Consider the following 57,671-nt stretch of genomic DNA (forward strand, 5'->3'; position numbering starts at 1 on the left):
ATGAATTGCTTTTGTTCTCGCCAAGGTAACCACTCCCAAAAGTAATTTTCTACTTAGGGAGAAGATTAGATATTAATGGCATTAATTCCTTTAAAGAATTCCTAGAATGTTATCTGCCGTCTATATATACCGGATGCTTATCATTCGGTTTTAATGGAATGGATACCTGTCGCGGTGAACCATTTGCATTGTTGGCTGTAATCCGTGCTGTCACATTCCCCGCTTCTTCTACGACCGTTATTGGCGGCAGGTTCTCAACTGCCTCCCCAATAGCTATTGAGAATAGAAATGCCGCTTTGTTTAGCGCTTGGAAGTCTATTGTTTTTCGCTGGCCTTCATAGATAACCAAGTCTAAGCCATAAACATTTCCCTGCTTGGTCACTTCCCAATCCAAGCCCCTTCCCAGCTCTCCGCCGTCTACAGCCAATGCTTCGTCGAAAGCAGCATATAAGCATTCAAATTGTAAAGGCAATCCGTTAACGACGACTTGTGACTTCGTTCCTTCCGTCTCAATGCTTACGCGGTCCAGACAACCTCCGAATTCCATACGGAGCCTGAAATCCGTCGCTGCCATACGACCCTGGATGCGATCCAAATTCGGGTGGGTATCCCCGCCGTTCGTGAGAAAACGTACCCCGAGCAGAAGATGGCCTTTTTCCGCCGCTACGCTAAGCACCGCAGAGCAATAGTCAAATCCATCATGCAAGCAGCGCATCTGCAAAAAGGTAGACTGCCCTCTATTCTCGAAATAAGCTACCAGCCCCCGTGTTTGATTCCACATGATTTCATTTCTGAAGAGCCCGATCGAATACTGGGGCGTCATGTACGTTTCCGCCCATTTCTCGACCCCAGTCTCCTCATTCCGATAGTAAAGTTCCTCAAGAACCCGTGTATCCGTACGAATGAAGATCTCGAAGTAGTAATCCGGGCATCGGCTGCCGCTGCCGTACCACTCGGCATCGTATTCGAGCTCATCATCGGAGAAGAAATTCAGCTTGTTATCGGTAGCCAGCTGCAGAAAGGATTTAATTTTGTTAGTCAACAGTGTGCTGTAGCTCCGGCTATGCGGACCTGCCCACTGCCGGGTAGTGGGATGATAATGCACCGCAACCATGCGCCATACCCTATCCAGCAGTCCGGAAGCGATTTCTTTGGCTCTAGGATTGACGGAATAGGTATGAATTTTGGACAACTCTACAATAGCAATTACGGAATAGTTAGGGCTATTGAATTCCTGGAAGGTCCCCAAGCCTTCCGTGTAGCGCCTCAGCTTCTCCAATCTTAGAAGCGCATAATCCCTATAGTCCTGCCGATCATATAGCTCTCCGGCGATCAAAGCTACAAATGCCCCCATAATCGCGATATTCGTGTAATGAGGTCCCACATCGCGTTTAATAATGGAATCGCAGGCACAGCTTATCCCTTGACGGATCTGCTCTCTCAGCTCTTCGGGAAGCCGATGACCGTGAAGCAATGCTGCAAGAACAAGTTCTTTCCCGCAGAAGTCAGCCCAGTTCCAGTCAGGCGGAGCCATCTGAGATAGCGGCTCCTCATAAAACCAAGGCCATATCCCGAAGGTATCTCGCTTAGGGTCGCGATCCTGCAAAGTAAGAAGGCGTTTAATGACATCGCAAGCCCTCTGAACATACTCGGGAGCTTCCGTATTCAACAAACCTACGGCATACAATAGCGATTGATGCGTCGGATGGACTAGAGGGTGATCCTCGGCAGTTAACGTCGTATGATACCCCGGACTATGAAATGGCCTTAGCAGCATGTTAATATGCGGATCGTAGTCGTTTTCCTGGGAAACGATTTTTTTCAATAAAAGCTCTTTGTGATCGATCGATTTCGTAGATAAGCCCATGCCTGAGTCCTCGCCTTCTATTCTCGTTTCTTACTCCGCATTCTCCAGTTGAATTGGCTTGAACAAAGAGGACTGCTTGCTTGAACCAATTCCGCTGCCCCACTCCACATAGCCTCTACGACCATTGCCGTCATTCTCGTTAACAAGAATAGAAAGACTAAGGATGCCGTCACTCGGAACGATCGGCGCCAATTCGCCCCAAGGAAGAGCCAACCGATAGATGGTATCCTTCGCCGCCTCATCTCTTGTAACCTGTAGATTCGGATTGGCTATGGAACCAGTTACAACTCCCAGCGGCGCCATCCATCTATAAAGCTCGGGACCTAGCTGCGTTAATGCCATTCCATATTCGTACCACTGAAGCTTCTCGCCCGGCATACCCGCGGATACGGCGAACTGAATACTGTCCCCTACCCATATCGAATCACCCTGATTCGGCTGAGAGAACACATCATCATGGACGCGAGCGTAGAGGTACAGGTGAGTGTCGTCGTAAGTCGTCCAAAGCTTGCCGCTGAAGTCTTCCGGACCGTTATGAGAAGTAATTCTCGAATTAACGTCCGTTATTAGATCGATTCCTGCCAAATCCTGTAGATCTTCTTCACTCGCCAGCGTTCGGTACGGAAGAGAAACCCTTTCAGCGGGCGGTACGATCTTGACGGTTCCATCGTTCCTCAGAATCGCGCCATCTTCCATGTACACCTTAAACTGATAGGGCAGAAGAGTCCCCTCCGGAAACCCGGACAACGGGAAATCTACGGTATGCATGGAATTGCCCGGCATAATCACATCGTAGACTTCCGAATCGGAAGAAGCTCCGATGCTCCAGTCGATCTGCGTTAAGCGGCGTTCTGTAGGTCTTTCATTCTTAATCGTTATTTCCAAAATGTCCGAACCGTTTTTCACCACATGCTTTGACGATACCCCTTCAGCCTGCTTGATCTCGACGGTTTCGGATAAACCCGCAATCCTTGCTCCTGACGCGAATACCTCAGCCGTCGCTTTCCAGAACCCAACCTGATCAATGCCCGGAAATTGTACCGGATAATCTCCTGGAGCGTTTATAGAAATGGTCTTGGATACGCCTTGGAATTGCAGCTTAGCGGTAAGCTTATCCTTCGGCCTTACATCGTTAACCCGAAGGGTAAGCGTTACAGCATCGCCTGTAAAAGCGGGAATGCTTTGCAGGGAAAACGGGCTAGCTTGAGTTAGGCTGTTAATGTTTCCTTGAATAAACAGCGGCTCACCGGTCAAAGTCATGTACACTTTACCTAGTAACGGAGTATAGATCGTCTTCCGCCCCATCATATCCGTCACGGTGAGGGGAGTTTTCGTATTTAAGGTTACATCCTTTTTCTCCAGTGACCACAGGACGTTAATCTTTTGGTTATTTTTATTGAATTTATAGTGATAGATGCCATCCGCCACGCTTTGACTCAAAGGGTTCGCACCGGTTAACTGTCTCGTAAGCGTAGCTAGCGCAACATAGGCAGGTTTAGGCGTATAGGCCCCCAACGCATCGCCCGTATTATGGATGACTCCGAAATTATGCTCATTGTAGAGCTTATCCGTTCCGGTATCCATCAAGTTGTACCAGAATATTTTCTCGACACCCGCCGCAATACTCAACACATAGGTGCGAATCAAATAAGCGGCTTGCGTATTTTCGTTCACGCCCGTTGGGTTCAAATGGGTTGGCCAGCCGATCTCCGAAAACCAAAGGGGAACGGTCTCGCCATTATTGTGATCGCGCACGAATTGATTGAGCGTATTTATCTCCTCAAGCAATCCTTCCGGCGATTGCGGATAGCGGTAGGGGTGGACGGAAAGCGAATCCATATTATTCAGTCCGCCAAGAGCGAATACATCCTCCAGCCACTCTAACGGGATGCCCGATGTAGCTCCTCCAACGACATTAAGATCCGGTTGAACCGATTTGGCAGCCTCATAACCTTTCTTCAGTAAATTGAAGTAGACGTCCGCCCTCGAGGCCGCGGGGCCATTGCCGCCGAAGTAAGGCAGGTTGAACTCGTTCCATATTTCCGCGGATTTCAACTGGCTGCCGAATTTCCCCAGCATAGCCTTTACATAGTTCGCGTAAGCGGTATGAGCCTCCTCCGAATAAGGCGTTTGGCCGCCGTCGTAATACTTATTGCTGAACGCGAAGACGAGAAAGGGATCGATGCCGAATTCCTTAAAAGATTGCATAGGAAGGGTGACTTTCGGGATGAAGGAGTACTGGCCTTTATTGACCTCTACTTCCGACCAATAGAAGGACTCGCGTACATTTTTAGTACCGGCATATTTGAGAAGCGGAATCATTTCTTTGTTCCAATTGATTCCATAATGCGTCTGGATGCCAAATGGAGAATCCGTAACCGCCGACAGATCAAACTCGGGAAGCGTGGCAAACGTCGTTTCCATGGCTTTGACCAAATTCCCTGCAAAATAAGACTCGACTTTTAATCGGTAATATCCGTCTTCAGTTACCGGTATGTTAAGCCGCAGCTTACTTTCGGAGACAGGAGCGCTTCCGGACGATACCGGCTCTCCCCACGCATTGAAGGTACTCCACTGAATCGTGTCACCGGTCGTCAGGACGTCAAAGCTCCCCAATTGGCTTCCTGCGAATACGTTGCCGACCTGCACCTGGGCAATGGCCAGATCGGGAGCTAAGACCTTGGCCCGAATGTCGTCAAGCCAGATGGTGCCAAGGGTTTTGCCGGCTTGCATCGAAGCTTTGGTCAGCCTTACGTGCATTTTCTTTAACGGACCATGCCAAACCCCGTCGTTGCTCCCGTTCCACTTCGTATAGTTTATTCCCGATGTAAAGGAGCTCACCGTAATCTTCTGCCACTCCGTTGTCGGATCCAGAACAATCGTCTGTTGATGGTTCTGATTCGTGTTGTCGACCAGTATCAGGTCGAATTTAGCCATATCCGCCGTTTTTACCCAGAAGCTGAGCTCTAAAGCATCCACAGGCAAAATGCGTTTGAACAAGTACTTTTCCAAGGAAACAAAGCTGTTCATATAGGTCGAATCGCTGCCGAAATTAAGCTCTAGCTTTCCGGAGGAGCTGCCGGTCCGAGAGACCGTGGAATCCCGGCTAAACTCGTCGTTTCCAAGAGATGCGCTGCTTCCTACTAAAAAATCCCAGGTTTCGTCGGCACTCTCGAAATCGCCTAGAGTCAATTCGGGGGTACTTGTATTGGCATAAGTTTTGGATTCGGGCATGATCGGCAGGGTAGAAACTAGAAAGAAAGAAAAAACGAGGGTAAAAACAATGGTATGAATAAGCGCCGTTTTCGGTTTGATCATGTACATACCTCTCCTTTCTCAGAAGTATAGTCGCGGGAGGACCGTTTCCGCAATTAGAATAGGTCCTCCCGCCGATGATCACAACTCTATTGCTGCTTATTTCAAAAATTCCTTATTTTTCTCATACCATTCCTGCGCCAGCTTCTCCACATTCTCGCCGCCAAGACGTTTCCATTCCTTGCGGACCTGTACCATGCCCGCTTCAGGGGTTAATGCATTGCCGCCGGTTACTACCTTGACTTCGATTTGCGTCGCAATAGGGGCAAAGGTGGCAATCAGTTGACTCACTTCCGGCAGATCCGGACTAAACGGGATATCCCTGCGGTACTCATTCTTGAGCGCGACTTCTATGGCTTGGGATTTAGCCTGGGCGATTTCCTGGGAAAGGGCATCCTGAGCAGCCATGACCGGAATCCATTCCGCTTTCGTATCCCATTGGCTCAGAATAGCGTATTCGTTAGCGTAGGCCACTTCGGCCCGGTACTTATCCGCATCGAGCCTTTGCGGAACATCGCCTTCGACCAGCTTGTAATGCACATTCTCCTCGCCGAACTTCATGCTATGCCAACCCGTTTCCAGCATCCAATCGAGGAATTTGACTGCCGTTTCGATTTTATCCTCATCCATTTCGCTATTGAAGGCGACCAATACATTGGAAGGCAGTTCTTGATACAGACCGTTTTTCCCATATTTGCTTGCCACGGGCTCCAACGGAGCCAACTTGGCATCGGGAACATTAGCCTTGAGATCCCGGATTTCATTATCCATGCTCCAGCTAGCGAAATAGATTCCTGCCTTGCCGGTCGTCCATAGCTGACGCGCACGCTGGAAGTTGCTGTCGGTAATATACTCTTTATCGATTAGTCCCTGGTCGAATAAGGATTTCTGATAGGCAAGCGAATCGGTGAAGCGATCTAAGGTTCTGGCATACTTCATTTGGCCGTCTTCCAAGTACCACTGGTTCTCGTTGGTGAAGAAGAAGGCGCGTATGATTTGGACGGCGTTACCGTTAAATACGATCGGTACCGTATCGTCTTCACCGTTGCCGTCCGGGTCCTCGTCTTTGAACTTCTTGGCCACCTCGATCAATTCTTCCACGGTCGCAGGTGCCTTCAGCTGCAGCTTATCTAGCCAATCCTGCCGAATCCACATGCCGTGGTTGGCAATGGACTCTATGCTCCTTTTACTTGTAACGGCATACATTTTCCCATTGATAGTCATAGCGGACTTCAACTCGGGGTTTTCCTCTAAATATTTTTTTAAGGTCGTGCTGTACTTTTCGATGTAATCGTCAATGGGCTGAATGGCACCCTGATTAGCCAATTGGGCGATATAGTTCCGATCGTATTCCCAGATCAGGTCCGGCGCGCTGCCGGATGCGATAAGCGTACTTAACTTTTGCTGAGCTTGACCCCGATCGACCGGAATCCAATTCACCGTGGCCGGTGAATTTTCATTGATGAATTTCGTCCAACGGTTACTTTCGTAGCTTCCTTCCTCTGTAGGAACTTGACCTCGGTCAAAAGCCGATATGCTGATTTCTTTCTTCGGTCCTGCAGGTGCAGCTGAAGCTGATGTCGTTGGAGTACTTGTTGCGCTTGCTCCCGGCGATGACGACGGACTCTCCGACGCCCCGTTGGAGCTGCAAGCTGCCAATATTAGCATCATCAGTGATAAGCTAGCCGCTAGAATCGATTTCCGCGCCAACCTCGAAATTCTCATTCCTTCATCCCCTTAATAGTTATATCTATATCAAGGACCCTATAGTCCGATGATATCATCCTTTTACGGATCCGATTAAGACTCCTTTGACAAAATGCTTCTGCAAGAAAGGATAGACGACCAGAATAGGGGTGACCGCAATTACGATGGCCGCGGCTTTGATCCCTTCCGGCGTTAACATGACCTGCTCGACGCCTTCGCTCCCGACGTTATTCAATAGACTTTGATTTACCTGGAGGATCATTTGATAGAGCTTCAGCGTCAAAGTCTGCCGGGTACTCTCCGTAATATATAACAGCACGTTGAAATAAGAATTCCACCAGCCCACTGCATAAAACAAAGAAAGCGCAGCCATAATTGGTTTACATAAAGGCAGAATGATTTGGACTAAAATTCTCCAATCCCCGGCACCGTCGATCGCCGCCGATTCCTCGATTTCCTCGGGCAGGCCTTCCATAAATGTTTTCATGACGAACATATTGTAGGTACTGATCAATGCGGGCAGCCACAATGACCAATAGGAATCCATAAGTCCCAGCGATTTAACGAGTATGAAATTCGGGATGACTCCGGAGATGAACAGCATCGTAAAAATGATGAACATCAGCAGCAGATTGCGTCCCATAAGTCTCTTCCTGGAAAGGGGGTAAGCGGCTAATGTCGTTAGCGCCATATTCAGGAGCGTACCTACGACGGTTACCACAATCGTGTTCCACATCGCGACGAATAGCTGACCGTCATCGAATAACCGGAGATAAGCTTCCGCATTGAATTCAATAGGCCATAAAGACACTTCGCCCGCCGTTATCGCCCTGCTGCTGCTGAAGGAAGACACGATGACATACCAGAATGGATACAAAGCAAGGAGGGAAAGGAAGCCGAGGAGGGTGTAATTGGCAGCCGTCCCCACGCGAGACCAGACGGATCTGCTTTTTTTATAAGTTATCATCGGTTACCATAGCCCCCTTTCCCCGAACAATCGGGTTAACCTATTTACGCCTATGACGAGGATTAAGCCGACCGCCGATTGGAACAAACCCAATGCCGTCGTATAGCTATAGTTCATATTTTGCAAACCGACCCTGTACACGTAAGTGCTGATAACATCGGCTACATCCAGTACGGACTGATTCTGCAGGATCAAAGTTTGCTCAAGTCCGACATCCATCATATGACCCATGCGCAGAACCAGAAGAATAGCAACGGTGCTGCGGATACCCGGAAGGGTAATATGCCAGATTTGGCGCAGCTTGTTCGCTCCGTCGATCTTAGCCGCTTCGTAAAGCTGCGGATCGATCGAAGCCATCGCGGCTAAATAAAGAATCGTACCCCATCCCGCTTCCCGCCAAATACCCGACAGCGTATAGGCAACAGGCCACCATGTCGAACTGGCCATAAAGTAAATGGGCTCGATGCCGAATACATGCTCGAGTACCGCATTAACGACACCCGTACTTGGTGATAGGATCGCGATGAAGATACCGCCCAATACGACCCACGATATAAAATGGGGCAAATACAGCAGGTTCTGTACCGTCTTCTTGTACCATTCTTTGCGAACCTCGTTAAGTAGAAGAGCCAGTATAATCGGTACCGGGAAGCCGAAGACAAGACTGTATACGTTCAACACTAACGTATTTCGAAGTACTCGCCAGAAATCGATACTCCCGAACAGACTTTGGAAATGCTTGAATCCCACCCACTTGCTGCCGAATATCCCATCCCCTAAACGATAATCCTTGAACGCAATGATCTCGCCTGCCATCGGAGCGTATTTGAACAATAGATAAAACGCGATCACAGGCAGCAGCATCAGGTACAAATGCCTATCCCGCTTTAATCGGTTTCGGAATCGACTATCCTTCATTCCGTTCATCCTTTCGTTGATCAAAGCCCCTAGTCCGTTTGGTCAATTCGATCGTACTGTGAGCTAGGGTAAATGGATATAGACACCTTCTGAACACCATGACTATTTTTGCAAAATGCACGGTCACCTTTCTTATGCAGGGTTCATTTTCTTGTGCTAACAACGGAAAACCCCTAGAGCGACGCGGGTCTTTAGTCGTACATCTATCCAAAATAAAAAGACATGCCGGGGATTTCCCTCCACAGAGAAGAGGATTCCAGTACATGTCTCATGGTAATAATGACAGTTACATTTCACGATTGACGTTCTTATTCTCAGACCGCGACTTGGCCGCCCCTTCCCGATACTCCATCGGAGTCATCCCTGTATACTTCTTAAACGTCCGCAGGAAGCTGCGGGTGTTCCCGTAACCGACCGCTTCGGCAATCTCGTTCACTTTCATATCCTTACCCGATAACAGCTTCTGGGAAGCGTTAATCCGAATTCCGATTAAATAATCGATAAAGTTGCTCTCGGTGTATTCCTTAAACTGCTTGCTGATATAGGTCGGGCTTAAATGAAATTCCTGCGCAAGTCTGTCCAGAGACAGATCATTTTCCTGAAAGTGTTCCCCGATATAGATTAGCATTCGTTCAATCGTAACGTTGCTGCCCCTATGACTTCGCTTTTCGTTGATTTTGGCAGCCAACTCTTCCAGAAAGGAGAAAACGACCCTCTCCATTTTTTTCAAGTTTTCGCTGCGGTTGATCAGCTCGTAGATGCCGTCCAGCCGGCTCATGGACTCCTTCAGGTCTATCCCTATGGAACCGACCGACTGCACCGATTTCATGATGAGATCAAAGGAAAGCTGACGGATCAATTCAGGCGGCAGATTGCCGTCTATCGCCTCTTGGAACGTTTCCTTCACATATTCCTTCATCTTCACTGTATCCGTCTGTTTGAGAGCATCCGTAATTCGGTCCGCCATACGAATCAGCCGGTAATAATCCTGACTGTCGAGAGGCTGCAGGTCTTCAATGGAGATGACCGAATGCTGACCGAACACCATCTTATATTGAAGCGCCTTCCGCGATTCGTCGTACGAATTGGGAATGTCCTTCATCTCGCCGCAGCCGCGGCCGACTCCGACGGTCACGACAAGATCGAATTGCTTCTTCATCACATCGAGTATCAGCTCCAGAATCGCTAACGCACGCAAGTGATTCTGTTCCGCATCCCCTTCCGCAAAGCTGAAGATGACCGCCGCGCGGCCCTCTCCCAAGTCAATGGCAACCCCCGCGTTCTCTAGATTAATCAGCTCCTCCGCCACATTGCAGAACGCATAGGTATACAGCGTTTCGTCCTGGGCTCTTAAATCTACTCCCTCTTTGCTGATCTCCGCCGTACATACAAGAAAACGATCCGGAAATAAATGAACGCCCACGAACTCAAGATGGTGGCGAACGGCCTGATAATCCGTACGATACCCGACAAGCATATCCATCATGATTCTCCACTTCAGCACCGGCTTCGAATCCCGAACATGTTGCTGAAGATGTTCCCGATCCAGCACTAACTGGTCGAATACCTTTTCCAGATAGGTAAGCCCGGCATCCGTACGTTCTTTAGTTTGGCTAAGCTTGTATGTACCCGACATTTTGCCGACCAACCGATCAAGCGGTTTAAAGGTCCAACGGTTCACGTAAACCAGCAAGATCAACGCAAGCAGAATCATACCCGCTGCGAAAGCGATCAGCAGATTGCGCGTAACCCTTATCGGCTCGTAGATCTGCGACTCCGGCAGAATGCTGATCATTTTCCAACCCGTATAATCGGAATCTCGATAAAATATCGATTGACGGACACCGTTAATCTTCCCCGTAAAGAACCCGCTTCCTTTCTTGGAGAGAGTGCTTTTGATATGAGGAAGCTCCTTTAAATTGCGAGTGATTTGCGTCTTGTCGTCGTGGGTCACCACGTTTCCATCGCTGTCGATAATAAACATATGGCCGACTTTACTGTCTTCGTAAACAGCCTTAACCATATCGTAGAGTACCTTTTCATTAATGTTGACGGCTACCATTCCCTTGCGATATCCCGGACTGCTGACCGTCGGATAGGACCGCACTAAAGTAATCACGTTCTTGTTGCCGTTTCCCTCCCAAACCTGATGAGTGGTTAGCCACTTAAAATATACCGGCATATCCAAATAATCATCCAACCAGTTATCTACCAAGGGGGCATCCTTCATATAGGCTTTGTCCGTCAGAATGTGACCGCTTACGGATGAATAGACAAAAATCGACGAGAACTGAGGATTGGTATTGATAAAATTCCTCAGCTTCGTGTTTAATGCGTAAAAGTTGCCGTATTTCTGCGCATCGTCCAAATAACTGTCATGCATAAAATAAACGAACTCGAGCTCGTCCATAAGCGTAAGCAGATCCTTTTCCGTCTGACGAAAAGCTACCTCGATCTTCTGATCGACTTGTTTCAATAAGGCTAGGTTGGTGTCATTCAAATCATTCTCTAGCTTACCAACCGTCCCCGTGTAAGATAACACGAAGGTTAGCGTGATGATCACTAAGAAAACGGCTCCGTAGATCAACATAACCTTAGTCGATATGCTGGACTTCATAACCGATACCTCCAATTACCTTGCGTCAATTGCTTCAATGGTACCATAGAATCGTCAAGCACTGGTTCCACGCTGTTATAAACATTGTATGATAGCTATTGCGGCTCTTGCGCTATTGAAAAAAGAAGCTGCCGAACCCTTAGGTCCTGCAGCTTCTTTATTCTGAGTCACGTATTCACTTTAACCGATAGATACGTGCCTCGTAAGGTCTTAACCTAAATTCGTCGTTCAAGTCCGGTTCGGCATAGTTGGTTATAAGAATATTCCGCGATTGTTTAGACATGGAATCAGGCAGATCCATTTCGGCCGCTTGATCGGAAATATTGAGAACGACCAACCATTCTTCTTGTCCTAGTACGCGCGTATAAGCATAAATTTGCGGATGATCTCCGAGAATCGGCTTATAAGAGCCGTATACCATAACATCATTTTCTTTCCGCAGACGGATCAGACTTTGATAATAATAATAAACGGAATTTGGGTCGGCAAGCGCCTGTTGCACATTAATTTCCTTATAATTCGGGTTTACTCTAATCCACGGCTTTCCATCGGTAAAACCGGCATTATCCGAATCATCCCAGTGTAACGGCGTACGGGAATTGTCTCTCGACAGATGGAGAAGCTCCTCGAATACCTCTTGCGGGTGTCTGCCTTTCTCCACTTCTTCTTTATATTTGTTCTTCATCGCAATGTCGTTATAGTCGTCGATCGACTCGAAACGCACGCCCGTCATCCCGATTTCTTCGCCTTGAAAGATGTAGGGCATGCCTGGCAGCGTATGAAGCATCGTAGCAAAACACTTTGCGGATTCAACGCGGTACGTAGTGTCGTTTCCGAATCTGCTAACGAGACGCGTATGATCATGGTTGTTCAGAAATTGGGAATTCCACCCTTTTCCCCACATTCCGTCATACCATCTGTTCTGAATCTCCTTGAAGCGTTGTATATCCCAATGAGCCATATAATCGCATACTTCAAAGTGGAATAAAGTGTCCAGCTCGCCGCGGTTTTCTCCCACATAGAGCAGGCCGTCCTCAGGCGTAACGAATGGAATTTCTCCCACCGTGAAAATATCGTAATGCTTCAAGACGTTCTCGTGCATTTCCTGCAAATATTCATGAATACCAGGGTTGTTACCGAGATACGAGATATTATCCGGCTTCTCCGCATCGGGGAAGCCGAATTGTTTGGCAAGCAGGTTAATGACATCCATCCGGAAGCCGTCTATGCCCTTGTCCAGCCAGAAACGCATCATATCGTATATTTCCTCGCGTACCTTCGGATTCTCCCAGTTCAAATCAGGCTGTTCTACGGCAAAGGAATGAAAGTAATGCTCGCCGGTCCGTTCTTCGAATTCCCAGGTTGACGGCGTAAAGTACGAACGCCAGTTATTGGCGTCCTTCCTCCAAATGTAATAATCCCGCTTCGGATTGTCCTTCGAGGAACGCGACTCCTTAAACCATGGATGCTGGTCCGAGGTGTGGTTCACAACCAGATCCATGATCAGCTTCATGCCGCGGTCATGGACCGCATCTAACAACAGCTCGAAAGTCGCCATTGTTCCTGCTTTGGGCATGATTGACCGGTAATCGGAAATATCATAACCATTATCCACATCCGGGGAACCATAGCAAGGATTCAGCCAGATCACATCGGCGCCGAGGTCGCGGATGTAATCCAGCTTCCGGATAACTCCTTCCAAATCTCCGTACCCGTCTCCGTCCGTATCCTTAAAGCTTCGCCAATACACCTGATAGACGACAGCTTCCTTCCACCATGCTTTATTCATTTACATTAACTCCTATCCCCTAAATCAATCTGTAGCCCGTCGTATTTTCTATAATCTCGACAGCAGGCGCTTCCGCATTGGCCGTCCGCGTTACCTTTACGGACAAATAGCCTGCTCCTATGCGAATATGTTCGGCAAGAAGCTCATTGAATGTCTCAGGCAAATACGGATCCAGGACGATCGTTTGCGATAACGCATCGGGCACAAGTCCTAGCATGGCCTGTACAAAAACGATAGACGTCCCGGCTGCCCATGCCTGAGGAGAGCAAGTCGTAGGATAGGGAACCGGATAGCCCAATTCGGCGTCATTGCCGCAGAATAGCTCCGGCAACCGCTGGTATTCGAAAAAGGTTGAAGCATGCAGAAGGCTGGAAAGCAGCTTGCCGGCTTCCTTTTTATAACCGAGGCGGCTTAGACCGAGCAGAATCATTCCATTGTCGTGCGGCCATACGCTGCCATTATGATAGCTCATCGGATAATATCCGGTAGAATCCGTGCTCATGGTACGAATGCCATATCCATTAAACATGTCCGGTGCAGTTAACCTTTTCACTAAGGCATCCGCACGAGCTTTATCCGGCAAGCCTGTCATAAGCAAATGTCCTGGATTGGAGGTTACCGATTGAACTTGATTTCGTTTCCTATCAAGGGCGACCGCGTAATAGCTCTCGTCCTCCATCCAGAAGGCATGCTCGAATTTTTCCTTCAGCTTTGCAGCTTCGCCTTCCAGCTTGATCGCAAACTCCGGATAACCAAGCTTCATCATGATCGGCGATAAACCGTTTTTGGCTTGATATACGTAGCCCTGCACCTCCGAAAGCGCGATAGGCGATTCCGCATATTCACCCGTTCGATGGACGATAGAATTCGCCGAGTCTTTCCAGCCTTGGTTAGGGAAGCCTTTCGCCGCCTCTTGGTGATAGGTTAGGAAGCCGTTTCCCGTTTCATCCATCGTATCGATCCATGCCAATGCCTTGATCACGTTCGGCAGTAATTCCTCAGCAAGCGACAGGTCTCCCGTCCATCGCACATATTCCACGATAAGCACTAGAAAAAGCGGCGTCGCATCCACCGATCCATAGTAAGGCCCGAATGGCGACTGCTTCGTATTCACGAGCTCCCCGAACCGGATTTCATGCATGATTTTCCCCGGCTGCTCATCACGCTCTACATTATTGGTCGTCCCTTGGTATGCCGCTAATGTTCGAAGCGTGCCTTTAGCCGAATTCGGGTTAAGCGGAAGCATAAACAAAGCGGTGATCAGACTGTCCCGGCCAAAAGGAACAGCGAACCAAGGCAAGCCGGCGACCGGCATATCGCCGTATCCGACATCCGTCATCAGCATGCGTAAATCTTGTACTCCGCGTTGATACAACTTGTCGAATACGTCTACGTTTGTTGTAACGGAAGCTGCTGCCCGATAAAATTCGTCATACGATGCTTCCAGAAGACGCAAGCCTTCCTCGTACGTCCGCATGATGGGCCTTGGCTCTTCCTGTTGAACGGGAGCGATGACGAAGCAAATATGCTTCGTTTCCTGCGTCTCCAAGTCCAGCGTGAAATGAACGTTTCCTTCCGTATCCGCTTTGGACTCCGGAGCATCCCAGGCAATATGCGTTTCTCTTACGATATCGTCTTTGCCTTTATATTGAATGGACAGTCCGCGCTCGCTTGTTTTCCGGCCAAGAACTTGCCCAACCTCTCCGGTACGGTATTTGCGAACGATAAACATGTCTTGGAAATCGGCATCGAAGCTAACCGAGAAATCGAACCGGGTACGATTTAGAAAGTAATTGGTAAGCGACACTTTTTCGTGCAGCATCCCGTCATAAATATATCTTTCCCTAACCATCTCAATGGCGCCTTCATCCGGGCTTACCTTCATCAGCCGAATGGAAGCATAATAACTCCGATTCGCTTCGGAAGAGAGCAGCGTCGGCTTGTCCCCGTTAATGAAAAGCTCCATGCGGCTCAAATACCGGGTGTCGTTCTTATACAAGCCATGGCCCTTCTGGTCATCGCCGGCTATATCCCCGTTCGTATCGGTCAAGAAAAATAATCCGCCTTCTTTAATGACGGTATAATTCATAGTATATTGCCCCCCATTCCCTAGACACTAGTCTATTTAGCCTTTCACGCCGGAGCTGGAGATTCCTTCAATATATTGCTTTTGGAAAATAAAGAAGAAGATCAGAATCGGCAATGTAGTCAACACGACTCCCGCCATAATAAGCGGCGTATTCTCAAAGAAAGCATCCTTTACGCTGTTCAACCCTACGACAAGCACATAACGCTCGGGATCGCTTACTAAGGTGCTTGGAATCAAGTAGCTGTTCCATGTACCCGCGAACGCCAGAATCGACATCGTAATAAGCGACGATTTCGCCAGCGGATATACGATACGCCAGAAGGCTCCCATTTTCGTCAAGCCATCCAATCTTGCCGCTTCGATAAACTCGCCTGGAACGGTGACAAAAAACTGCCGAAGCATGAAGATGTACAGCGATTGGTAAAGGAATGGAACCGTAAGACCGGCAAACGAATTTAACCAGCCTAGCTGCGCGACGTTAACGTATACGGGAATTAGAATCATATGATACGGTACCATCATCGATCCGAGCACGATCCAGAACACGATTTTCTTTCCGCGAAAATCCAACTTCGCAAGGGCAAAAGCAGCCATGGGGTTAATAATTAAATTTCCGAGAATGACCAACGCCGTCATGATAACCGTGTTGATCAGCCATTGCGGAACATTATAGGCATCATTGGTGAAAAACAATTTGTAATTTTGGAACGTTAGATTCGAGAATCCCGATAATTTATTTACGTCCTGCATCGTGACGAAAGACGTGTATATCGTGTACAAGAAAGGAAGCGCAAATAAGGATCCAAGAATGATAAGCAGTAAATAGTTGCTAACGAATCCTAATCTTTTTTTGGTCTCCATCCAGTCTCACCCCTTTTCATCCAGCAATTTTTTCTGGAGGAACGTAATAATCATTATGATGAAGAAGAACAGTACGACAGCCGCGCTTCCGTAGCCGATATTCATGTAACGGATTCCGTTCTGATAGAAATACGTGACGACTGTGCTCGTTGCGCCCGCCGGAGAACCAAGTGCGCCGTATCTGGAAATCGCGGCAATCTGATCGTAAATTTGAAAGCCCAGAATCGTTGCCACGGATACGACGAAGAAGGTGATCGGCTTCACGTAAGGAATGGTAATGAAGCGGAATTGCGCCCATTTGGACGCCCCATCCATCTGACCTGCTTCATACAAATCCTTCGGCACTTCTTGAAGAGCCGACAGATAGACGATCATACTGAATCCGATCTGTTGAAAAATAAACAAAAGACTTACGAATAATAGTGCATACCGGGTATCCGCAAACCAAGTCGTGTCCGCGAAGCCGAACAGCGTGAAAAACTCCGTAACGAACGTACCTTGCTTGAACAGCATCATGAATACCGTCGTGACCGCTATTTGAGAGGTAATATAAGGAATGAAGAAGATCGTCCTAAAAATCCCTTTGCCTTTTATCTTCTGATTAACGAGCATGGCCACAAGCAATCCAAGAACGGTCTGAATAGGCACCGCGATAACTACGATTTGCAAGGAATGAAGTACGGCCCGATAAAATTGAGGATCATGCAATATCGTAATGTAGTTCTGCAAGCCGATAAATTTCGCTTCGTCCAGCGCAGCAAAGTTGGCATCCTGAAAGCTTCTAATGAAGGACTGTATAAACGGATAAAAAAACCACCATGCCCACAACACCAAAAACGGAAGCGTAAATAACCATCCAACAGCCATGTCCGAATCCGCGATCGAACGAAGACGCGATTGCTTGTTACTATTGGTTGTCATCTTGCCCCTCCTATCTCCAATACGATACGTTTTTGTCTAATTGAAAAAAAGGGTTCCCGTTCGCAACGGAACGGGAACGGAAATGTTATTTGAATTGCGCCTGAATGCCGTCTAGAATTTCTTGAGGCGATTTTTTCATTCCGCCTAGAATATTATTCTCTAGATTATTGACTAGCTCGTCCTTAAACTTCTTCGATTCTTCTGGGTATCCAAAGTCCGTGCTGTAATCAATCGCAGGCTGAACGGCTTTGAACTCCGGATTGGACTCGAAATATTTATCGGACAAGCTGGTTAACGATGAATTGTTTCCAAGCTTCAGAAAGTCCATTTGAACCTTTTCGTTTGTCATAAAGTACGCCGCTTGAAGCGCCGCTTCTTTGTTCTTCGCGTCATCAAGGACAACGTATGCATCGGAAATCAGCGTGCTGCCGTTAACCGTTCCTTTTGGAACCGGAACGACTGCATATTTCAAGTTCGGAGCAGCATCCTTCAAGAAGCTCTTGTACCAGTGTCCGCCGGTAGTCATAGCGGATTTACCGTTCGAGAATACTTCCCCATCCCAACCAAAGCCAAGCGATTTCGGAGTAACCGCTACTCCTTCGTCGTACATGTCGAAAATCGTTTGCAAAGCTTTTACGTTTTCCGGCGTATTGATTGTTTTGCCGTTACCCCAACCGCCGCCGAAGGATTTCGCATAGTTCGTAATGTGGTAAGGATCAAGATTGATCGTAATGCCGTATACGTCCTTCGTTGTCAGCTTCTTGGCAGCGACTTGTACCTCGTCCCAAGTGGTTGGATAAGCACCAAGACCTGCCTTTTTCCACATGTCCTCATTAATGAAGAACATCGCCGGAGAGCTGCTGTTAGGCACGCCATAAACCTTGCCGTCAACCTTCCAGATATCGGAAGCCGCCTTGTTGAATTTACCCATGTCAACGCCGGTGGTTTTGACCAATTCATCGAGCGGCGCGAACAATCCTTTATTGATATACTCGAGCGCGCCTTCGTTGGAAATCTTAATGAAGTCCGGCGCGACTTTCGCGGCAATTTCACCCGGAAGCGCGTTCCAGAACTGATCGCTGCTCGGATATTGCTTTATTTTGAGTTCGATGTTAGGATATTCCGCCGAAATGGAGTTCGCCGCATCCTGGTACGTCTTCAAATCTTGTGCAGTGCCCCAGAAGCCCATCGTAACCGTAGTCTTCTTGTCGCCGTCTCCATTTGGCGCTGTTTGATTATCGCCTTCGTTTTTGCTGCCGCAAGCAGCCAGTACGAGGATCAAAGCAAAAATAATCATCAATGTTGCCGGAAGCTTTAGTTTTTTTCTCATGTTCTTCCCCCGCTTGCTTCTTATATTTTTCGGTACTCTTGTATCGTAGAGGTTTATAAGCCAAAAAAAAATTAATCAAATAATGATTAATTTATTGAAATGCACTTTAGTTATATCGTTGCCTTTTACCTTAAACATTATTTAACTAGGATTTACTTTTCTTTATTCAGATCAACCTATTTCTTTGCGATAATCTTTCGGTGCCATCCCGACATATTTGTGAAACACGATAGCAAAATGGACTTGGCTTTTAAAACCCACCATTTCCGCGACTTCGTAAATCTTGTAACGGTAATCCTTCAGCAAGTCTTTGGACTTTCTAATTCTCACTTCATTCAAGTAGTCGAACAGTCCCCGGTCTACTTCCTGTTTGAACAATCGGCTTATATAATTAGGACTAGTCTGAAATGTTTCCCCCAACAGCTTCAGGGAAATGGATTCCCGGTAGTTGTTTTCGATATACTGCATGATGCCGCGAACCAGCGGATTGTATTCTTTGTTGGTACCGGATATCTTCGCTCTCAGCCTTTCATTGAACAGCTCGTGATAATAAGCCGATAATTCAAAAAAATCTTCGATTTCATCCGATTGTCCCGCTTTTCCCGCATCGGTCTTGCCGTCCTGCAGCATAAACAATAATCCTTCGTATATTTTCCGGACATCCCGTTCGGTAAGGCATTCGTGAAGCTGAATGTATTGTTCCCATGCCTCCAAATTTTGGGCGAACAGATCATAACTCTCTTCTTTCAAGCCCTTTTTCATGGCCATCACGTAGTCGTTGATTTGTTCCATCTTTTGTTCGATATCCTTATCTTGAGGGCGATAATAAAATACGGGATCGTTCGAGTGGTAAAACTTTAATTCCAAAGCCTGCTTGGCCTGATCAAATGCTTGATTGAAGTTTTCAAATGAATGAACCGCCTCGCTTACGCCGAAAACCATATCTATATTAACGAACCGCTTTAGAGAAGAGTGAATCAAATAAACAATATCGTTTACATGCGCGAAAGAAGCCTGAAGGCCTTTGGATTCATTATTGCCGATCAATACGGCGTACAAGTTTTCTTCCATTTGGACGAATTCTACTTCATTCTCTTTGGCGAGCAGCTCCGTCAATAGATGGCGTATCGTATTAGGGAGGAAAGCCGGATTTTCTTTTGTATACCGTTTCATTACTTGCGCGTATAACTTAACCGTGAAAAGAATGGTATATAAGTTGCCTTCCTTCAATTTAACTTGCGAGACGTCCTCGATCTTTCCCGTCAGCAAGTTACGAAGTATTATGTCTTTGTCCTGTACGAACGACGGCTCTTGAAGCTTATTTTCTTTATTCATAGCCAGTTCGTCTTTTATCTTACTCATGGCGCTTTTAATTTCCGCGATATTCATGCTGGGTTTATGAAAGTAATCGACTGCTCCTAATTTCATCGCTTTCTTGACATAGGCAAAGTCATCGAAGCTGCTGAGAATCATAACTTTTGTCCTCATGCCTTGCGCTCTCATTTCCGAAAGCACTTCGATCCCGTCTTTTTTGGGGATTTTTATATCCAGCAGCACGACATCCGGGTTCTGCTCCGCAATAAGCTTTAACGCCTCTTCCCCGTCGGACGCTTCTCCCACGATCTCTATGCCGATGGACTGCCAATCGATTGAAGACTTAATTCCGATACGAACGAGAGGCTCGTCATCTACGATGATGATTTTCATAATTCCTCACCTTTGTTAATTGTTCTAATGACAGGTACCACAATTTTTGCAATGGTTCCCCTGCCTACTTCGCTAGTAATCCACAACCCATATTCTTCCCCGAAATGAAGCTCGATACGCTTACGAATGTTATTAACGCCTATCTCGTTCAATTGATCCCCGTCTTTGTCTTGCTGCTTATCCCGCTCCTGCAAGTTAAAGCCTCTGCCATTATCGGCAACGACCATAATCAGCCTTCCGGATTGTTCGAATATTGAAATTTTTAATTCGCCCTTGTAAGGAATTTCATCAAATCCGTGGAAAATGGCATTTTCGATGAGAGGCTGAAGAAGGAACTTCAACGTTCTATATTCCATCACTTCTGGTTGAATGTTGAATGTAACCTCGAATTTATTGAAGTAACGAAACTCCAATATTTTCGTATAGTCCCGAATAAACGCCGCCTCCTCGGAAATGGCGACGAAATCGCTCTCCGTCTTCGCCGTAAATCTTATAACCGACGAGAAAGCGGTAAGCGCCTCTTCGATTCCCGAAGCTCCTTGCAGCTTCGCCATCCATTTAATCGAATTTAGCGTATTATACATAAAATGAGGTTTGATCTGCGATTGAAGCGCAAGCACTTCCAACTGCCTCTTCTCTTGCTCGTCCTCATAAATCGTTCCGATCAAACTGCGAATTTCTTTAAGCATATCGTCGATAGTAATGCTAATCTTGCCGATCTCGCCTTTCTGGATATCGATCGAAACATCCAAATTCCCTTGAGCTACCAGCTTCATCTTCTTCTGCAGAATCAACAACGGCCTCGTAATGCCAGTTGCAATGTAAACGGAAGTCGCAATAGACAGCACCAATAGGATGAGCAATGAAATCGCAATGGTTCTTACGATCGTGTTGACGAATTCGAACAATTCGTTCTTTGGAATAATCGTTATCCCTCTCCAGTTCGACAAATGCGAAACGGAAGAAATCAAATAAACATCGCGGTTTTGCAGCAAACCTTGTTCTTCTCCGCTCATTTGCTCAAAATCTTGCCCGATGATATTCACCGCGGGTTGTCCGATCTCGGATTTGCTCTCGCTGTAGATAACCCTGTCGTTCTCGTCGACCAAATAGAAACTCGTATGCTCCGTAAAGTGAATGTCGCTCCATAACGTTTTTAGCTTATCGACTCCGATGTTGAGAAGAATGAAGCCCAAATTTTGTTTCGAATACGGATCGACGATGGCTCGTCCGATCGATACGACGGGCGTATCGTGGAAAGACATCAATTTCTCGGGATGAACGCCTATTACGGCGTACTCCCCTTTTTTATTTAGAATCGTTTGGACGAATGTTTCGTTATAAAATTCATTATTCAAGTAATGATGGTCCATATAATCGTAGCTGCTTCTTCCGATAACCATCCGGTTTTTGCTTTGATAGATAACAGCTGAATCGACAAGGTTAGAATAAAGCATATTGTTCTTAATGATGCCGCCTGCCGTATCGAAATCCTTTTCCCTCTCGTACAGGGGATACGGAACGGAAGGATAGTCTTTCTTCATCATTTGAAACATAATCTTATCCTGCACCGGGTACATCGACAAGTTCAAAATCGGATTAAGCGACGTATCGATATTATCGATAATCTGTTTGTTGTTCTGAACGGCCGCCTCCAATATCATGCTTCGATTGGAGTCTATATACAGCCAAGATAAGGTGCCCCCAATGATAAAAAACGGGATTACGATAAAACTAGCGAATGCCAGTATTAGCTTTTGTCTTAAGCTTAGCTGTCCAAATCGTTCTTTTAGTTTCATAACGCTCAGCTCACTCTTTTTCGTTTCGGCTTTTTTATCGTTATAGCTTATCCTAATTTTCTATATGAAACAACAAATCCCCAGGTCCTACCAATGAGACATGAATAAACCTCCAGACCCTAAGTGGGGCTGGAGGTTTATTTCATAACCGATTATCCGACAAGGCGTTGACGGAAACCACAGCGTCCGTCTTTTTCGAAGGTTTTGCCCAATACCTCTCGTTACCGGGCAAATCGTCGAACCAAGAGGCGTCTTCAGGGCAGTCCAGCGTCATGAACCGGCCGTAATGGCCGTCTCTGGACTGATGGTATTTCAGATAGGCTTTACCGTTCTCGATCGCCAATATTTCGATTTTCCCCGATGTATGGCTCATGGAAAGCCGTACCCGCTTACCGAGTCCGGACGTGAGGGCTTTGGCCTTTTCCACGATCTCGTAAACCTCTTTCAGCGCCAGAACGAATGCTTTGTTGCCCGCGACCGGCCGGTTCACGAAGAAATAGTAAGGCGTAACGCCGGCCCAGGACAGCTTGTCGAGCAGTTCACCCAGCACTTCCGGATCGTCGTTGATTCCCCGCAGCACGGGCGTCTGATTGACGACGATCGCTCCCGCCTGATGCAAGGCCTCGAATCCTCTCATCGCTTCCGGCGTGATCTCTCGCGGATGATTAATGTGCGCCATGATGTAGATCCGCTTCTGCGGCGAGGAGTATGTCCGGATCGTCTCCAGAAGCGCTTCGTCCTCGTAGATCCGCATCGGGTTAAACACCGGAAGCTTCGAGCCCAAACGGATGATTTGGACATGATCGATGGCTCTCAGACGCTCGAAGATCGTCCTTAATTTGGGCGTTCCGAGGATCAGGCTGTCTCCGCCGGTAAGCAGGACATTGTTGATCTCGGGATGTTCCGCAATGTATTCCATGCCCGGTTCAACATCCGATACGGCCTCCTTCACATCGTTGCGGAACAGACGCTTGCGGAAGCAATACCGGCAATAAGCTCCACAGACCTCGGAAACGATGAGCAACGCGGTGGAACCGTATTTATGCTGGCATCCTGGAACCACGTAGTTGGTATCTTCGTCGGAAGCATCCCAACGGCCGTATTCCCCGAGTTCATCCTCGTTTGGAATAACCAATTTACGAATCGGATCGGCGGGATCGTTCCAATCGATGAGATTCAGGTAATAATCGTTCACACGGAACACGAACTTATCCGTAATGCGCTTCAGTTTTTCACGATCCTTCTCCGGGATATTCGTCAATTTGTCGATGTCCGTAATGTATTTAGGCTGTGACATAAGAATCCTCCTCATCCAGTTTTTGATCATGACAGGGTCTTCTACGGCAACAAAAAAGACCCGATGTACGGGTCAAAAGAAAAGCAGAGTTTGTTACCTCCACCGCAAATACATGACCCATCCAAAGCTTACGAGGTTAGCTGACGGACTCGGGATAGATGGTCCCCTATGGCCCTGATGGACCAATTCGCCCCAATTGATTGGTTCCCCCGCTTTCCGGCAATCCGGAAACTAAGCTATGAGATATGAAGTTATTGCCAAGCTAATTACTGGAGGGCGATCTTCCGCGGGGGAATGACCGCTATCAATTGATTATTCCGCGCCTTTAACCCAAGCGTCCACCTTGTCGGCATTCTCTGTTACCCAATCCTTGGCCGCCTCTTCGGGGGATTTACCTTCTTGGATCGCAACCATCACTTTCGCCATGTCCTCCGGAAACCATTCGAATTGGTCCAGGAACGCGTGCGCGTCTTTCATATCGGCATCCAAACCTTTGCGGACCAGCGTATGGATTTGCTCGTCCCCTCCGAAGAGGCCTTTGGGATCGTCCAGATATTTCAAATCCATCTTGGCGAACATCCAATGAGGCGTCCATCCGGTCACTACGATCGGCTGCTTGTTCCCGTAAGCTTTCTGCAGTTCCTGAGCCATGGCCGCGGAAGAGCTTTCGACGAGCGTGTAGTCTTTCAACCCGTATTCCTTGACCGCTTTTTCCGTCGCCATCATTATACCGGCGCCAGGCTCGATGCCGATAATCTGCTTATTGAGTGCCGATACGATTTCGGCTTTATTCAAGTCTTCGATGGATTTGATATCCATGTAAGCCGGAACCGTCAAACCTATTTTCGTTCCGTTCAAGTTAGGCCCTAGATCGACAATGTCAGATTTATACTTCTCTAAGTAAGAAGCATGCGTTCCCGGCAGCCAGGCGGCTACCATGGCATCCGCGCTGCCGTCGGCGATGCCTGCCCACATCGGGCCGGCATCGACCTGAAGCATCTCCACCTTATAGCCGAGTTTCGACTCCAATACCTCTTTGACAACGTTCGTGCTGGCGATTTCCGAATCCCAAGCGACATACGCGAGCTTGATCGATTTGTCGTCCTTTTTCTCGGAACATCCTGCCAAGACGGCAACTGCGAAAAATACGATAGATAATAGCAAACTCCACTTTTTCAAAATCGAACACTCCTTCTCTATTTTTTCTTGAACGCGCTTTGCGTCAAGCGATCAAGCAAGATCGCCATGATGACAATCGCAATGCCTGCTTCGAATCCGATGCCAGTCTTTGCCTGCGTGACGGCCCGGTATACGAAAGCGCCGACGCCCTGCGCACCGATCATGGATGAGATAACGACCATGGAAAGCGAAAGCATGATGGTCTGGTTGATGCCGGCCATGATGGTCGGCATGGCGAGCGGCAACTGCAGCTTCACCAGTTTTTGGGCCGGTGTCGAACCGAACGCGTCGGCCGCTTCCACCAGCTCTGAAGGAACCTGCCGGATCCCGAGATTCGTCAGGCGGATTGTAGGCGGAATGGCAAAAATAATGGACGCGATAACTCCGGGAACAACGCCAAGCGAGAAGAATGAAACGGCCGGAAGCAAATAAACGAAAGCCGGCATCGTCTGCATGAAATCTAACACCGGGGTGACGATATTTTGCGTGGTTTGGCTGCGCGCGCACAGGATCCCGATCGGTACCCCGAAGACGACGGACAGAATCGATGCCGTCAGCACCAAGGATAACGATTGCATAGAAGGTTCCCACAGCCCGAGATTGTCGATCAAAAGGAGCCCGATGAACGCGAACAACGCAATCCTCCACTTGCCGATCCAATAGGCCAATGCCGTAATCAGGACGATCAACACCATGGCAGGAGCAACTATCAGTGAGGCTTCGATTCCGTCAACCATCGATCCGATGACCGAACGGATGAAGTCGAACAGCGGGCCGAGGTTACCCGTCAGCCATTCCTCCAGCTTCTCGATCCAGTCTCCCAACGGAATTTTAAGAAGGTTCATCGCGCACCCGCTTCCGGAACGGCATTACCCGCGAGTGCCGACAGAATAGCGCCTTTGATCACGATGCCTTTCAATCGGTCCCGTTCGTCCACCACGGCGACGGGAAGCCTAGTGTCTGCCATGATCTCGAACAGTTCGTTGAGGAGAGTCCCGGGCGATACCCTAGGGACGTCCTCCTGCATGACTTGTTCGATCGATTTGTTCTCCTTAAGCGCCAAGGAAGCATCTTCCGCCGTCAAGACTCCCCGCAGCTGCTGTTCTTTATCCGTTACGAAAAGGGTGGAAACCCCATTGTCCCTCATGAGCTGCAGCGCGACCCGAGGTCCCCGCTCCGGCGACACCGTCTCCGGTTGCAGCATGACATGGGCTGCCGTTAGCACCTTCGACAGATCGACGTCTTCGACGAAACGTTCGACGTATTTATCCGCGGGTTGGATCAGGATTTCTTCCGGTGTTCCGATCTGCACGATGGATCCGTCCTTCATGAGCGCGATCCTGTCTCCGATTCTAAGTGCCTCATCCAGATCGTGCGTAATGAAAATTATCGTTTTCTTCATTCTGGCTTGCAGCAGCAGCAACTCATGCTGCATATCCTTGCGGATGAGCGGATCGAGCGCGCTAAAAGCTTCGTCCATCAGCAAGATGTCGGGATCGTTGGCCAATCCTCGGGCTAACCCTACCCTCTGCTGCATGCCGCCGCTTAATTGATCTGGCATGCTGTTCTCCCAACCTTCCAACCCGACAAGCTTCAGAACCTTTTGCGCCAGCTCTTTTCTCTGCCATCTGTCTATCCCTTGCACTTCCAGACCATATTCCACGTTGCTCAGCACCGTCCTGTGCGGGAACAGCGCGAATTTCTGAAAGACCATGCCGATGTTCTTTCTTCTAAGTTGGCGAAGGTCCACTGCATTCATTTTCACGATGTCTTTGCCTTTGAACAGCACTTGTCCCGATGTAGGTTCTATAAGACGGTTAAGCAATCGGACCAGGGTGGATTTGCCGCTCCCGGATAATCCCATGATGACGAAAATCTCTCCGGGCTGGATGGAAAAGCTCGCTTTATTCACCCCTACCGTCAGTTTGGTTTCCTTATAGATATTATCTTTGGACCATCCTTCTCTTAACAACTTCTCTCCCCGCTGGGGCTCTTGACCGAATATCTTGGTAAGCTGTTTGACTTCGATAATGGACATGTGTTCCTCCTTACAGGGACCTCCAGATGATCCGGAAAATCCTTAATAAGCATAACAGATGTGAATTTAACTGACAACTTGTAACAATAAATAAAGTTGTTTGTACTGGATTGGAATATACGCTCATTTCGCGCCAGCGACAACCCTTTTGATTGCGTTTATCAAGTTATCCGCGTTCCAATCCACGATTACATCCGCCCTATCCTTAACAATGAATGAGGTATGGCTGGAGTCGAAACGTTGAACCGCGATCAATGGTTTATTCAACTCGTCTTTGCATGCGATTAACTCTTTATTGATCCATCGGCTGTATGTTGGATATACGCCGCATAAAATGATTACCGCATCGCAAAACTTCATCTTGTTTTTAATTGTTTCGTACAGTTTTCTTTCGCCTTTTATTTGATTGACAGGATGATGAGGAGAAAGGGAATAAGTCCTATAATCAAAATCATTTCGGCCTTTAATCAATGAATCCAAATCTTTATGCGCATCGTTATGATTCCAAGAATGGCTAATATAGAGGTTGTAGCGTAAATGAATTTCTTCTGTCAGCGGCACATCTCATATCCCCTTATTTAAGCAAATAAACAGAAGGAGCCCTTGGCGACAGGCTCCTCCGAAAAAATGAATATTATATTATTTCATTACTATACCAGACTCCACCCCTACTAACAACCTATGAATATATGAAAATTGTTTGTAAATTACTGCATAAAAAAAGAACAAAACCATCCTGCTAAATCCTTGGATGTTTCTGTTCGAATTACGCACGCATTTTATTTATGAACTGTTCCGTTATCTCATAGACCTTTTCATCACCTACAACCACTATAACGTCGTCTTCTCTTAAAACGACATGGGGCCCCGGAGAAATGGAAACGTTGGTTCCCCGACGCAGGGCGATGATGGTAGCTCCGGTATTCTGCCAAAACTGAAGATTAGCAATGGTATTGCCAATAACATGCGATTGAGGTTTAATTTTTAGTTCGACGGGCTTATATGGCTTTATGTTCTGGAGTCGGTCGGAGGCTTCGATAATTTCCTTGACAAGCGATTCGAAATTACGATCCAATTCTTGTTTTTGATGCAATAGAAGTTGTAAATCCTGTTTTAGGGAATACACTGATTTTAAATAATGATTTTTCGTAATGTATTCATAGGCATTGCTGTCGGAAACGATCGTGATCTCCTTCCCTTGCGAGACGGATACGATCTTCTCGTCCTTGAGCAACCCGATGGCTTTCCGTATCGTTTCCGGAGATACGTGGTACTGGCCGGCCAACAGCGATCGCCCGGAAATCTTGCTGTGGATGGGAATTTCTCCGCTTACTATTCTTTGCGCGATATCGAGCGCAATGGATTTATAACCCGCCTTTTCCAATTCAGACATTCCCTGCTTCTTCCCCTTATTTATTCAATTCTCGTTATTTCAGAACAAGCATACGCTTTTCCATTTAAGAAGTAAACTAGTTGCTGCTCAGAGAGCGGGTTCTTTTTCTTTATCCCCGCTTAAATCGGATCCAGTCGAGATCAAAGTTGCTCCCCGGCAGGAAGATGAACGTCACTTTTTGTACCCCCGTTACCAGTTCCAATTTAAACGCACGTTCTTCGTATCCTTCGGATTTTTCGAACTCCACGAGTTGATTGCTTTCGCCGTTCTCGCCGTCGAATCGGATATGGATCGTGTTCTTGTCGATGGGCGATCTGCGGCGAACGAGAAGCTTCGAAGCGCCTTCGGCGGTAAAATCCATATGCGCAAATTCAAGGGAGACGTTATTTCCGATGCCTTCCACGCGACCATCCGCGACAGTAAACGCAAAGCTCGTGGTCAGGTTCAAATTGATAACAATTAACGGAGAACGCATCGAATGCCTCGCAGCCTTCCAGCACGTCGTCGCTGCCTACCCATGCGAAACGCATTCCCAAATTCAAATGGTTGGGGTCCGCTTGTTTGCAATATATGGCCGGCACTTCTACGTAGCGTCGAATAAGAACTCGGTTAAATGCAGCGAAGTCTTCTATGCGGACAATATTATCCGACCAATCAGAAGACCTTGCCTCATACAGATCCTCGAACTGATCATATTCGCTTGCCCAAGCAGCATTTAGGCTGCCAATGGTCTCATATTTGAATCAGCTGCTCGACAAAATACACTTTACTTGCAAAACGTATGGGTGATTGCAGCATACTCATTATTCGTAGCAAACAGAAAGGAATAGCGTATATGCCCTAATCTTAACAATTATAGCCTCTATCGCACACGATCTAGGAAGGAAAGTTTGAAACTGCTTAGTGTTCACCCAAGCCCGAACTTATTCCCGTACATACTGTGTTAGGAACGATTACTGAAAGCTGGTGATTGGACAAGGGCAGTGGAAAAATTGTCCGAGCTTGTATGATATGGAGGTGCGATGATGCAACCTGAAGTTTCGAATGCGGATTGGCGTCGAACAACATTAAATATAAGAGATCGTTATGCGTTAAATGGTCACAGAAGCTGTGTCCTGTGGTTTACCGGCTTGTCCGGAGCGGGAAAATCCACGCTAGCGGCTGCAGTGGAACGGAAACTTTACGCCCTAAGGATCCGATCCTATGTATTGGACGGCGATAATATTCGTCAGGGATTAAATAAAAACCTGGGATTCGCCCCAGAAGATCGAACGGAAAACATCCGGCGAATCGGAGAAGTGTCCAAGCTCCTCTCCGATGCCGGACTATTCGCTGTTGTTGCCTGTATTTCTCCTTACAAGGCGGACCGGGATAGCGTCCGTTCGATGTTTCGGGAAGGCGAGTTTATTGAAATTTATGTGAAATGCTCCATTGAAGAATGTGAACGAAGGGATCCCAAGGGGTTATACCAAAAAGCAAGATCGGGGGAAATTCCCAACTTTACGGGTCTTGCGGCTCCGTATGAGCCCCCCGTAAATCCCGAACTCATCATGGATACCGAAACGCGGAGCATAGCCGCAATGGCCGATACTATTATGCAATATTTAGAAGAAAGAGAACTGCTTTCTTTATAGGAGGCGACAAAATGTCCGAAACTCAAGGTATGTATTTTGGTTTAAATCAAAAAATATTAATTAGCTGTTGTAACTTAAATGGAGGTTTATTTGAATTAACCATTAAAGATGATTCCGTACATTTGGAACGCATTCTACACGACAACCTCCGTGGCATGGCAAAATTTCAAGACCAAATTGTTCTTGTTAGCGGAGTAGAAGTGTTAATACTGGATAACGAATACAGAGTGGTAAAAAGGAAGGCGTCGGATCGGAGTGCTGATTATCATGGTGTCGGAGTTTATAAAGATAAGGCTTTCATCGTGGAGACTGATCAAAATAGAGTTGGCATCTATGATTTAAGCGATCTGTCCAGAGTTGACGAGATTAAATTGTCGCCTGAAGAAATTGATGTCAATCACGTGAACGATTTATTTATAAAAGATAACAAACTTTATATATCCATGTTTGCCGATACGGGGCATGGATTATGGAGAAATCTTCCTCTCAATTCCGGAGTTATCGTAGAGTATTGTTTAAAAACGAACAATCGTATCGGAATATGTTTACATTCTTTGCACCAACCTCATAGTCCGCTTTTCATAATGATGTATTATATTATTGTGATTCCGCAAAATTTCAAATAAAAAGTCATAATCAACCGATTTTTCACACCAAAAAGTACCCGCGCGGCTTGGCAGTCCGTAATAATTTAATGTTTATCGGCCAAAGTGTAAGAAGACATATAGATATAAACGATGTCCCAAATGACACTTCCGGAATTTCCATTTACGATATGGCGAGCCGGAAGGATATTTTTGTTAGCTTACCTTCAGATGAGGTATACGGCATTCTATTGATTTAAAAGGACAGGATCAGTTCAATGTGAACTGATCCTGTCTTCATTTCGCCTGCGTTAGCTTGAGCGCGATAACGCTGGGCTCATATTAAATTTCTTATAAAATGGTTCAGTTCTTCTCCTTCTTTATCAAAATCAACCTTAAGTTTAAAGTTATCGTACGTATTTCTGCATAAGACCGAATAGCGATGTTCCTCAGAGTAGTAGAGTATTTTATTTACTATTTCTTGCGGGGATAAACCGTCAATGGCAAGGCATGTTACGCCGTCTACCATAAGCTCTTTTCCTAGCTTTTCATTATAATATTCCGCCTTTACGATCAGGGGCCGTGCCATGGCCGCACTATTATAAATAATATGACCATACCCGTCACCACCATATTTGGTATGCCAAATAAAACGCGCTTTCCTCATTTGCTCTGCTATAGCTTGGTGTCCGGAAATATTACCGTTACGACAATCAACGCCATAACTCTTAAACGTCCAGTTCGGCATTAACGCTTCAACTGTTTGGAATAATTGAAAATCGTGGGCGCAACCGCCTTCATCAATAAAGCAGTTAACGAAGGAATGAATATAATTCCCGGGGAGAGAAAAGTCCGGATGAAACACAGACAGATCAAATTCCTGGTGATAAAGAATGGAATGTATGTGCTTAGGAATGCTTTTTATGACTGCGCTTGTCATCACGTTCGGCGCGATCCACTGCTGCATCTGCCAATCGTTACCTATTTGGAAAACAAGCTTCGGTTTACTTGGATGAGTTTGGCAAAGTCGCCAAAACGGCTCAACATGTTCGGGCAAGGAAGCGATGACAATATCAACCGGTAATTCATAAAAACCATCCAATGTGACACCTTTGTAAGTAAAACCGCTGCGATCCCGACACATATAAATGGAGAGATTATCGTTCAATGATTCTCCTTTTCCAACAGGTTCAAGAAATTCTCGGATTACATCAGGATGATCCCTTATTTTCCAAAACCCTTGGGTATACCATTCAACGCCGATTGGTGTCGTAATAGTGCCTCCAAGTCGCTTTTCGAAAAATAATATGAGGCTTAACAGAAGAGAACCGTGATGAAAGTCTGTAAAAACAATTGGTTTTGTAAACATATCATCCACCCCTGGCTTTACGATGATGCCAATATAGGAGATTTTATTTAATAAATGATATGAATGAATAACTTAGTTTGCTTGGACACCTACAAAACTAGGTCTAAAACATTGTATATGTAGAAAGAAAGGCAGCCGCCGTTTCCTTTTCTTCCCCTGTACATATGTATAATTTAATTATTGTGGGAGGAATATGAATATGCAAAATCCTAATGAACTAGTTGTTTTTGCACACATAATGAAAACGGGCGGGTCTACTTTGAGGGTTAATTTTCTGGTTCAGCAATATGAATCGAATCAGTCGGTGGGGTTAAAATTTCCAGAAGAAGTCATTGAAGAAGCAATGAAAGAAAGTACCAAATATATCAGTGGTCATTTTGGCTTTGGGCTTTATACGGGGCTTTATATGGGTGGTGAGAATCATAAAATGTTAATTAATAGTGATTTTCCACGGCCTTTACACTACATTACATTGCTTCGTGAACCTGTGGATCGCATTATTTCACTTTACTATGATATACTGCGTACGTTTCCCGGCCACCCTACTGTTATAAACAAGGACTTGAAAGAATTTGTAGAGACAAAAAATGTATTTTATGAACCCAATCAACAAACATTGTTAATAACCGGTGGTATTCCAGACTTCAATCTTGCAACAAAACGTATCTCGAATGACTTTAAAGTGGTTGGAATCACGGAATTATTTAATGAATCAGTTTTTCTAATGAAAAAAGAGTTAGGTTGGGATAAAATCACCAGTCTTCATCTCCACAATCCCAAACACAACGATAATCCTAAACGCCAAAAACGAGATCAAATTTCCAGAGAATTAATCGAATTTATTGAAAGAAGCAATTCGCTAGATATTCAACTGTATCAGTTTGCCAAGGAATATTTGATTCAGAGGATTAATTCCTTAGATTTAAATACCAAAGAAGAGATGGATTCGTTTCTTGGGAACAGTTAATCACCGGAAAAACATGACTATTTCAACCCTTGTATAAAATGTTGGAGGGCCTGTGATTCTCGATCGAAATCGACTTTCGCTTTAAAGTTTTCGTATACATTTTTGCATAAAGTTGCATAGCGATGTTCCTCTGAGTAGTAGAGTATTTTATTTACCACCTCTTGAGGGCTTAATCCGTCTATGGCAACGCATGTTACCCCGTCGATCATGAGCTCTTTCCCTAGTTTATCTTGATAGTATTCCATCTTAACAATCATTGGCCGGGCTACCGCCGCCGAGTTATAGATAATATGGCCATACCCATCCCCACCATATTTGGTATGCCAGATAAAGCGGGCCTCTTTCATGCGCCCAGCTAATTCTTCAGGAGTACCTGCATAACCGTCACGACAAATAGCGCCAAAACTCTTAAAAGCCCACTCAGGCATCATTTTTTCAACCGTCTCAAATAACTGCCAATCGGGAGCGTAAGACGTCCAATGGGGGGCATAGCCTTCGGCTGTGGTAAAACAATTAACAAAAGAATAAACATTTTGACTTGGGTAGGAAAAATCGGGATAAAACACGGAAAGGTCAAATTCTTGATGATAAGAAATAAAGTTTATGTGGTTCGGGACGTTGTTTATTATTGCGCTTGCCATGACGTTTGGCGCAAGTCCCGCATCGACCGACCATGCGTTCCCAATTTGAAAGATTAACTTTGGTTTATTAGGGTGGCTTTGGCATAGGCGGTGAAATGGTTCTATATGGGCGGGGATAGAAGCAATTACAATATCCACCGGCATCTGATAAAAACCGCTTAAAGTAACGGCTTTGCCGGTAAAACCCGCATCCGGGCATAAATATACCGAGTCGCTATTCTCAAGAGGGTTTCCCCTTTTCGTGTTCAGGTACTGTACAACAGTATCCGGGTGATCAAATACTTTCCAGAAACCATGGGTATTCCAATCATAGCCAATAGGTTGAAAAACACTTCCCCCGAATCGCTTTTCAAACAACATAATGAAGCTATATAGAAGAGAACCGTGGTGGTAATCAGTTACAACAATGGGTCTTGAAAACATATTTACCCGCTCCTTTATAAATTAAAAGTATTGGATTATGTGCTATATTGATTTTTAAAACTTTCTTTCTGGGCAATGATTTCGGTGAATGCTTCCATATGACCTTTGGGAAACAAAACACCAAGTCCAAAGGAGTGATCGAATTCAATATACGGAAACACGGATTTTAGATCATCCCACAATCGGTATACTCCAACGTCACCGCCTCTCAATGCAATATCGTGAAACAAAATAACTCCATTTGGCGCCAGCTTCGGTAACCATGTCGTATAGTCGTGAGAAACGGCATCATAAGTGTGATAACCATCGATATGAAGCAAATCAACAGATTCATCCGTAAACTTATCCAATGCTTCGTCAAATGTGCTTATTATTAGAGTCGTTATTCCTTGAAATTCTCGATTCACATGATCGCTGACGCCTTGATAGATATGGTCACCGTAATACCCCGTATGAGGATCACCTTTCCAGGTATCTACCGCGAAGCATTTTGTACCAAGGCCACCGTCTTTGACAGCCTCACAAATGCTGAAAAAAGACGTTCCCGCAGCTGTCCCAAGCTCAACGAAGGTTCTAGGCTTCATAAAGCGGACTAAATCATAAGCAAATCTTCGGTGACCCGACCAACCACCAGTATCGTTGGAAAGGAATTTGTCATTATATTGGGTCCAATTCATCTGCTATTACCACCTCGTATGCAATTTTACGTGCTGTTTTTTTCCAAGAATCATTTAATGGCACTCTAACTTTTAAACACTCTGTCAGCCAGAGCTTAAACTGCTCCGGTCTATAATCGATCGGTTCTTGACCATTCTGTACTAATCGCCAATTATATGATAATCCATTAAGATGCAAGTAGGTATATTGCGGGATAACTGCGGTAAGTATACCCTTTTCGTGGAGTTGCTTTTGGATACATCCAAAATGGTCATATTCCGGTGGTTTGGCTGAAAAGTCTTTTTTTATTTGGCTGAGAATTGTTTTGTGTAAAAACCAACAGCAAGGATGTATTCTCTGGAGGAAACCGGATGGGGCACCAGTGTCCTGATATACGGCTATGCTTTTTTCGACAGTTGCTAGTTGTTGTACAACCTCCCAAAAATTGCTATCATTAATGATAAAATCTTGTTCTGTAAACCATACCCATTCACTGTCCGAATATTTCAGTGCTTCATTGGTAGCGACATTGCGCCAGTCTTCATCGGCATAATGATCCCTATTGGTGACGAAGGTTATATTGTCTTCCATCATGTTTTTTTGCACGAATTCCTGAAAATTTGGGGGCTCATTTATCTCGGTGAAAACGATAATAACGCGGTTAAGTCTGTTGCGGTTATCCCGAATGAATTGTCGCCAAAGTGGGTAATCGCAATTATTCGGCCATACGAGTATTAAATCAATTTGCATATTACAGTCCTCCTGTTCTACTCCACTTATAGTCAGATGGATGCGATTTATATAGCCCTGCGAGACCACGAGGTGTTGCAAAATGGAATGGTCTTATTTTTTCGTATTTAACTAAACCATTTATTTCTCCTGGAATCTCCCCCCACGGCCAATAGGGTTGATTGGGATGGTCTGGATGGTCTTTTACTTCTTGCCCTAGATGCCTGTGGAGGTCATGGATAAAAATAAATCCACCCTCTTCTAGGTAGTCGTAGAATTTAATAAACTCCGCAAAGCGTGTTTGTGGCTCTGTATCCAGCAAGATCAGCTTATATTTCTTCTCGCCTGGGTCAAAATCTTTGACATCTTCACAATATAAATTTACCTGATTTTGTAAGCCCATTCGATGTATTCGCTCAACTGCCCGTTCATGAACATGGCTCGAAAATTCAATGGTATCAAGTTTACCCTTACCATTTTCTTTGAGTGCCATGCCCATATAGGAGGCACCTGTTGCATAGTGGGTGCCTGTCTCAAGTACCCATTCAGGCTTTAATAGCCGGACAAACCCATAGAGAAACTCACCTGTTTCACACTCAATACCACCGGAATTGAATGCGGAATACAGTTTTGCTTCCTCTCCACCTGACCATTCAGACTCACTATGGAGCTTGAGGGTTGGGTCGAGAGATAATAATAGGTCGGTTGTGTTCATTTACTTTTCTCCTTTTTAAGTTCCTTAATCATTAAATCAAGATCAGCTTGCATTTCGTCCATGCGTCTTTTTTTAAGCCGTTTTGTTTTTTTATTATTATTTTTGCGTACAGGGTTTAACGTGTCATATATTATTGTGTCATATATTATTGTTTCATTTTTATCGGTCGTAATTTTTGTCTTTTCTTCAGAATCCTCTATCAAACTTTTATTTAATATCCCTTCTTCTTCCTTCACGCGAGGAGCTCTGGCAGCCAATTTTCGAAATTCTGCGAGAGTACGATCTGCGACTACATTCCACTTAAACTGTTCGGCTTGAATAGAAGCGTCTCTTATGAGCCGCTCACGCAATTCAACATCGAAACATAGGGCTTCCAGTCCTTTAGAGATACTACTTACATCGTGAGGATCTACAAGTATGGCAGCGTCTCCGACCATCTCGGGCATCGAAGTGGTCGTGGAAGTAAGTACGGGAACGGCACATTGCATAGCCTCAAGAACCGGTAAGCCTGCTCCTTCGTATAACGTTGGGAAAGCGACGCCGATCGCCCGGTTATAAATCTGAAGTAACTGCGATTTCGACACACGCCCTATAAAATGAATACGATCACTCAATCCAGAATCAGCTGAAATACTGTGCAATTGCTCCTGAATAGGTTCAGGGACATGATTGACGAATACAAGTTGAACATCATTGTCTTGGGCGCGTTCAATCATTTGTACAAAGGCTTGAATCAAACTCCTCGCATTTTTACGAAAATCGGCCGGCGAAAAAGCAAGGACATACGGCTTATTTTCCGGAAGAAACGGGATAGGCCGGTTTCCACCTTCCGTTAGATGGAAAAAGTCTTCACAACCGATACCGATCGTAGTAATCTTTTTATCTGAAAACCCAAATCTGATGAGATCATTTCGGGTATAATCTGAAATCGAGAACAAATGATCTAACTTTTGAAGCATCGCTAATTGAAGAAAGTATCGATGCTGTACGACCATATTCTGAAAATAAACTTTAGGAAATACTGCTGGAATAAGGTCGTAAACGACAGCGGTAAATCGAACCTGCGGCAGTTGATCATTATCGATGATTTCAGGAAATGGTATTTCCATAGGACTTGGAAAATGAAAAACATCTATATTGTTCTGAATAATAAACCGGGAGAGCTCCGCTTTGAAAACTTCACTGCTGAGTCCGCTATAATTAGGTTGAAAATAAAATAACTGCACATCTGGATGGTCAAGTAAATGAGCGATATGAGAGAAGGAATAATTGCCAATCCCCTCGAAAACAGAAGCATTTTGAGCAAAATTCATATCTATTCCAATTCTCATTCACTATCTCCTTCTTTCCAAATCGCGAGTCGTTACTTTGCCGCCCACCGTTAGTTCGATCGCCTCGATAAACGCTTGAGCCGTGCGATCCCAGTTCCATTTACGTGCTGTTTCTCTTGCATGAATAGCTTTTACCCGTGCTTCCTGGCGCTGGGAATACACTCTTCTCATTAACAACTGCAGCGATCCCGCATCCGCGTCAGCCCATATTTGATCGGACTTATACAAATTTGTATAATGCAAAGGCTTCGCAGGAAGAAGTCTATAAGGAATTAAATATCCGTTACTTGGATTCAGAAATTCGACATGGCTGCTCCAACCAGTTGCTATGACCGGCTTCTGACAAGCCATGCTTTCAAGAATTGGCAGCCCGACTCCCTCTCCCCGAGTAGGCAATACAAAGCAATCAGCGCCACGATAAAGTGCCGCCATCTGGTGAGGAGTCATTGTCTTTGTAAGGAGACGAACTCGAGGTAAATCACGGCGGTTCGTTATGTCGTTAATCGCCTCTTCGTACCATTCAAGCGGAAACGTATCGACATCGTTTCCAAAGGTTTTGATCATCAATAATACCGGTTCATCCGTATGAAATTCTTCCAAGTACGCATTCAACAATATTTGGGGCGCCTTACGCTCGGACCATCCAAAGACGGATAAGAAGATGAAGAAATGCTCGCTCTCCCCAAGCCTATCACGAGGACCTTCTGGACTATATAGGTCGGAATCAACACCATAAGGTGCAATAAATAGTGGAATCCTCGCCCCGCCATCTAAGAAAGACTGTCTATTGAATTCGCTTGGAATGATCAGGCCGTCGAATTGATTGATACCATGAATCATTTCCTCCGGGACCTTTGATGTCTCCCACATCGTGCAGCTTAATGCTTTCTTAAATCGGCTCCGTTCGTGAGGATGACGATTGACTTCGATTGTCAGCAAAACCTGTTCCTGTTGAAGAGGTTTATTCTCCATGGCATGTAATCTTTGAAGCTCAGCGTCGTCGAGGCAATTATAAACTGTACCCAACGCTTCGATTTTTACATCAATTCCGGCATCCTCCATTTTATAGGCTATCTGACGTGCGCTATTTCCAAAGCCTGTAGGCTCATAAAAGGTATTTCTAAAAACAACCTGCATGCTTCCACCTCCAAAAAACTCTCATCGGAATCAACCATTACACCTTATTGCAAATAATAAGGAATCGATTCGATCAACCATTTTGACGGTGCTCCAATTCCTCACTACTTGTTGTCTCGCCAGCTTCCCCTTTTCTTTGATTTCCTCCGGATGTTCAACCGCGTATCGCATCCATTTGCGAGTGTAGGATAAAGAGGGAACGGCCCAGCGGGAACCGTTGTAAATGGCATCGCTCGGAATCCCGAATCTCGGAATAGATGCGAGGTGCTCCACTTCAATTAAATAGCCGTTCTCAAGGTTTACGAAATCGAGGTGTGCCGACCAGTTCGTTGTAATAACCGGGATCCCGCTTGACAAGGCTTCGAGAGCGGGCAGATTCCATCCTTCTCCGTGTGTTGGAATAATATAACAGAATCCCGCCCTATAAAAGGATGGAATTTGTTCATAGGACAGGCCATGTGTGATGAATTGCAGCAATGGGGGATCGGAAACGTTGATACTGTCGACCATTTCATTCCAATAACGGCACATTCTTGTTCCGATTGAATCATACCCGCTTCCATCATATGTTTTGATAACCAACAAGACGTGATCCGAACCCGTAAACTCCTCCAAGAATGCACGCAGCAACAGATTATACCCTTTTCGGGGAATCCATTCAAAGTTGGATAAAAAGACAAACCGTCCATGATCCCGTTCCAAATGCAGGGGGGCAACTTCCGGATGAAACCGATTAACATCCACCCCGATCGGCACGACTTTGATTTTTTCCTGTCGAACTCCGCTTCCCAAGAAGGTTTGTTCGTTGAATGTTGAAGGAACCCAAACTTGATCCATTAGATTGCATCTGGTTACCCAATTCAGCGGCAAACTGTCACATTCGAGCATGGTCATCCCGATGTTGATTCTGCCCCATACGGGAAGGAAAAATTGTGCCGCGCAGATATGAATAATCGGCCCATCGGGGAAAACGGAGGTCCCGCATAGCTGCAACAATTTTTGTTTCTGCAGGGCCGGTAATCCTGCATCCAATTTGTTCCCATCTTTAGGAATGACGCGAATTTCATAACCATCTGCTATCAGGGCGAAGATAATCGATCGTGCCGCTTCCGCATAACCCGAAGCATCGAATAAGGGACAGAAAACCGTGAGTTGCTTCATTTATCCCTCTCCCTAGACTTGCAATTGCAACCTTAAAGCAGGTGGTTCATTCCCCGCTCCAGGAGAAGTTCATAAATATCTTTGATTTCATGCTCACGCCCTTTTTTACATACCAATATCGCATCTTTCGTCGAGACGATAATCATGTTCTCGAGACCTATCGCAGCGATCGGAATTTCCCTGCCGTCGATAATGCAATGATGCGTATCGATTCCTACGCCGGTTCCGAGTACCGTATTGCCCTTTTCATCTTTTTCTTTCCCGATTTCTCCTAGAGATGCCCAGTTACCTACGTCGTTCCAATCGAACGTTGCCGGAACCATATACACATTGTCCGCTTTTTCGAGAATTCCGTAATCTACTGATAGTTGAGGTAAATTCTTATACTCTTGCGCGATTACCCGGTGTTCGGATTCTTGCCCGAACCCTCGTTCCATTCGGATCAGAGCGTCATAAAGGATCGGCAAATGCTTTTCGATCATCCCAAGGATGGTCGATGCCTTCCAGACGAAAATCCCGCTGTTCCAGTAATGAAAGCCTGTGGTCAGAAACTTTCGTGCCAAATCGGAAGCCGGTTTCTCGATAAACCTCTCCACTTTATAACAGAATTCATTCTGACCGGGGATCACTTGGATATATCCGAAACCCGTTTCCGGCTTGTTGGGAGAAATCCCGATGGTTACGATATGATCTTGTTTCGCCGCTTTTTCGGATGCGATGGCAATGCATTTTTCGAACTCTTCATCGTTTCGAACATAAGCATCAGCCGGAGACGTTACCATAACGGGATCGCGGCCCCGATGAAGCTGGCGAATGGCGGAAAGCCCGATAGAGGCTGCCGTATCTTTGCCTTCGGGCTCAATGATAACATTAGACATGGAAAGGAAGGGAAGTTGATCCTGTACGATATGTTCATACTTCTGTATCGTTACGACATGGATATCCTGAAGGGGAACGAATTTCGCAAAACGGCTTACGGTGGCCTGCAGCATCGATTGGCGATGCGTAATGGAAAGGAATTGCTTGGGGCGTCCCAAGCGACTTTTAGGCCATAACCGTTTGCCGTTGCCGCCTGCCAAGATCAAGATACAATGCAAAGGGATCCCCTCCTTACGATTCAATTTCTCAATTGCTCTCTCCAATAATTTAGAAGATCCTCCATTGTTTGTTCAAAGGCGATTACAGGCTTCCATCCCGTTTTATCCCGGAATTTGGTACAGTCCCCAAGAAGGATCTCTACATCGGAGGGACGCAGACGTTCGGGATCCACTTTAAGCTCAATCTTTACTTCCGAAAACGACAATAGAGTCTGCAGCATTTCGTGAATGGTACAGGCTTCCCCGGATGAGATATTATAAACTTCGCCGGGATCCCCTTTCTCAAGCGCGGCCCAATAAGCTTTCACGACATCGCGGACATCGGTGAAATCTCTCTTGGCCTGCAAGTTTCCAACATAAATCATAGAGGGCTTGGTTCCGAGCTCGATCTGTGCGATCTGCTTGGCAAAATTCGAAGTCACGAAGCTTTCCCCTCTCCGAGGCCCGGTATGGTTAAAGGTTCGAGTCCTTATGATCTTTAATCCATAGCTGTGATAATATTGGTACCCCAGATAATCTTGGGCTACTTTGCTTACGGCATACGGGCTTAACGGCCGGAGCGGGTTCGTCTCCTTGATCGGCGTTTCTTCCGGGTAGACCATTCCGTATTCCTCGCTGGAGCAGGCAATTTGAATTTTGCAGTCGATATCGAACTTTCGCACAGCCTCGAAGATGTTGATCTGGCCAACGGTATTATTAGTCATGGTATCCGTGGGTGAATTCCATGAGGTAGGAACAAAGCTTTGGGCGGCAAGGTGAAAGATGAAATCGGGCCGAATTTCCCGGATCATCTCATTGACGGAATGAGGGTCTTTCAGTTCGCATTCCGCGAGTCTGATATGCGGCAAAAGATGCTCGATGTGGTCCATGCGGCTTCTTAAACGATAACTCCCATACACTTCCGTATCCCCGCGCGACAAAAGGTATTCCCCCAGGTGGCTGCCCGCAAATCCGGTAATTCCGGTAATTAATGCTTTCAAGGGATTGTTCCTCCTCAGAATAATAATGGTTTAACCCTTACCGGCATGCCGACCGAAAATATGATCCAAACGATGAAGGACTCTCGGCCAATCGTACCTTCGCGCGGTTTCCCTTCCTTTGACGGAAATGGATTCCGCGAACTCACGATCGGTCAACACCCGGACAATCCCTTGAGCAACCCCATCCACGTCCCCTTTCTCCACCATGACGCAGTTCTTCTCATGATGGCAAAATTCTTCGTTCCCTTCCGCTCCGGTAACGACCACCGGGGTGCCGCATGCCATCGCTTCAAGAATGGGGAGTCCGAAACCTTCGTGAAACGAAGTTTGGACAAATACGCCGCAATTCGAATACAGCTGCGCAATCGTTCGATCATCGGGACGAAATAAATGATGCCCCGGGATTCCGTAAATGCCGGGATCCTCAAACCCGTACGTATCGAATGATATTTGGGGAAGCTCGCGATAAACGGCCTTAACCGCCTGAACGGTTATGTCGTATCCTTTCAAAGGCTGGCTTTTCCGGCTGCAGGCAACAATTCGGCAAGGGTCATAACCGTCAGTCCGGCTGGGTTTGAACACATCCTGATCGATCGCGATGGAGATGGGGATCGCGTCTCTTTGATAATGTTCCGACAACTGGTTAGCCGTCCAATCCGCAATCGTTAAAATCGGCATCGGTATGTTATAGGTTTGGCGGACTTGATCGCCCATTGCCGGCCAGTGGGGATAATAGCTTTCTTCGATATCCTGCACAAGGTAGAAAGGAATCCCGCATCCGCCCTGCTTCGGATCGCAACAGTTCCATACCACCTGTGCGGTCTTCCACCACGTTGCGACTTTTATTGCATCCATTTTTTTCAACTCATTCGACATAATCGAATAATTGGGAAACTGCCTGATCTTCGTTCTAAGCGGGAACCAATCCGGTTGTCCTCCTAGAGCAAACAAGTGCGTACGGTAACCCAGATCCGCCAGGCGGTCCGCCTGCTCGAATACATTTTTAATGCCTCCGGCCAGAACGGTGGATTCCAGGACATATACAATATCCATCCCCCTAACGGGGCACCCCCTTTCTTCCCATCCAACCCCTATGCTGGATTTAATCAAATGCATTAGTTATTCATATGGCAATTAGGTACTTGGGTAACGGCGTTTGTCCCGAACCGGATAAATCATCGCCTTGCCTATTAGGGCATGTCTGGGTTCTTTCATCATCTTTGGGATAGACGAGTTTCCCCTGTCTATTAGTGGACATATGGTACATCAACTTTTGACAAAGGAGAGTGCTATGATTGACATTAAAAGTCGAGGATAAAACCGATTGTCCCCCGAAGAAGTTTAAGATAAAAATCCCGAAAAAACGAAAAAAGAGAAGGGGATTATCCCTTCTCGAACGGTTTAAGCGGCTGCGCCGGCAGGTTGCCCGAATCTCGAGGTTTCTTCAAAGAAGATTAAACGCACTGGCTGAAGTTTTGCTCGGTCTCCAAGGGGTTACCAATGCCCTCCGCAATGACGTGAATGTCCTTCAAGCAGAAGTCAGCGATTTAACCGAAGAGGAAGATGCCCTGCGAAGCCAGCTTCAAGCCCGAATCGGCACAATTATTACGATCAACACGGATGCCGGAACCATAACCGGAACCTTAACTGCGGTGGGTGAAGACTTCGCGCAAATACTAGAGGCTTCGGGCGCGATCGTGCTGGTTCGATTTGAAAGTATCAATTCGTTTATTTAAACGATCAGAAAGCATAAAATTCTATGTTTTTATACTCATCTGATCGCTCGATACAAACGTATACCAGCCGTCCTGTGGACGGCGGAGCCGTTTTACTTGGAGAGGTTGATACGATGAGAGTACCCTAAAGATCTAAGCGAGGTGAGTTTTAGTGGATTTTGCCGATATACTTGCGACTTTTATCGGTCGAACCGTAGAGGTTTTCCAGACGACGCAATTCCTTTCCGGCCAGCTTGTTGCCGTAACTCCAGGAACATTCACGGTGCAGACCAGTCAAAATATCTATACGCCGTCTACCGTACGAGTAAACGTAGTGATTGAAAATACAGAATTTGTTCGTATTCTTCCGGCTTAATTAACTTCTATGTTCTCTGCCCGCAATAACTCTCGTCTCATCCATCCCGCCCAGCGCTCGTAATTCCCCTGATTTCGTCGCGTGATGCTTGCGTTTCGAATTCTGCGATGATACAGCGCCTTCCGAATGTGCTTCACTGTATACCTGCTTGAAATTCGAATTAGCAGCTGAACGTCTTCGTACAACCTTCCTTGATACGGATCGTGCTCCCACCACCCTCCGAGTTCTTTCAAGATCCGAATCCGATAGCTTCTTGGAGCGAGCGGAGACGCGGAACTCAACAAACGTTCAGGAGTTATCTCGGGCAGAGGCAATTCTATCCGTTTGAAAAGCAGTTGTTTGTTCGATCGTTCAAGCCATTCGTAATGATGTGCATAGAATGCTCCGATATCATCCGATGTCAAAGCTTGTTCCGCAATGACTTCCAGACAGTCGGGAGTCAGCCAGTCATCCGCATCGAGCTCTAACAACCATTTTCCTCTTGCCAAGGACAATGCTTTGTTTAAACAGAAGGCTTTCCCGCGATTTTCTTCGTTTCGGATCAGGATGACACGGGGGTCGATGGCATATGGCTGCAGCTTCTCCCCTGTATCATCCTGAGATCCGTCGTCGATTACGATCAGTTCCCAATCAGTGAACGATTGAATAAGCATGCTGCGTATCGACCACGGCAGATATTCGGCGTTATCGAATGTACACACGACCACAGTAATGATTGGAATTGCCGTCACTGAAACCGTACGCGGAATAGAAGATATTATTGGGTGAATACAGGACCATTCTTCTTTCGATTTCCTCCAGCCAGGGCTGCTGCTAAAATAGCGGGCCTTCCATGACTGAGTACGATATTCGCGCCAAGTCCATGCAGAAGAGAGCCGGTACATCATTTCCAGCAGTACATATTGCTCGAACGGGAGGTTGACGCTTGTCAGAAAACTTCCGGATGCATCAGGCTTGCCGATGTCTTCGCCCGTTTCGCCGATCATTCCCGCGACAGCTTCCCTTCGCCAGACTACCGGCCCCCGCGGTGCGATTGACGATAACGGGAGTACATCGGAAGTTGGCTCGGAGGGCTGAAGGCATATTCCGGCACAATCGTCCGGAAGTTCCTTAAACCAATCCTGCAACTCAGAATGAAATCCATGTTCCAGCTGCTCACCGGCATATAAAGTAATGAAAAACGGCTCGCGAGATGCTTCGATGGCACGGTTCATGATCGCCGCAAAGTTGAGATTCACCGGGATGCTTCTGAAGCCCGAAAATGCGTTTTGAACGCTTATCTCCGTTTGTCGAAGCGCCACGGGATTGAACTCCAGATCCAGAATAAAGACAATCATACGGCACCTCTCAGCAAATGATGCAGGACCGTGTCAATAGATATTTGTATCCTATGTTGCCCTCCGTATAATTGTTCTCGGACTTTTCGCAAGGTTATCGTTTCACCAATCGTTATTATGCTCGCCGAACAGCATTTTGGTGGATAACCGGAGGAATAAATATTAATGCAAATTAGATATGAAAAAAACCCTTACTAGGTAAGGGTTCCGAGGTTTTTGAGGTATGGTGCGGTCGGCGGGATTTGAACCCGCACACCCTATGGGCACTACCCCCTCAAGATAGCGTGTCTGCCGTTCCACCACGACCGCACATTTTGGGAAAGTCGTCCGATCCGGCTTACGCCTTACGGAACTATAAATGGTGAGCCATGAAGGACTCGAACCTTCGACACCCTGATTAAAAGTCAGGTGCTCTACCAACTGAGCTAATGGCTCGCAATGGTGACCCCTAGGGGATTCGAACCCCTGTTACCTCCGTGAAAGGGAGGTGTCTTAACCGCTTGACCAAGGGGCCATTTCCGGTCTGCGATTACCGTAATTTTGCGCTGCCCGTTTCAGACGACAAATATGAGTATATACCAATGAGAGGACGAGTGCAAGCACTTTTTTGAACAAAACACCGGGAATATCGACCATCTGAGCGAATGGGATATCGTCAAAGGGGTAAAATCAAAAAGAGCCCATCAGCGTTAGCTGGCGAGCTCCCTTAAGTCGGCTTATTGAATTTACATGGCGGGGAGAGAGGGATTCGAACCCTCGCACGCATGACACGTCTACTCCCTTAGCAGAGGAGCCCCTTATAGCCACTTGGGTATCTCCCCATGGCTCCCCGAACAGGACTCGAACCTGTGACAACTCGATTAACAGTCGAGTGCTCTACCAACTGAGCTATCAGGGAAAGTTTCAAAAGCGACAAGTAATAATTTATCATGGTTCATGCCCGAAGTCAAGCATTTTTAAATCGCGTTCCGAAATTATCACCCTGGTGCCCGGTTGCTCTCAAGCTCGGGCTGCTGTACTTGCAGCAGCTTAAGCCGGCCGCGGCAACGCCCGCATGCGTATTTATGGGGATCCGCCCGCCGCTTCCTAGGATAGTTCATGCCGCACGCCGTACACAGTAGAAGATATTTAACCGGAAGACTTCTCCTCGCTCCCGGAAGAGGGCGGCAATGCCTCGTGGCGCCGACCTCGACGAGCAATCGCTTGAAGTCGGCATCGCGATGCTGGTATCCTTTGCGCTGCAAATGCAGATGATAATGGCAAAGTTCATGTTTGATAATGGCTTCCGTCTCTTCTGCGCCATGAACGGCTAATTGATGCGGACTAATCTCGATATTATGGCTCTTCGTAAAATATCGGCCTCCGGTCGTTCGGAGCCGTGAATTAAAGGATGCCCGATGCAAGAACGGTCGTCCGAAGAAGGCTAGAGAAACCCGTTCAATCCATTGTTGCAGCTCCTGATCGTTCATTTCCAGACCTCCTTGGTTCCAGTCAAGACATTCTTGGTTCCAGTCAAGACATTCTTGACGTTAGATCAGCTTGACCTACTTGAATTGTAGACTTGGATTGGGCTACACTGTCAAGTAGAAATGGTTGAGGGGAGACCGCGTCGTATGCCTGAAATGTCTTATATTCTTTTGCAGCAGGAGCAAGGCGATCTTCTATTCGTGGAGATGCCCGCTTCCCATGCTTACCAGTTAAGCGCTTTGAATCTTCGCCTTCATAAAGAGCTATCCAAATTAACGGCCGATAATGTACCGAAGCTGCCTAGAGCGATCGCGGAGTTCCGCGCCTTGGATCTGCTGGACGAGAACCAATCTCCGATCGGCGGACTCCATTACGTGAACGAGCTGGAACGGACTTTTGCTTCCATCCGCGAAAGCGCCTACCCGCTCGTGTCGCTGCTTACGGAAATACGCGCCCTCCAAGCGCAATTAGAGCAATGGTACGAAGAAGAGGATATGCTATAAGCATCATTACTCGTTCGGACCTGCACAGTCATCCGCCTAACCCCATATGCTATTCATACAGCATGTGAATGGGAGGAGGACGATTCCGATGCCTCAATGGCTTTGCAACCAACTCATGTCCGCGTTTCAGAAAAAGGATCGCCGGCAAATCCGTCTGTTGAACGATTGCTGGTTTTATTACCGCGCCAAGCCCGAGAAAACCAAAGATAATGCCGGAATCAATCCATGATACCGCGAAAAAAGGATCTTCCTCCCGCCGGAATGGCAGGATTGGAAGATCCTTTTTGGTAAGCGCTTATTGGTTGAATTCGTTCCAGCTGGTCACTTCGTCGACCGTCAAGCGAACGGAAGGATGTCCCTCTTTCGCCGCTTTGCCTATAGCGATCAGCATGATCGGAATATAACGCTCGCTGACTCCGAAAGCTTCTTTGAATTTTGCGGCATCATATCCGCCCATCGGTACCGTATCGTAACCTTTGGCCTTCGCAGCCAGCATCAATTGCATGGACACAAGACCGCCATCCGTGTGTACGATCTTGCGGGCGATTTCATCGGGAAATGAAGAGTACATTCCGACGGAACGCTCGACCATGGCGTTCTTGGTTTCTTCAGGAATGTATCCTGCTTCGAAAGCACGCGTGTAAATCGTATCGAGGAGTTTGTAACCTTCGCGGTCGCCCAGTACGGCGATGACGGCGGAAGCTTCGACGACTTGCTGCTGATTGAATGCGATGGGCAGCAATTTCTCCTTCAGTTCCGGAGAATCGATGACTAGAAAACGCCAAGGCTGCACGTTGGAAGAGGAGGGAGCAAGGATGGCTTCTCCAAGCAGTTCCTTCATTTCTTCCTTGGAAATCTTGAACGTCGGATCGTAACTTCTTACGGAGCGGCGACCACGCATGACTGCTTCGAAAGACGGACTTTGCAAAGATTGCGACGTAGACATTGATAATTCCTCCATTCGGATGATCGTGTAACTGAGGCAATTTTTTCACAGTTTATCGCGTAAAAAGAACTGCAATTCTAAACGCATCACGCCAATAAAGACAGTTAATACATTTAGAATTTCTAACAACTGTTTCGATATTCGCACAGTAAAAGAGAAATAAAAAACCATTTAACTGTTACTGATATTGCACAGTATATGACCAACAAAAAGAAATGTCAATCCCCGGAAATTCCGATTTCCGCGTGCGTGCTTCCCGTACAATTATGAGCGCGCTCAGCAATTTGACCTACGGTATAGCGGTTCAGAACCTCAAGCAAGGAGTGGTCCATCGCGGTTGTAATGTCGTTGAAAATAGCGTTCATTTCCTTGCCGAACGTGTGAGAGCCCGTCGTTTCTTTAATCCCGAGACAAAGCGGATCGCTTACCTGGAGAACGGTATACACTTCTGACAACGTAATCGTATAAGGGTCTCTGCGCAGCCGATAACCTCCGTCGCGGCCTTCCCGGGTATCCAGAATGCCTCCCTTGACGAGGGTGGCGAGGATCCGTCGCAGCAGCGTCGCTTCCGATTGAAGGAGGACGGCTAATTCCGCGCTCGGGCACGTCTTAACGTTGTCCTTCGATAAAATGACTAGCGCTTGAAGCGCTAATCCAAACCATTTGGGATGATGGGATCCGATGCATTTTTCCGGCTTCATTTTATCGCCTCCGATTGCTTGAATTGTATCGAAATCCGGACGCTAGGGCAAGAGGTAATTGTAAGCGTTGAACAAATAAAAGCCCGAGACGGAATATTCCTCTCGGACTTCGAAAACGATATTAAGGCTGGCGCATCGTCAAGCTGACGCGGCCTTTCTTGAGATCGGAGCCCAGCACCCATACCGTCACGGTATCGCCTACGGCGACGACTTCCGTTGGATGCTTGACGAACTTGTTGCTGATCTGGGAGATGTGCACGAGACCGTCGTTCTTGATCCCGATATCGACGAACGCGCCGAAATCGACTACATTGCGAACCGTTCCCTTAAGCTCCATCCCCGGCTTCAAATCCTCTATATCCAATACGTCCGTATGGAAGATCGGAGGAGGCAGCTCGTCGCGGGGATCCCGTCCCGGCCGCTGCAAGCTATCCACGATATCGCGCAGGGTCGGCACGCCGACTTCAAGACGCGCGGATATTTCTTCCAATCGAACTTCCTTCAGTTTTAACTTAAGCGGTTCCGAACCGATATCGTTAAGGTTCAAGCCCAAATCCTTGAACAGACGGCCGACGACTTCATAGGATTCAGGATGAATCGGCGTGCGATCCAGCGGGTTCTTGCCGTCCGAGATGCGCAAGAACCCGGCGCATTGTTCGTAAGCTTTCGCGCCCAAACGCGGAACTTTCTGCAATTGCTTCCGTTCGACGAACTTGCCCGTTTCTTCGCGGAGCTTCACGATATTCTTAGCCATCGTGGCATTGATTCCCGATACGTAGGAGAGCAGCGACGGGGAAGCCGTATTTACGTCCACGCCGACATGGTTAACCGCCGATTCCACGACGCCGGACAGGCTTTCGTCCAGCCTTTTCTGCGTGACGTCGTGCTGGTATTGACCGACTCCGATCGCTTTGGGCTCGATCTTGACGAGCTCCGCAAGCGGATCCTGCAATCGTCTTGCTATGGAAACCGCGCTGCGCTCGGATACGTCCAGGTCGGGGAATTCCTCTGCCGCAAGCTTGGAAGCGGAATATACGCTTGCGCCCGCTTCGTTTACGATCAAGTACTGCAGATTACGTTCCGGCAAAGCATGGATAATCCCGACGACGAATTGCTCCGTCTCGCGGGAGCCCGTGCCGTTGCCGATGACGATCAGTTGGATTCCGTATTGATTGATCAACCTGCGGAATACGACCTCCGCCTCCGCTTTCTTGTTGTGCGGAGGGGTCGGATACGTAACGGCAACCTCCATAAGCTTGCCCGTATCGTCCACGACGGCCAGCTTGCACCCCGTCCGGTAAGCAGGATCGACGCCTAGTACCACTCGCCCCTTAACCGGAGGCTGAAGCAATAGATTACGCAGGTTCTCGGAGAAGATGCCGATGGCATGCTCCTCCGCCTTCTCCGTCAGTTCGCCGCGCAGCTCGCGTTCGATTGATGGAGAGATCAGCCGCTTATAGGCATCTTCGGCGGCGGCAGCCAACACGTCGCGCGTAATGGACGGCCCCTTCAAAGTCCTTCTATTCAACTCTTCTACGATCCGATCGACGGGCACGTCGATGGACACTCCCAGCACGTCTTCGCGTTCGCCGCGATTCATCGCTAGAACCCGGTGAGGCGGCAAGCGCTTGACCGGCTCCGAATATTTGTAATACATCTCGTAGACGGATTCCGCCTCGGCATCTTTGGCTTTGCTATGTAGAACTCCTTGATCCCACGTGAACTTCCGCACCCAACGCCGAATATCAGCATCGTCGGCAAGTCCTTCCGCCACGATATCGGAAGCGCCTTGAATGGCTTCCTCCGGAGTTTGGACACCCTTGTCTTCATTGACGTATTTCGAAGCTTCGGCAAGAAGATCGCCATGCCGCGGCTGCGAGAGCAACCATTGGGACAAAGGCTCCAAGCCGCGCTCCTTGGCGACGCTGGCGCGAGTCTTCCTCTTCTGCCGGTAAGGACGATATAAATCCTCCACTTCCTGCAGCTTAGCCGATTTTTCAATGGCGGCTTGCAGCTCCGGAGTCAGCTTTCCCTGCTCGTCGATCAGGCGGATGACCTCGCTTTTGCGGTCCTCTAGTCCTTTCAAATACGTTCGGCGATCGTCTATGGCGCGAAGCTGCACCTCGTCCAGCTCGCCCGTCATTTCTTTGCGGTATCTGGCGATAAAAGGAATCGTATTGCCGTCATCGAGCAGAGCGGCTACCGTTCTTACTTGACCCAGGCTAATCCCCAGCTCCGCGGCGATTTGCTTAACCATTCTCTCCCGCACGTTCGTTACCGTCGTCGTCTCGTTGCCCACGCTCATGAATAAGTGCCTCCCGTTGCTTGTACATTCTATTATTATGTAGTCCATGGCAACGAGAAATCAAGCTTGGAGTAAAAACAAAGGTTATCCCTAAGGTCTGGATTGACCTTTGGAATAACCTCGAAGTCTTCATGTCGCAGCTTCCGTTCCCTGGTAAAGCTTAAAACCCTTCGCTTCCAGTTTCGCGGACATTTCCAGGAGAATGATTCCGCTTATTTGGGTTCCAAGCTCCACGGTCTCTCCCGGAGGCTGGCTCCAATCCGGACCGAATAACGTTCTGGCTTCGTCCCTGCCTTCGTTCCATAAAGACACCGCATTACGCAAGAGTACATCGGCCAGCTTAGGGAATCGTGACGGGTAATCCGCCGCCATGTTCGCAGCGTACCGGACGAGAATCCCCTTGAACAGTCCCCCGTCGCCCTTTCCTTCGTTAGGCAGCAAAGCGGTTTCCTTATTCGTCAATCTATCGATGGCAGTGTTAGCGGTCCTCTCGGCATCGAAAAGATAAAATTCGTTCCCCGTCGTCCGGTAAAGCTCGTGCGCCGCTCCGATGAATACGCCCTGGCAATAGGTGAATTCCCAATCCTTATCGATGACTCCTTCGCCTGTGCGGTTTATCCCGTCCCAGACGAAGCCGCTATCCGGATCGACCAAAGTCCTTTTTTGCCAATCGTAGATTTTAAGCGCCCACTTCAGGTACTCCCCTTTCCCGAAAGAGCGGTGCATGCGGGCGGCCAAGATGATCGCCGGAGCGTTAGCCGGCGTATTCTTGTAATCGAGCTGGCTTTTCTGCCAAGCGATTCCTCCGCCCATGTGATCGTTCCAGCCGGTCTTGATGTCTTCCCAGAGCACGAGTGCCGCTTGCTTGTATTTCTCCTCGTTCGTTGCTTCGTAAGCCCTTAGCCAAGCGATCGCCATCCATTCCATATCGTCATACAGCGAATTCGGCCAAGCTCCGCCATTGCGCTTCAGCAAACCTTCGTACAATTCGGCCAACGTATCGCTATAAAGGGAATTTCCCGTTCTATTTAATCCGTCTACCAACGCCTCTACGGCGTGCGCCATCCACCAATAATGGAAAATCGTATTGCAAGCGCCTCCCGGACATGGCGTTTCGATATTGTACATGCCGATCTCCGGGTTCCAGAAGCGATCGCGAAGAGCTTTTTGCGCGTGATCCGCCCATGTTGACCCTATCCGTAAGTTCATTCCGCTCCGCTCGCTTTCCTCATGATTTCTTATCTTTTAACCTTTTACGCCGCTAAAGGCGATCCCTTGCACGAAATACCGTTGAAGCAGGATAAACAAAATCAGAATGGGTAAAATCGCGACAAGCGCGCCGGCCATCATCGGGCCGAAATCGGTCTGATGGTTATAGGAAAATGCTTGCAAACCCATCTGAATCGTATGCTTTAGCGGGTCGTTCAACACGATCATCGGCCACAGGAACGAGTTCCAGCCCGCTTGGAAGGTAAAGATTCCGAGCGTGGCGAGCGCCGGTTTCGTCAGCGGAAGGTAGATACGCAGGAAAATACGGAATTCTCCGGCTCCCTCGATTCGCGCCATCTCCATCATGTCGCTAGGCAGAGTCAAGAAAAACTGCCGCATGAAGAAGACGGCGAACGTGCCCGACGCGCCCGGAAGAATGATCGCCCAGAACGAATTCAGCAGACCGCTGCCTCCGGAACCCGACCAGTCGTTACCTCCTAGAAATGGCAAATGCATGAGAACATAGAAGCTTGGAATCATGGTCACGACGCCCGGAATCATCATGGAAGCCAGAAGGATGCGAAAGATCGGTTTATTGAGGCGAAAAGGCAATTTCGCGAAAGCATACCCGCCAAGCGATCCGAAGAACAGATTCGTTAATACTCCCATGAACGCGAGATAGAAGGAGTTACCGAAATATCTCATAAAAGGAACCGTCGTAAACGCATCCGTATAATGCTCCAAGGTAAACCTGGATGGCAGCCATTGGATCGGAAACGCGAAGATTTCGTTGTCCGGCTTGAGCGAGGTCAATACGCTCCACAAGAACGGCAGGAACATGGCAAGCGACACCATGGCAGCCACGATGTAGAAAGCGGTCGCACGGAGCGTCCGAGCAAATACGGGCTTGCTGGAATAGGTAGATTTCATAACCGTTCACCGCTTTCTATACGATAGGCTCTTCCGCCTTGGACAGCCTCATATTGATTAATGAGAAAACCAGAATAGCTATTGCCAGAACAAATGCTTGCGAAGAAGCGTAACCCATTTGCAGCTGATTGAAGCCTTGTTGGTAGATTAGGTATACCGGAGTCTTCGTCGCGTTGGCCGGTCCTCCCTGGGTAAGAACGAAAGCTTGATCGAATAGTTGGAGAGCGCCGATAATGGACATCGTGCTCACCAGGAACGTTGTCGGTCGAAGCTGCGGCCAAGTGATGAAACGAAACCTTTGCATCGCGTTCGCTCCGTCAAGCTTCGCGGATTCGTACAAGTAATCGGGAACCCCTTGCAGCCCCGCGAGGTAAATTACCATGTTCGATCCAACGGACTGCCATAACGTTACCATGATAATAGAGGTCATAGCCGTATCCGACTCCGCCAACCATGCGGGTCCCGTCACGCCGAAATAACTTAGAAAGCCGTTAAGCAAACCGTATTCGGGGTGCAGGATCCATAACCATACGGTTGCTGCAGCTACTGCCGATGTCAGTGTCGGCAAATAATTCAGCGTACGGAACGCCTTGACTCCGAGCCAGGCTTTATTGAGCAGTAACGCGATGAGCAGGGAAGTTATGATATTAAGAGGAACGAAGATTACCGTGTAATAGAGTACGTTGCGAAAGGTTTGCCATAACAGGTTGTCGGCAATGAGCTTCCGATAGTTGTCCAGGCCGACCCAGTCCATTCTGCTCAACACGTCGTAATTCGTGAAGCTTAGATAAAAGGCCATGAACACCGGAATGACGGTGAAGACGGCGAACAGCAGAATGGTCGGAGAAATAAAGAGATAAGCCATTCGAGCTTGATGAGCGTTCAGCTTGCGGGATCGAAACATCCGTCTACCATCCTTCCTTTGCCTTTGATCATCTCGCGACGCGTATGCCGCATACGTCGAGAACGAGCTCGCAGTACATCATGTTCGCCCACGAGAACCACTCTCTCGTGTACCTATTTGAATCGTCCGCGTCAAAACCTTCGTGCATCATCCCTTTGCCTCCGTCCGTTCGCTCCAGAAGATCAAGCAAACGCGTCTTCTCCTCGGGCGTTTCAGCCGTTAATCCTTGCATCGCCAACGCGATATGCCAGACGTATCCGCTGGGAGTATGAGGACTGCCAATGCCCGATGCCGCGGCACCCGCGTAATAATAAGGATTGTTATCGCTAAGCACGAATTTTCTTGTATTCAGATAAATCGGATCGTCTGAACGCGCGTAACCCAAGTACGGAATAGATAATAAGCTGGGTACGTTCGCGTCGTCCATCAAGCGATGATTGCCGAGCCCATCGGTCTCGTATGCGTACAGGGTGCCGTAGACTGGATGCTCGACGGTTCCGAATTCGCGTATGCCTCGATCGATTTCCTCCGCCAGCGCCTCGGCTCTTAGCTTCATCCCGGGATCGTTAAGCACGGTGCCGGCGATTTCGCCGAGGTAACGGAGAACAACGACGGCAAACATATTGGAAGGGATAAGATAGCCATACTCGCAAGCATCGTCGCTAGGCCGGAATCCCGACCATGTCATGCCTGTTTTGCCGGTAAGGGTCCCTTTTCCGCTTCTAGGAAGCGTATCGGTAATCGGACAGTTTCCGCGTTCGAAACGGTATTCCGAATCATGTTCATGGTTTTGTTCTTTCACCCACAAATCCAGGATGGCGGCGGCAGCTTCCTTGAAAGCGTCGTTGATATGAGTCGTCGACCCCGTATTCTTCCATAATAGGTAAGCGAGCTGCAGCGGATAGCACAGAGAATCTATCTCGTACTTTCTTTCCCATATCCAAGGCGTCATCGCGGTTTCGTCGTTCTGATGTCCTTGGCCGTTCGGCGATTCGTTGAAGGCGTTGGCATAGGGATCATGGATGACGTAACGAAGCTGTCTCTCCACGATTCCTTGCAACATTCGCTCTATTTCCGGATCTTCCGCAGCAAGTAAAATATAGGGCCTTGCTTGCGCCGCGGAATCTCGCAGCCACATGGCCGGGATGTCTCCCGTGATGACGAATGTCGTCCGATCGGGGAGTTGGCGGAATGTCGTCTCGATCGTATTGCGTATGCAGGCAGCGAACATGGCTTGCGTCTTCGGACGATCCTGGAGCTTCTTCTGGACCGTTCCGATCCATCTATTCAACGATTCGAATGTGTTTGCTAGTTGAGCCATGTTTGTTCCTCTCCTTAGTTCATCTCTGTGTATGGGGTAAAAGGAAAAGGGAGGCCCGCCTCCCTTTTCGCATTTGGATCGTTAACGAACCCGATTATTTGACTTCCGCGTTGTCCTTCAGGAGACGGTCGCCCTGTTCTTGCGCTTTCTTGAGCGTTGCGGCGGCATCCTGCTTGCCTTCGAGGAACAATTGCAGGTTAGGAATGAGTCCATCGCCTTCCATGACGGAATAGCCGGGATGCTGCGGTCTGATCTTCGCGATTTCTAGCGTATCGAGGAAAGGTTTCCAAGATGGATCGTCCTTGAAGAACGGATCGTCCAATGCCGGCTTGAAGCCCGGAAGGTTCAAGCTCATTTTCGACCACATCAAAACGTTATCTTTGTTAGCCAGCCACCATTTGACGAATTCCCACGCTTCTTCCTTATGCTTGGAGCCTTCCCCGATCACGAGACCGAAGCCGCCCATAACGCTTCCTTTGTCTCCTTTCGGACCTGCAGGAGGAGGTACGATTCCGAATTCGAGATCTTTGCCGTATTTCTTATAAGTGCTAAGCATCCAAGGTCCCGTGTATTGCATAGCCAGTTTACCCGTGACGAAGGCGTCTTGCCCTTCTCCCAGCCCTTGCTCGAAACCGATTTTGTATACTTTATCCTGATTCAGCATGCGGTCCCACAGGTTAAGTACGGATATGCCTTTATCATTGTTGAAATCGGTCGCATCCATAGCCGAGTTCAACATCTGTCCTCCCGCTTGCTGAAGATACATATTGAAGAGTCCGGGGTCTCCGAGCGAGAAGCCCGCGACTTCAAGCTTGTTGCCGTTCCATTTCGTCAGCGCTTTGGCTGCCGTCGCCAGCTCTTCCCAGTTTTTAGGCGGTTGCAGGTTCGCTTCGGCGAATAGCTTCTTGTTGTAAAATAGCGCGCGGGCGTCTACCGTTAGCGGAAGGCCGTACAACTTTCCGCCATGGCTAAGCTCCTTAAGCGCTTCGTCGTAATAATCCGATTTGTTGATGCCGTCGCGGTCCATGTATTCATCGATGGGGTGGAGCACGTTTTTCGGAGCGTATAGATTCGTGCGCCAGCGGTCCCAGAACATGACGTCGGGGGAACCGCCGGAAGTTGCCGCGGTCAGGAATTTCGTGATCATATCCTGCTGCAGCACGTATTTAACGCGGATCTTGTCTTGGGATTTATTAAAAGCGTCGACCATCGTTTCGAACTGCTTCTGGCCCTCGCCGCCCCAATCTCCCCAGAACGTAAGCTCGACCGGTTTGCCGCCTTCCGGCTTAGGTGAGTCGCTTTCTGCCGCAGGCGATGAACTGCCCGCCGAAGATGCCGCTCCGTTATCGTTGCCGCATGCGGCCAATATCGATAATAGCATGACGCAGGTTAAGGCCAATTCCATCCATTTTTTCATTTTGAAAGCCCCCCACTGAAATTTTTTAAGCGCTTACAAATAGTATATTAATTAGATTATGTTAATATGTCAATATGAAAATAATTAAAAATATATATACCAACATGCATAAAATGAGAGATATAAGACGAAAAAGCCCGAATTCGTATTCGGGCTAATCAGAAATAAGGGACGATTGGGGATTGTAAGAGTTATTCGGTAGAATCGCCTTTAACAATCGTATAGGGGATGATATTGTTAAAAGGCACTTCCTTCGACTCCCATTGCTGCTGCAGAAGCTCCGCCGCCCGTTGGCCCATGCCGAACTCGTCTTGACTGACGTGGGTGAACAAATATTTGCCGAAAGGATTGCGCGGCGAATCGAAGCAGACGATGCTGCATTCTCCGGGAATATCTTTGCCCATGGAGAGCAATACCTCTCTTAGAATTAATGCCAGATTGTATTCGACCGCGACGAAAGCCGTCAGCCCCGGATTCAATTCCACGAATTTCTTGACGTTCTCGAAGTCGACCTGGACGTTGCGTTCCTCGAACGACCGAGGCACGGAGCTGTATAGATTCGTCATCAGATGCTGCGGATTAAGCCTAAGACCGTGCTGGATAAGGGCGTCGGTATAGCCCTGAATTCGATCCTCGATCGTGGATGTGTTCTCTACCGGCAGGGAAATGAAGCCGATCTGGGAATGCCCCCTGTCAAGCAAGTATTTCGTGATATCGAAGGCGGCAGCCCGGTTGTCCGAATAGACCGAGCAGGCGGCAAGTCCCTTCAAATAACGATCGACGAATACGAGCGGGTATTTATCCAGCACGAGACGAAGCAATTCCGAATTGTAGTGCTCCCCGTGGACGGGGAATATGATGAAGCCGTCTACGCCCAACTGCAGGAAAGAACGGATTGCCGCCTCTTCTTCCTCCCGCTTGTCGTAGGTAATCTTCATCAGCATGCGTCCGCCCAGCTCCGAGCACCTTTCCTCGACCCCGTGAATGAGCCTTAACCCGTACGACTCCGCGAAGTCGGGCAAGATCAAGCCCACCAGCTTCCAGCTTTGCGGATCTTTAGCCGTCGCAAGCAGACTATCGATCGATTCCGGCAACGCCTCCGCTACGAAAGAACCTTTCCCCTGCACCCGCTCGATCAGCCGATTGGCTGACAGCATCTCCAAAGCCTTCTTCGACGTAATGCGGCTAACGTTGAATTGATCGGCCAGCTCCTTCTCCGAAGGTACCCGTCCCCCGCTTTGAAGTTCACCGTTCTTGATTTTCTCGAAAACGTATTTATAGATTTGTTCGTACAATGGACCTTCCATCTCATCATCCCTTG

Annotated in this window: 48 protein-coding genes, 5 tRNA genes, 1 pseudogene and 1 riboswitch; of the genes and pseudogenes, 7 read left to right on the forward strand and 47 right to left on the reverse strand. The window is 47.5% G+C overall.

What is annotated here, in order from left to right; genetic code table 11:
- Positions 1-109: 109 nt before the first annotated feature.
- The 20 genes and pseudogenes from E2980_RS09650 to E2980_RS09745 all read right to left on the reverse strand — a co-directional run.
- A complete protein-coding gene (locus tag E2980_RS09650; protein WP_135151978.1) occupies positions 110-1,867 on the reverse strand; it encodes a hypothetical protein in 1,758 nt (585 codons plus the stop codon).
- Between the two features lie 30 nt (positions 1,868-1,897).
- On the reverse strand, positions 1,898-5,185 hold the full coding sequence (locus tag E2980_RS09655; RefSeq protein WP_135151979.1) for a hypothetical protein: 3,288 nt from the start codon (positions 5,183-5,185) through the stop codon (positions 1,898-1,900).
- Positions 5,186-5,281: 96 nt separating this feature from the next.
- A complete protein-coding gene (locus E2980_RS09660) occupies positions 5,282-6,907 on the reverse strand; it encodes an extracellular solute-binding protein (protein WP_240702963.1) in 1,626 nt (541 codons plus the stop codon).
- Positions 6,908-6,962: 55 nt separating this feature from the next.
- Positions 6,963-7,856, reverse strand: coding sequence for a carbohydrate ABC transporter permease (locus E2980_RS09665; RefSeq protein WP_135151980.1), 894 nt, complete (start codon positions 7,854-7,856; stop codon positions 6,963-6,965).
- 3 nt (positions 7,857-7,859) lie between these two features.
- Positions 7,860-8,774 carry an ABC transporter permease gene (locus tag E2980_RS09670; protein ID WP_135151981.1) on the reverse strand — a complete coding sequence of 305 codons (915 nt, stop codon included), beginning with the start codon at positions 8,772-8,774 and terminating at the stop codon, positions 7,860-7,862.
- 286 nt (positions 8,775-9,060) lie between these two features.
- Positions 9,061-11,391, reverse strand: a complete 2,331-nt coding sequence (locus tag E2980_RS09675; protein ID WP_135151982.1) for a helix-turn-helix domain-containing protein — start codon at positions 11,389-11,391, stop codon at positions 9,061-9,063.
- Between the two features lie 175 nt (positions 11,392-11,566).
- A complete protein-coding gene (locus E2980_RS09680; RefSeq protein ID WP_135151983.1) occupies positions 11,567-13,180 on the reverse strand; it encodes a glycoside hydrolase family 13 protein in 1,614 nt (537 codons plus the stop codon).
- 19 nt (positions 13,181-13,199) lie between these two features.
- The gene (locus tag E2980_RS09685; RefSeq protein WP_135151984.1) at positions 13,200-15,269 is read right to left on the reverse strand and encodes an amylo-alpha-1,6-glucosidase; all 2,070 of its coding nucleotides are present in this window, start codon (positions 15,267-15,269) and stop codon (positions 13,200-13,202) included.
- A gap of 36 nt (positions 15,270-15,305) precedes the next feature.
- Complete coding sequence (locus E2980_RS09690; protein ID WP_135151985.1) at positions 15,306-16,130, reverse strand: carbohydrate ABC transporter permease; 825 nt, start codon at positions 16,128-16,130, stop codon at positions 15,306-15,308.
- 6 nt (positions 16,131-16,136) lie between these two features.
- Complete coding sequence (locus E2980_RS09695) at positions 16,137-17,051, reverse strand: carbohydrate ABC transporter permease (RefSeq protein ID WP_135151986.1); 915 nt, start codon at positions 17,049-17,051, stop codon at positions 16,137-16,139.
- A gap of 85 nt (positions 17,052-17,136) precedes the next feature.
- On the reverse strand, positions 17,137-18,381 hold the full coding sequence (locus E2980_RS09700; protein ID WP_135151987.1) for an ABC transporter substrate-binding protein: 1,245 nt from the start codon (positions 18,379-18,381) through the stop codon (positions 17,137-17,139).
- A 171-nt stretch (positions 18,382-18,552) separates the two neighbouring features.
- Positions 18,553-20,088 (reverse strand): response regulator transcription factor, encoded by a 1,536-nt coding sequence (locus E2980_RS09705; protein ID WP_135151988.1) that lies wholly within the window; start codon positions 20,086-20,088, stop codon positions 18,553-18,555.
- On the reverse strand, positions 20,085-21,887 hold the full coding sequence (locus E2980_RS09710; RefSeq protein ID WP_135151989.1) for a sensor histidine kinase: 1,803 nt from the start codon (positions 21,885-21,887) through the stop codon (positions 20,085-20,087). Before E2980_RS09710 ends, E2980_RS09705 begins: the two co-directional genes overlap by 4 nt.
- A 142-nt stretch (positions 21,888-22,029) precedes the next feature.
- Entirely contained in the window at positions 22,030-23,184 is a 1,155-nt protein-coding gene (locus E2980_RS09715) for a KamA family radical SAM protein (RefSeq protein ID WP_135151990.1), read from the reverse strand.
- A gap of 110 nt (positions 23,185-23,294) precedes the next feature.
- A riboswitch (cyclic di-AMP (ydaO/yuaA leader) is annotated at positions 23,295-23,432 on the reverse strand.
- A gap of 64 nt (positions 23,433-23,496) precedes the next feature.
- Positions 23,497-24,363 carry a glycine betaine ABC transporter substrate-binding protein gene (locus tag E2980_RS09720; RefSeq protein ID WP_135151991.1) on the reverse strand — a complete coding sequence of 289 codons (867 nt, stop codon included), beginning with the start codon at positions 24,361-24,363 and terminating at the stop codon, positions 23,497-23,499.
- 17 nt (positions 24,364-24,380) lie between these two features.
- On the reverse strand, positions 24,381-25,208 hold the full coding sequence (locus E2980_RS09725; protein ID WP_135151992.1) for an ABC transporter permease: 828 nt from the start codon (positions 25,206-25,208) through the stop codon (positions 24,381-24,383).
- Positions 25,205-26,401 (reverse strand): quaternary amine ABC transporter ATP-binding protein, encoded by a 1,197-nt coding sequence (locus tag E2980_RS09730; RefSeq protein ID WP_135151993.1) that lies wholly within the window; start codon positions 26,399-26,401, stop codon positions 25,205-25,207. The genes E2980_RS09725 and E2980_RS09730 overlap by 4 nt, the downstream gene beginning before the upstream one ends.
- Before the next feature lie 123 nt (positions 26,402-26,524).
- A complete protein-coding gene (locus E2980_RS09735) occupies positions 26,525-26,962 on the reverse strand; it encodes a TIR domain-containing protein (RefSeq protein WP_135151994.1) in 438 nt (145 codons plus the stop codon).
- 205 nt (positions 26,963-27,167) lie between these two features.
- Positions 27,168-27,785 carry a GntR family transcriptional regulator gene (locus E2980_RS09740; protein ID WP_420808638.1) on the reverse strand — a complete coding sequence of 206 codons (618 nt, stop codon included), beginning with the start codon at positions 27,783-27,785 and terminating at the stop codon, positions 27,168-27,170.
- A 118-nt stretch (positions 27,786-27,903) separates the two neighbouring features.
- Positions 27,904-28,218, reverse strand: a pseudogene (locus E2980_RS09745) (carbohydrate-binding protein); the annotation flags it as partial.
- 598 nt (positions 28,219-28,816) lie between these two features.
- On the opposite strand from E2980_RS09745, the gene cysC reads away from it, so the two are divergent.
- Positions 28,817-29,428 carry an adenylyl-sulfate kinase gene (cysC, locus tag E2980_RS09750; protein WP_420808639.1) on the forward strand — a complete coding sequence of 204 codons (612 nt, stop codon included), beginning with the start codon at positions 28,817-28,819 and terminating at the stop codon, positions 29,426-29,428.
- 11 nt (positions 29,429-29,439) lie between these two features.
- Positions 29,440-30,054, forward strand: a complete 615-nt coding sequence (locus E2980_RS09755) for a hypothetical protein (RefSeq protein ID WP_135151997.1) — start codon at positions 29,440-29,442, stop codon at positions 30,052-30,054.
- A gap of 295 nt (positions 30,055-30,349) precedes the next feature.
- Here the strand turns inward: E2980_RS09755 and E2980_RS09760 are convergent, their stop codons facing one another.
- On the reverse strand, positions 30,350-31,381 hold the full coding sequence (locus E2980_RS09760; protein ID WP_135151998.1) for a hypothetical protein: 1,032 nt from the start codon (positions 31,379-31,381) through the stop codon (positions 30,350-30,352).
- A 199-nt stretch (positions 31,382-31,580) separates the two neighbouring features.
- Here E2980_RS09760 and E2980_RS09765 point away from each other — a divergent pair, with 199 nt between their 5' ends.
- A complete protein-coding gene (locus tag E2980_RS09765; RefSeq protein ID WP_167747056.1) occupies positions 31,581-32,348 on the forward strand; it encodes a sulfotransferase family 2 domain-containing protein in 768 nt (255 codons plus the stop codon).
- A 17-nt stretch (positions 32,349-32,365) separates the two neighbouring features.
- Here E2980_RS09765 and E2980_RS09770 read toward each other — a convergent pair whose 3' ends face one another.
- From E2980_RS09770 to E2980_RS09815, 10 genes are read right to left on the reverse strand one after another with little or no spacing between them, the layout of a single operon-like run.
- Positions 32,366-33,412 (reverse strand): hypothetical protein, encoded by a 1,047-nt coding sequence (locus E2980_RS09770; protein WP_135152000.1) that lies wholly within the window; start codon positions 33,410-33,412, stop codon positions 32,366-32,368.
- Between the two features lie 35 nt (positions 33,413-33,447).
- Complete coding sequence (locus E2980_RS09775; protein WP_135152001.1) at positions 33,448-34,089, reverse strand: class I SAM-dependent methyltransferase; 642 nt, start codon at positions 34,087-34,089, stop codon at positions 33,448-33,450.
- Entirely contained in the window at positions 34,070-34,819 is a 750-nt protein-coding gene (locus E2980_RS09780; protein ID WP_135152002.1) for a hypothetical protein, read from the reverse strand. Before E2980_RS09780 ends, E2980_RS09775 begins: the two co-directional genes overlap by 20 nt.
- A gap of 1 nt (position 34,820) precedes the next feature.
- Entirely contained in the window at positions 34,821-35,513 is a 693-nt protein-coding gene (locus E2980_RS09785) for an O-methyltransferase (protein ID WP_135152003.1), read from the reverse strand.
- Positions 35,510-36,844, reverse strand: a complete 1,335-nt coding sequence (locus tag E2980_RS09790; protein ID WP_135152004.1) for a glycosyltransferase family 4 protein — start codon at positions 36,842-36,844, stop codon at positions 35,510-35,512. The genes E2980_RS09785 and E2980_RS09790 overlap by 4 nt, the downstream gene beginning before the upstream one ends.
- Before the next feature lie 3 nt (positions 36,845-36,847).
- The gene (locus E2980_RS09795; protein ID WP_135152005.1) at positions 36,848-37,981 is read right to left on the reverse strand and encodes a glycosyltransferase; all 1,134 of its coding nucleotides are present in this window, start codon (positions 37,979-37,981) and stop codon (positions 36,848-36,850) included.
- Positions 37,982-38,011: 30 nt separating this feature from the next.
- Positions 38,012-39,142 carry a glycosyltransferase gene (locus E2980_RS09800; protein ID WP_135152006.1) on the reverse strand — a complete coding sequence of 377 codons (1,131 nt, stop codon included), beginning with the start codon at positions 39,140-39,142 and terminating at the stop codon, positions 38,012-38,014.
- A gap of 32 nt (positions 39,143-39,174) precedes the next feature.
- Positions 39,175-40,239 (reverse strand): mannose-1-phosphate guanylyltransferase, encoded by a 1,065-nt coding sequence (locus E2980_RS09805; RefSeq protein WP_167747057.1) that lies wholly within the window; start codon positions 40,237-40,239, stop codon positions 39,175-39,177.
- A 20-nt stretch (positions 40,240-40,259) separates the two neighbouring features.
- Positions 40,260-41,219, reverse strand: a complete 960-nt coding sequence (locus tag E2980_RS09810) for a GDP-mannose 4,6-dehydratase (RefSeq protein ID WP_135152008.1) — start codon at positions 41,217-41,219, stop codon at positions 40,260-40,262.
- Between the two features lie 30 nt (positions 41,220-41,249).
- Positions 41,250-42,272: a glycosyltransferase family 4 protein gene (locus E2980_RS09815; protein WP_135152009.1), complete on the reverse strand. Its 1,023-nt coding sequence runs from the start codon at positions 42,270-42,272 to the stop codon at positions 41,250-41,252.
- A 242-nt stretch (positions 42,273-42,514) separates the two neighbouring features.
- On the opposite strand from E2980_RS09815, the gene E2980_RS09820 reads away from it, so the two are divergent.
- Together E2980_RS09820 and E2980_RS09825 are read left to right on the forward strand one after the other, a co-directional pair.
- Complete coding sequence (locus tag E2980_RS09820) at positions 42,515-42,955, forward strand: DUF2642 domain-containing protein (protein WP_135152010.1); 441 nt, start codon at positions 42,515-42,517, stop codon at positions 42,953-42,955.
- Positions 42,956-43,106: 151 nt separating this feature from the next.
- Positions 43,107-43,310, forward strand: a complete 204-nt coding sequence (locus E2980_RS09825; protein ID WP_135152011.1) for a hypothetical protein — start codon at positions 43,107-43,109, stop codon at positions 43,308-43,310.
- Here the strand turns inward: E2980_RS09825 and E2980_RS09830 are convergent.
- From E2980_RS09830 to E2980_RS09860, 7 genes are all read right to left on the reverse strand, one after another.
- Entirely contained in the window at positions 43,307-44,647 is a 1,341-nt protein-coding gene (locus E2980_RS09830; RefSeq protein WP_135152012.1) for a glycosyltransferase family 2 protein, read from the reverse strand. The two genes, E2980_RS09825 and E2980_RS09830, sit on opposite strands and share 4 nt — an antisense overlap.
- 224 nt (positions 44,648-44,871) lie before the next feature.
- Positions 44,872-44,956, reverse strand: a tRNA-Leu gene (locus tag E2980_RS09835).
- Between the two features lie 50 nt (positions 44,957-45,006).
- Positions 45,007-45,082, reverse strand: a tRNA-Lys gene (locus E2980_RS09840).
- Between the two features lie 4 nt (positions 45,083-45,086).
- Positions 45,087-45,161 (reverse strand) — tRNA-Glu (locus E2980_RS09845).
- 216 nt (positions 45,162-45,377) lie between these two features.
- A tRNA-Ser gene (locus tag E2980_RS09850) sits at positions 45,378-45,468 on the reverse strand.
- Position 45,469: 1 nt separating this feature from the next.
- Positions 45,470-45,545: transfer RNA gene (locus E2980_RS09855), tRNA-Asn, on the reverse strand.
- A 79-nt stretch (positions 45,546-45,624) separates the two neighbouring features.
- Entirely contained in the window at positions 45,625-46,116 is a 492-nt protein-coding gene (locus tag E2980_RS09860) for a SprT family protein (RefSeq protein ID WP_135152013.1), read from the reverse strand.
- A 144-nt stretch (positions 46,117-46,260) separates the two neighbouring features.
- On the opposite strand from E2980_RS09860, the gene E2980_RS09865 reads away from it, so the two are divergent.
- Both E2980_RS09865 and cmpA read left to right on the forward strand, forming a co-directional pair.
- Complete coding sequence (locus E2980_RS09865) at positions 46,261-46,617, forward strand: hydrolase/acyltransferase (RefSeq protein ID WP_135152014.1); 357 nt, start codon at positions 46,261-46,263, stop codon at positions 46,615-46,617.
- An 88-nt stretch (positions 46,618-46,705) separates the two neighbouring features.
- Positions 46,706-46,846, forward strand: coding sequence for a cortex morphogenetic protein CmpA (cmpA, locus tag E2980_RS09870; RefSeq protein WP_135152015.1), 141 nt, complete (start codon positions 46,706-46,708; stop codon positions 46,844-46,846).
- 66 nt (positions 46,847-46,912) lie between these two features.
- On the opposite strand, the gene E2980_RS09875 is transcribed toward cmpA, so the two are convergent.
- The 9 genes from E2980_RS09875 to E2980_RS09915 form a co-directional block, all read right to left on the reverse strand.
- Positions 46,913-47,563, reverse strand: a complete 651-nt coding sequence (locus E2980_RS09875) for a nitroreductase family protein (RefSeq protein ID WP_135152016.1) — start codon at positions 47,561-47,563, stop codon at positions 46,913-46,915.
- Positions 47,564-47,781: 218 nt separating this feature from the next.
- Entirely contained in the window at positions 47,782-48,264 is a 483-nt protein-coding gene (locus E2980_RS09880; RefSeq protein ID WP_135152017.1) for an RrF2 family transcriptional regulator, read from the reverse strand.
- 121 nt (positions 48,265-48,385) lie between these two features.
- Entirely contained in the window at positions 48,386-50,569 is a 2,184-nt protein-coding gene (locus tag E2980_RS09885; protein ID WP_135152018.1) for a Tex family protein, read from the reverse strand.
- 129 nt (positions 50,570-50,698) lie between these two features.
- Entirely contained in the window at positions 50,699-51,778 is a 1,080-nt protein-coding gene (locus E2980_RS09890) for a glycoside hydrolase family 76 protein (protein ID WP_135152019.1), read from the reverse strand.
- A gap of 36 nt (positions 51,779-51,814) precedes the next feature.
- A complete protein-coding gene (locus E2980_RS09895) occupies positions 51,815-52,708 on the reverse strand; it encodes a carbohydrate ABC transporter permease (protein WP_135152020.1) in 894 nt (297 codons plus the stop codon).
- Between the two features lie 16 nt (positions 52,709-52,724).
- Entirely contained in the window at positions 52,725-53,612 is an 888-nt protein-coding gene (locus tag E2980_RS09900) for a carbohydrate ABC transporter permease (RefSeq protein WP_135152021.1), read from the reverse strand.
- Positions 53,613-53,640: 28 nt separating this feature from the next.
- Positions 53,641-54,933: a glycoside hydrolase family 125 protein gene (locus E2980_RS09905; RefSeq protein WP_135152022.1), complete on the reverse strand. Its 1,293-nt coding sequence runs from the start codon at positions 54,931-54,933 to the stop codon at positions 53,641-53,643.
- A 94-nt stretch (positions 54,934-55,027) separates the two neighbouring features.
- Entirely contained in the window at positions 55,028-56,350 is a 1,323-nt protein-coding gene (locus E2980_RS09910; RefSeq protein ID WP_135152023.1) for an ABC transporter substrate-binding protein, read from the reverse strand.
- 191 nt (positions 56,351-56,541) lie between these two features.
- A complete protein-coding gene (locus E2980_RS09915; RefSeq protein WP_135152024.1) occupies positions 56,542-57,657 on the reverse strand; it encodes a GntR family transcriptional regulator in 1,116 nt (371 codons plus the stop codon).
- Positions 57,658-57,671 lie beyond the last annotated feature (14 nt).

Origin of the sequence: Cohnella luojiensis, from assembly GCF_004564235.1 — a bacterium.
In the GTDB taxonomy this organism is placed as follows: Bacteria; Bacillota; Bacilli; order Paenibacillales; family Paenibacillaceae; genus Cohnella; species Cohnella luojiensis.

What these genes read in the sequence shown, in the direction of transcription:
- E2980_RS09650 (WP_135151978.1), bottom strand. Translation starts at nt 1,867, where the DNA reads ATGGGCTTATCTACGAAATCGATCGATCACAAAGAGCTTTTATTGAAA.
- E2980_RS09655 (WP_135151979.1), bottom strand. Translation starts at nt 5,185, where the DNA reads ATGATCAAACCGAAAACGGCGCTTATTCATACCATTGTTTTTACCCTC.
- E2980_RS09660 (WP_240702963.1), bottom strand. Translation starts at nt 6,907, where the DNA reads ATGAGAATTTCGAGGTTGGCGCGGAAATCGATTCTAGCGGCTAGCTTA.
- E2980_RS09665 (WP_135151980.1), bottom strand. Translation starts at nt 7,856, where the DNA reads ATGATAACTTATAAAAAAAGCAGATCCGTCTGGTCTCGCGTGGGGACG.
- E2980_RS09670 (WP_135151981.1), bottom strand. Translation starts at nt 8,774, where the DNA reads ATGAAGGATAGTCGATTCCGAAACCGATTAAAGCGGGATAGGCATTTG.
- E2980_RS09675 (WP_135151982.1), bottom strand. Translation starts at nt 11,391, where the DNA reads ATGAAGTCCAGCATATCGACTAAGGTTATGTTGATCTACGGAGCCGTT.
- E2980_RS09680 (WP_135151983.1), bottom strand. Translation starts at nt 13,180, where the DNA reads ATGAATAAAGCATGGTGGAAGGAAGCTGTCGTCTATCAGGTGTATTGG.
- E2980_RS09685 (WP_135151984.1), bottom strand. Translation starts at nt 15,269, where the DNA reads ATGAATTATACCGTCATTAAAGAAGGCGGATTATTTTTCTTGACCGAT.
- E2980_RS09690 (WP_135151985.1), bottom strand. Translation starts at nt 16,130, where the DNA reads ATGGAGACCAAAAAAAGATTAGGATTCGTTAGCAACTATTTACTGCTT.
- E2980_RS09695 (WP_135151986.1), bottom strand. Translation starts at nt 17,051, where the DNA reads ATGACAACCAATAGTAACAAGCAATCGCGTCTTCGTTCGATCGCGGAT.
- E2980_RS09700 (WP_135151987.1), bottom strand. Translation starts at nt 18,381, where the DNA reads ATGAGAAAAAAACTAAAGCTTCCGGCAACATTGATGATTATTTTTGCT.
- E2980_RS09705 (WP_135151988.1), bottom strand. Translation starts at nt 20,088, where the DNA reads ATGAAAATCATCATCGTAGATGACGAGCCTCTCGTTCGTATCGGAATT.
- E2980_RS09710 (WP_135151989.1), bottom strand. Translation starts at nt 21,887, where the DNA reads ATGAAACTAAAAGAACGATTTGGACAGCTAAGCTTAAGACAAAAGCTA.
- E2980_RS09715 (WP_135151990.1), bottom strand. Translation starts at nt 23,184, where the DNA reads ATGTCACAGCCTAAATACATTACGGACATCGACAAATTGACGAATATC.
- E2980_RS09725 (WP_135151992.1), bottom strand. Translation starts at nt 25,208, where the DNA reads ATGAACCTTCTTAAAATTCCGTTGGGAGACTGGATCGAGAAGCTGGAG.
- E2980_RS09730 (WP_135151993.1), bottom strand. Translation starts at nt 26,401, where the DNA reads ATGTCCATTATCGAAGTCAAACAGCTTACCAAGATATTCGGTCAAGAG.
- cysC (WP_420808639.1), top strand. Translation starts at nt 28,817, where the DNA reads ATGATGCAACCTGAAGTTTCGAATGCGGATTGGCGTCGAACAACATTA.
- E2980_RS09755 (WP_135151997.1), top strand. Translation starts at nt 29,440, where the DNA reads ATGTCCGAAACTCAAGGTATGTATTTTGGTTTAAATCAAAAAATATTA.
- E2980_RS09760 (WP_135151998.1), bottom strand. Translation starts at nt 31,381, where the DNA reads ATGTTTACAAAACCAATTGTTTTTACAGACTTTCATCACGGTTCTCTT.
- E2980_RS09765 (WP_167747056.1), top strand. Translation starts at nt 31,581, where the DNA reads ATGCAAAATCCTAATGAACTAGTTGTTTTTGCACACATAATGAAAACG.
- E2980_RS09770 (WP_135152000.1), bottom strand. Translation starts at nt 33,412, where the DNA reads ATGTTTTCAAGACCCATTGTTGTAACTGATTACCACCACGGTTCTCTT.
- E2980_RS09775 (WP_135152001.1), bottom strand. Translation starts at nt 34,089, where the DNA reads ATGAATTGGACCCAATATAATGACAAATTCCTTTCCAACGATACTGGT.
- E2980_RS09780 (WP_135152002.1), bottom strand. Translation starts at nt 34,819, where the DNA reads ATGCAAATTGATTTAATACTCGTATGGCCGAATAATTGCGATTACCCA.
- E2980_RS09785 (WP_135152003.1), bottom strand. Translation starts at nt 35,513, where the DNA reads ATGAACACAACCGACCTATTATTATCTCTCGACCCAACCCTCAAGCTC.
- E2980_RS09790 (WP_135152004.1), bottom strand. Translation starts at nt 36,844, where the DNA reads ATGAGAATTGGAATAGATATGAATTTTGCTCAAAATGCTTCTGTTTTC.
- E2980_RS09795 (WP_135152005.1), bottom strand. Translation starts at nt 37,981, where the DNA reads ATGCAGGTTGTTTTTAGAAATACCTTTTATGAGCCTACAGGCTTTGGA.
- E2980_RS09800 (WP_135152006.1), bottom strand. Translation starts at nt 39,142, where the DNA reads ATGAAGCAACTCACGGTTTTCTGTCCCTTATTCGATGCTTCGGGTTAT.
- E2980_RS09815 (WP_135152009.1), bottom strand. Translation starts at nt 42,272, where the DNA reads ATGGATATTGTATATGTCCTGGAATCCACCGTTCTGGCCGGAGGCATT.
- E2980_RS09830 (WP_135152012.1), bottom strand. Translation starts at nt 44,647, where the DNA reads ATGATTGTCTTTATTCTGGATCTGGAGTTCAATCCCGTGGCGCTTCGA.
- E2980_RS09860 (WP_135152013.1), bottom strand. Translation starts at nt 46,116, where the DNA reads ATGAACGATCAGGAGCTGCAACAATGGATTGAACGGGTTTCTCTAGCC.
- E2980_RS09865 (WP_135152014.1), top strand. Translation starts at nt 46,261, where the DNA reads ATGCCTGAAATGTCTTATATTCTTTTGCAGCAGGAGCAAGGCGATCTT.
- cmpA (WP_135152015.1), top strand. Translation starts at nt 46,706, where the DNA reads ATGCCTCAATGGCTTTGCAACCAACTCATGTCCGCGTTTCAGAAAAAG.
- E2980_RS09875 (WP_135152016.1), bottom strand. Translation starts at nt 47,563, where the DNA reads ATGTCTACGTCGCAATCTTTGCAAAGTCCGTCTTTCGAAGCAGTCATG.
- E2980_RS09880 (WP_135152017.1), bottom strand. Translation starts at nt 48,264, where the DNA reads ATGAAGCCGGAAAAATGCATCGGATCCCATCATCCCAAATGGTTTGGA.
- E2980_RS09885 (WP_135152018.1), bottom strand. Translation starts at nt 50,569, where the DNA reads ATGAGCGTGGGCAACGAGACGACGACGGTAACGAACGTGCGGGAGAGA.
- E2980_RS09890 (WP_135152019.1), bottom strand. Translation starts at nt 51,778, where the DNA reads ATGAACTTACGGATAGGGTCAACATGGGCGGATCACGCGCAAAAAGCT.
- E2980_RS09895 (WP_135152020.1), bottom strand. Translation starts at nt 52,708, where the DNA reads ATGAAATCTACCTATTCCAGCAAGCCCGTATTTGCTCGGACGCTCCGT.
- E2980_RS09900 (WP_135152021.1), bottom strand. Translation starts at nt 53,612, where the DNA reads ATGTTTCGATCCCGCAAGCTGAACGCTCATCAAGCTCGAATGGCTTAT.
- E2980_RS09905 (WP_135152022.1), bottom strand. Translation starts at nt 54,933, where the DNA reads ATGGCTCAACTAGCAAACACATTCGAATCGTTGAATAGATGGATCGGA.
- E2980_RS09910 (WP_135152023.1), bottom strand. Translation starts at nt 56,350, where the DNA reads ATGAAAAAATGGATGGAATTGGCCTTAACCTGCGTCATGCTATTATCG.
- E2980_RS09915 (WP_135152024.1), bottom strand. Translation starts at nt 57,657, where the DNA reads ATGGAAGGTCCATTGTACGAACAAATCTATAAATACGTTTTCGAGAAA.